This window comes from Rhizobium sp. S163 (assembly GCF_030380805.1).
GTDB lineage: Bacteria > Pseudomonadota > Alphaproteobacteria > Rhizobiales > Rhizobiaceae > Rhizobium.
Map to the genome: position 1 here is coordinate 615,261 of NZ_JAUDSA010000018.1, position 57,671 is coordinate 672,931.

At 62.3% G+C, this 57,671-nt stretch carries 47 protein-coding genes, 1 tRNA gene and 1 pseudogene (1 of these 49 only partly in view); 30 read left to right on the plus strand and 19 right to left on the minus strand.

Going from position 1 to position 57,671, the window contains the following annotated elements; all coding sequences use genetic code 11:
- Positions 1 to 54: 54 nt before the first annotated feature.
- From pgl to QTL96_RS18635, 4 genes are all read right to left on the minus strand, one after another.
- Positions 55 to 753, minus strand: coding sequence for a 6-phosphogluconolactonase (gene pgl / locus QTL96_RS18620; protein ID WP_289728688.1), 699 nt, complete (start codon positions 751 to 753; stop codon positions 55 to 57).
- Between the two features lie 11 nt (positions 754 to 764).
- Complete coding sequence (gene zwf, locus QTL96_RS18625) at positions 765 to 2,240, minus strand: glucose-6-phosphate dehydrogenase (protein ID WP_112942747.1); 1,476 nt, start codon at positions 2,238 to 2,240, stop codon at positions 765 to 767.
- 134 nt (positions 2,241 to 2,374) lie between these two features.
- Positions 2,375 to 3,673: an FAD-binding oxidoreductase gene (locus QTL96_RS18630; protein ID WP_289728689.1), complete on the minus strand. Its 1,299-nt coding sequence runs from the start codon at positions 3,671 to 3,673 to the stop codon at positions 2,375 to 2,377.
- Between the two features lie 10 nt (positions 3,674 to 3,683).
- Positions 3,684 to 5,120, minus strand: a complete 1,437-nt coding sequence (locus QTL96_RS18635; protein WP_018898473.1) for a glutamine synthetase family protein — start codon at positions 5,118 to 5,120, stop codon at positions 3,684 to 3,686.
- A gap of 126 nt (positions 5,121 to 5,246) precedes the next feature.
- Between QTL96_RS18635 and QTL96_RS18640 the strand changes: the two genes are divergently transcribed.
- From QTL96_RS18640 to QTL96_RS18660, 5 genes are all read left to right on the plus strand, one after another.
- The gene (locus QTL96_RS18640; protein ID WP_289728690.1) at positions 5,247 to 6,428 is read left to right on the plus strand and encodes an NAD(P)/FAD-dependent oxidoreductase; all 1,182 of its coding nucleotides are present in this window, start codon (positions 5,247 to 5,249) and stop codon (positions 6,426 to 6,428) included.
- A 164-nt stretch (positions 6,429 to 6,592) separates the two neighbouring features.
- Complete coding sequence (locus tag QTL96_RS18645) at positions 6,593 to 6,736, plus strand: hypothetical protein (RefSeq protein ID WP_018898475.1); 144 nt, start codon at positions 6,593 to 6,595, stop codon at positions 6,734 to 6,736.
- Positions 6,737 to 7,036: 300 nt separating this feature from the next.
- Complete coding sequence (locus QTL96_RS18650; protein ID WP_289728691.1) at positions 7,037 to 9,565, plus strand: methyl-accepting chemotaxis protein; 2,529 nt, start codon at positions 7,037 to 7,039, stop codon at positions 9,563 to 9,565.
- Positions 9,566 to 9,759: 194 nt separating this feature from the next.
- Entirely contained in the window at positions 9,760 to 11,610 is a 1,851-nt protein-coding gene (locus QTL96_RS18655; protein WP_289728692.1) for a methyl-accepting chemotaxis protein, read from the plus strand.
- Positions 11,611 to 11,907: 297 nt separating this feature from the next.
- Positions 11,908 to 12,777, plus strand: coding sequence for a LysR family transcriptional regulator (locus QTL96_RS18660; RefSeq protein WP_289728693.1), 870 nt, complete (start codon positions 11,908 to 11,910; stop codon positions 12,775 to 12,777).
- 32 nt (positions 12,778 to 12,809) lie between these two features.
- Here QTL96_RS18660 and QTL96_RS18665 read toward each other — a convergent pair whose 3' ends face one another.
- Complete coding sequence (locus QTL96_RS18665; protein WP_289728694.1) at positions 12,810 to 13,046, minus strand: hypothetical protein; 237 nt, start codon at positions 13,044 to 13,046, stop codon at positions 12,810 to 12,812.
- A gap of 24 nt (positions 13,047 to 13,070) precedes the next feature.
- Positions 13,071 to 14,360, minus strand: coding sequence for an isocitrate lyase (gene aceA, locus QTL96_RS18670; RefSeq protein ID WP_289728695.1), 1,290 nt, complete (start codon positions 14,358 to 14,360; stop codon positions 13,071 to 13,073).
- Between the two features lie 194 nt (positions 14,361 to 14,554).
- Between aceA and QTL96_RS18675 the strand changes: the two genes are divergently transcribed.
- The 5 genes from QTL96_RS18675 to QTL96_RS18695 all read left to right on the plus strand — a co-directional run bounded on the left by QTL96_RS18675 (position 14,555) and on the right by QTL96_RS18695 (position 20,160).
- The gene (locus tag QTL96_RS18675) at positions 14,555 to 15,964 is read left to right on the plus strand and encodes an XRE family transcriptional regulator (protein WP_289728696.1); all 1,410 of its coding nucleotides are present in this window, start codon (positions 14,555 to 14,557) and stop codon (positions 15,962 to 15,964) included.
- Between the two features lie 127 nt (positions 15,965 to 16,091).
- A complete protein-coding gene (locus QTL96_RS18680) occupies positions 16,092 to 17,189 on the plus strand; it encodes a polyamine ABC transporter substrate-binding protein (RefSeq protein ID WP_113009949.1) in 1,098 nt (365 codons plus the stop codon).
- 90 nt (positions 17,190 to 17,279) lie between these two features.
- The gene (locus tag QTL96_RS18685) at positions 17,280 to 18,422 is read left to right on the plus strand and encodes an ABC transporter ATP-binding protein (RefSeq protein WP_289728697.1); all 1,143 of its coding nucleotides are present in this window, start codon (positions 17,280 to 17,282) and stop codon (positions 18,420 to 18,422) included.
- Between the two features lie 4 nt (positions 18,423 to 18,426).
- On the plus strand, positions 18,427 to 19,338 hold the full coding sequence (locus tag QTL96_RS18690; protein ID WP_113009951.1) for an ABC transporter permease subunit: 912 nt from the start codon (positions 18,427 to 18,429) through the stop codon (positions 19,336 to 19,338).
- 3 nt (positions 19,339 to 19,341) lie between these two features.
- Positions 19,342 to 20,160, plus strand: coding sequence for an ABC transporter permease subunit (locus tag QTL96_RS18695; RefSeq protein ID WP_113009952.1), 819 nt, complete (start codon positions 19,342 to 19,344; stop codon positions 20,158 to 20,160).
- Here QTL96_RS18695 and QTL96_RS18700 read toward each other — a convergent pair whose 3' ends face one another.
- Positions 20,161 to 22,053, minus strand: a complete 1,893-nt coding sequence (locus QTL96_RS18700; protein ID WP_289728698.1) for an AsmA-like C-terminal region-containing protein — start codon at positions 22,051 to 22,053, stop codon at positions 20,161 to 20,163.
- Between the two features lie 160 nt (positions 22,054 to 22,213).
- Between QTL96_RS18700 and QTL96_RS18705 the strand changes: the two genes are divergently transcribed.
- Positions 22,214 to 24,166, plus strand: a complete 1,953-nt coding sequence (locus QTL96_RS18705) for an acetoacetate--CoA ligase (protein WP_289728699.1) — start codon at positions 22,214 to 22,216, stop codon at positions 24,164 to 24,166.
- A 218-nt stretch (positions 24,167 to 24,384) separates the two neighbouring features.
- Here the strand turns inward: QTL96_RS18705 and QTL96_RS18710 are convergent, their stop codons facing one another.
- The gene (locus QTL96_RS18710) at positions 24,385 to 28,398 is read right to left on the minus strand and encodes a PAS domain-containing sensor histidine kinase (protein WP_289728700.1); all 4,014 of its coding nucleotides are present in this window, start codon (positions 28,396 to 28,398) and stop codon (positions 24,385 to 24,387) included.
- A gap of 213 nt (positions 28,399 to 28,611) precedes the next feature.
- Between QTL96_RS18710 and QTL96_RS18715 the strand changes: the two genes are divergently transcribed.
- Together QTL96_RS18715 and QTL96_RS18720 are read left to right on the plus strand one after the other, a co-directional pair.
- Positions 28,612 to 29,055 (plus strand): phasin, encoded by a 444-nt coding sequence (locus tag QTL96_RS18715; RefSeq protein ID WP_289728701.1) that lies wholly within the window; start codon positions 28,612 to 28,614, stop codon positions 29,053 to 29,055.
- A 127-nt stretch (positions 29,056 to 29,182) separates the two neighbouring features.
- A tRNA-His gene (locus QTL96_RS18720) sits at positions 29,183 to 29,259 on the plus strand.
- A 56-nt stretch (positions 29,260 to 29,315) separates the two neighbouring features.
- Here QTL96_RS18720 and QTL96_RS18725 read toward each other — a convergent pair.
- Positions 29,316 to 30,203 (minus strand): universal stress protein, encoded by an 888-nt coding sequence (locus QTL96_RS18725; RefSeq protein ID WP_289728702.1) that lies wholly within the window; start codon positions 30,201 to 30,203, stop codon positions 29,316 to 29,318.
- A gap of 361 nt (positions 30,204 to 30,564) precedes the next feature.
- Here QTL96_RS18725 and QTL96_RS18730 point away from each other — a divergent pair, with 361 nt between their 5' ends.
- From QTL96_RS18730 to QTL96_RS18745, 4 genes are all read left to right on the plus strand, one after another.
- Entirely contained in the window at positions 30,565 to 30,810 is a 246-nt protein-coding gene (locus QTL96_RS18730) for a helix-turn-helix transcriptional regulator (RefSeq protein ID WP_112942733.1), read from the plus strand.
- A gap of 222 nt (positions 30,811 to 31,032) precedes the next feature.
- Positions 31,033 to 31,494, plus strand: coding sequence for a hypothetical protein (locus QTL96_RS18735; protein WP_289728703.1), 462 nt, complete (start codon positions 31,033 to 31,035; stop codon positions 31,492 to 31,494).
- Between the two features lie 85 nt (positions 31,495 to 31,579).
- Complete coding sequence (locus QTL96_RS18740) at positions 31,580 to 31,975, plus strand: DUF4174 domain-containing protein (protein ID WP_289728704.1); 396 nt, start codon at positions 31,580 to 31,582, stop codon at positions 31,973 to 31,975.
- Positions 31,976 to 32,019: 44 nt separating this feature from the next.
- Positions 32,020 to 32,178 carry a hypothetical protein gene (locus QTL96_RS18745; RefSeq protein WP_289728705.1) on the plus strand — a complete coding sequence of 53 codons (159 nt, stop codon included), beginning with the start codon at positions 32,020 to 32,022 and terminating at the stop codon, positions 32,176 to 32,178.
- Positions 32,179 to 32,199: 21 nt separating this feature from the next.
- Here the strand turns inward: QTL96_RS18745 and QTL96_RS18750 are convergent, their stop codons facing one another.
- Positions 32,200 to 33,081 carry a LysR family transcriptional regulator gene (locus tag QTL96_RS18750; RefSeq protein WP_289728706.1) on the minus strand — a complete coding sequence of 294 codons (882 nt, stop codon included), beginning with the start codon at positions 33,079 to 33,081 and terminating at the stop codon, positions 32,200 to 32,202.
- 121 nt (positions 33,082 to 33,202) lie between these two features.
- On the opposite strand from QTL96_RS18750, the gene QTL96_RS18755 reads away from it, so the two are divergent.
- The 8 genes from QTL96_RS18755 (at position 33,203) to QTL96_RS18790 (ending at position 41,553) form a co-directional block, all read left to right on the plus strand.
- Positions 33,203 to 34,699 (plus strand): CoA-acylating methylmalonate-semialdehyde dehydrogenase, encoded by a 1,497-nt coding sequence (locus QTL96_RS18755; RefSeq protein ID WP_112950901.1) that lies wholly within the window; start codon positions 33,203 to 33,205, stop codon positions 34,697 to 34,699.
- A 180-nt stretch (positions 34,700 to 34,879) separates the two neighbouring features.
- On the plus strand, positions 34,880 to 35,362 hold the full coding sequence (gene rirA, locus QTL96_RS18760) for an iron-responsive transcriptional regulator RirA (RefSeq protein WP_112942728.1): 483 nt from the start codon (positions 34,880 to 34,882) through the stop codon (positions 35,360 to 35,362).
- Between the two features lie 338 nt (positions 35,363 to 35,700).
- Positions 35,701 to 37,296, plus strand: coding sequence for an ABC transporter substrate-binding protein (locus QTL96_RS18765; RefSeq protein ID WP_289728707.1), 1,596 nt, complete (start codon positions 35,701 to 35,703; stop codon positions 37,294 to 37,296).
- A gap of 89 nt (positions 37,297 to 37,385) precedes the next feature.
- Entirely contained in the window at positions 37,386 to 38,390 is a 1,005-nt protein-coding gene (locus tag QTL96_RS18770; protein WP_018898501.1) for an ABC transporter permease subunit, read from the plus strand.
- A 9-nt stretch (positions 38,391 to 38,399) separates the two neighbouring features.
- The gene (locus tag QTL96_RS18775) at positions 38,400 to 39,287 is read left to right on the plus strand and encodes an ABC transporter permease subunit (protein WP_018898502.1); all 888 of its coding nucleotides are present in this window, start codon (positions 38,400 to 38,402) and stop codon (positions 39,285 to 39,287) included.
- A gap of 1 nt (position 39,288) precedes the next feature.
- Positions 39,289 to 40,137 carry an ABC transporter ATP-binding protein gene (locus QTL96_RS18780; protein ID WP_081931800.1) on the plus strand — a complete coding sequence of 283 codons (849 nt, stop codon included), beginning with the start codon at positions 39,289 to 39,291 and terminating at the stop codon, positions 40,135 to 40,137.
- Positions 40,134 to 40,970 carry a dipeptide ABC transporter ATP-binding protein gene (locus tag QTL96_RS18785; protein WP_018898504.1) on the plus strand — a complete coding sequence of 279 codons (837 nt, stop codon included), beginning with the start codon at positions 40,134 to 40,136 and terminating at the stop codon, positions 40,968 to 40,970. Before QTL96_RS18780 ends, QTL96_RS18785 begins: the two co-directional genes overlap by 4 nt.
- 52 nt (positions 40,971 to 41,022) lie before the next feature.
- Entirely contained in the window at positions 41,023 to 41,553 is a 531-nt protein-coding gene (locus QTL96_RS18790; protein ID WP_289728708.1) for a gluconokinase, read from the plus strand.
- A gap of 9 nt (positions 41,554 to 41,562) precedes the next feature.
- Here QTL96_RS18790 and QTL96_RS18795 read toward each other — a convergent pair whose 3' ends face one another.
- The 3 genes from QTL96_RS18795 to QTL96_RS18805 all read right to left on the minus strand — a co-directional run bounded on the left by QTL96_RS18795 (position 41,563) and on the right by QTL96_RS18805 (position 44,439).
- Positions 41,563 to 42,810, minus strand: coding sequence for an FAD-binding oxidoreductase (locus QTL96_RS18795; RefSeq protein ID WP_289728709.1), 1,248 nt, complete (start codon positions 42,808 to 42,810; stop codon positions 41,563 to 41,565).
- A gap of 76 nt (positions 42,811 to 42,886) precedes the next feature.
- Positions 42,887 to 43,390 carry an isoprenylcysteine carboxylmethyltransferase family protein gene (locus QTL96_RS18800; protein ID WP_289728710.1) on the minus strand — a complete coding sequence of 168 codons (504 nt, stop codon included), beginning with the start codon at positions 43,388 to 43,390 and terminating at the stop codon, positions 42,887 to 42,889.
- The gene (locus QTL96_RS18805; protein ID WP_289728711.1) at positions 43,390 to 44,439 is read right to left on the minus strand and encodes a type III polyketide synthase; all 1,050 of its coding nucleotides are present in this window, start codon (positions 44,437 to 44,439) and stop codon (positions 43,390 to 43,392) included. Before QTL96_RS18805 ends, QTL96_RS18800 begins: the two co-directional genes overlap by 1 nt.
- Before the next feature lie 192 nt (positions 44,440 to 44,631).
- On the opposite strand from QTL96_RS18805, the gene QTL96_RS18810 reads away from it, so the two are divergent.
- The 4 genes and pseudogenes from QTL96_RS18810 to QTL96_RS18825 form a co-directional block, all read left to right on the plus strand.
- Complete coding sequence (locus QTL96_RS18810) at positions 44,632 to 45,177, plus strand: tetratricopeptide repeat protein (RefSeq protein ID WP_289728712.1); 546 nt, start codon at positions 44,632 to 44,634, stop codon at positions 45,175 to 45,177.
- Positions 45,178 to 45,216: 39 nt separating this feature from the next.
- Positions 45,217 to 45,822, plus strand: coding sequence for an RNA polymerase sigma factor (locus tag QTL96_RS18815; RefSeq protein ID WP_289728713.1), 606 nt, complete (start codon positions 45,217 to 45,219; stop codon positions 45,820 to 45,822).
- The gene (locus QTL96_RS18820) at positions 45,819 to 46,607 is read left to right on the plus strand and encodes a zf-HC2 domain-containing protein (protein ID WP_289728714.1); all 789 of its coding nucleotides are present in this window, start codon (positions 45,819 to 45,821) and stop codon (positions 46,605 to 46,607) included. Before QTL96_RS18815 ends, QTL96_RS18820 begins: the two co-directional genes overlap by 4 nt.
- Positions 46,608 to 46,635: 28 nt before the next feature.
- Positions 46,636 to 46,806: pseudogene (locus QTL96_RS18825) on the plus strand (riboflavin biosynthesis protein RibD); the annotation flags it as partial.
- A 235-nt stretch (positions 46,807 to 47,041) separates the two neighbouring features.
- Here QTL96_RS18825 and QTL96_RS18830 read toward each other — a convergent pair.
- On the minus strand, positions 47,042 to 49,111 hold the full coding sequence (locus QTL96_RS18830) for an ATP-dependent helicase (protein WP_289728715.1): 2,070 nt from the start codon (positions 49,109 to 49,111) through the stop codon (positions 47,042 to 47,044).
- 217 nt (positions 49,112 to 49,328) lie between these two features.
- Between QTL96_RS18830 and QTL96_RS18835 the strand changes: the two genes are divergently transcribed.
- On the plus strand, positions 49,329 to 50,951 hold the full coding sequence (locus tag QTL96_RS18835) for an ABC-F family ATP-binding cassette domain-containing protein (protein WP_018898513.1): 1,623 nt from the start codon (positions 49,329 to 49,331) through the stop codon (positions 50,949 to 50,951).
- A gap of 228 nt (positions 50,952 to 51,179) precedes the next feature.
- Here the strand turns inward: QTL96_RS18835 and pepT are convergent, their stop codons facing one another.
- The 5 genes from pepT to kdpB form a co-directional block, all read right to left on the minus strand.
- Positions 51,180 to 52,412 carry a peptidase T gene (gene pepT / locus QTL96_RS18840; protein WP_289728716.1) on the minus strand — a complete coding sequence of 411 codons (1,233 nt, stop codon included), beginning with the start codon at positions 52,410 to 52,412 and terminating at the stop codon, positions 51,180 to 51,182.
- A 44-nt stretch (positions 52,413 to 52,456) separates the two neighbouring features.
- Positions 52,457 to 53,185, minus strand: a complete 729-nt coding sequence (locus tag QTL96_RS18845; RefSeq protein ID WP_289728717.1) for a response regulator transcription factor — start codon at positions 53,183 to 53,185, stop codon at positions 52,457 to 52,459.
- Entirely contained in the window at positions 53,182 to 55,914 is a 2,733-nt protein-coding gene (locus tag QTL96_RS18850) for a sensor histidine kinase KdpD (protein WP_289728718.1), read from the minus strand. Before QTL96_RS18850 ends, QTL96_RS18845 begins: the two co-directional genes overlap by 4 nt.
- A gap of 206 nt (positions 55,915 to 56,120) precedes the next feature.
- Complete coding sequence (gene kdpC / locus QTL96_RS18855) at positions 56,121 to 56,690, minus strand: potassium-transporting ATPase subunit KdpC (RefSeq protein WP_289728719.1); 570 nt, start codon at positions 56,688 to 56,690, stop codon at positions 56,121 to 56,123.
- 12 nt (positions 56,691 to 56,702) lie between these two features.
- Positions 56,703 to 57,671, minus strand: partial view of a potassium-transporting ATPase subunit KdpB gene (gene kdpB, locus QTL96_RS18860; protein ID WP_112944603.1) — the 3' end only. 1,119 nt of this gene lie beyond the right edge of the window; 969 of the gene's 2,088 nt are visible here — the last part of the coding sequence; its start codon lies off the right edge, out of view — the gene reads right to left on this strand; it ends in the stop codon at positions 56,703 to 56,705.

Here is a 57,671-nt window from a genome sequence, read left to right on the forward strand (position 1 = left end):
ATTCGATTGTCTGTTCGCGGCTTTACGCCGTGTTGGCCATTAAGGCCTGTCGGCTTACGGAGCCCAGTAAATGTCGACGGGCGTCGCGGCGCGGCGAAGGATTGCCCGGATCGGCATCTCCGCCTCGTCGCCGGCACCCTCGGCCTTCGCCAGAACGTCCTTCTTGCCGTCGCCTTCGATGTGAAGAACGAGCAGTCCTGCATCCTGCAGGCTGGAGAAGGTGAAGGTCAGGCGGGGTTCGCCCGCGCCGTCAGCGTCCATGGTGATGATGCCGCGCGGCGTCTTCGGATCAAGAGCGACCGCAAGATTGCTGCCGCCAGGGAAGAACGAAGCCGTGTGGCCATCGCCGCCCATGCCGAGAATGACGACATCGAACGGATTGCCGATCGAAGCCGTGGCCGCCGTCGATAGCTTTGCAGCTTCCTCGACCGTTGCCGCCGGCTGGTAGAGCGGCTGGAACTTTGCCGCTTTCGCCTTGTTCTGCAGGAGATTGCTGATCACGAGCAGATGGTTCGAGCGCGGATTGTCGGCGGGCACGAAACGCTCGTCGACAAGGGTGATCGTCACCTTCGTCCAGTCGAGATCGCGCGTCGACAGTTCCTGGAAGAATGCCTTCGGCGTCGAGCCGCCGGAAACGGCGATTTCCGCCGTTCCCTTGCTGGCGATGGCCGTCGAAAGCGATGCAGCGACCTTGTCGGCAAGGTTGCGCGCCAGTTCGGCGGCGTTGGCAAAATTGTGCATGGTCGCTGCCATTCTCTCGATCCTTAGAGGTTGTCGTGCCAGGTGCGGCCGTCACGCTCGATGAGCGCGATCGACTGGCTCGGGCCCCAGGTGCCGGCCGTGTAGCCCTGAACCTTCTGGCCGGTGGATTCCCAACCCTTGAGGATCGGGTCGACCCACTGCCACGCCGCCTCGACTTCGTCACGGCGCATGAACAGCGTCTGGTTCGAACGGATGACGTCCATCAGCAGGCGCTCGTAGGCGTCGGGGTTACGAACCTGGAAGGAATCGGCGAAGCTCATGTCGAGCGAAACGTTGCGCAGGCGCATGCCGCCTGGGCCCGGATCCTTGATCATGAGCGACTGCTTCACGCCTTCGTCGGGCTGCAGGCGGATGATCAGCTGGTTCTGGTTGATGCGGCCGGCCGACTGGTCGAAGACCGAGTGCGGGATCGACTTGAAGGTGATGACGATCTCCGACATGCGGCCGGCAAGACGCTTGCCGGTGCGGATGTAGAAGGGAACGCCGGCCCAGCGCCAGTTGTTGATTTCGGCCTTGATGGCGACGAAGGTTTCGGTGTTGGACACGCCGCCTTCGAGCTCTTCGAGGTAACCCTTGACCGGGCCGCCCGCCGAAGCGCCGGCGCGATACTGGCCGCGAACGGTGGTCTGCTCGACATTGGACGCGTCGATCGGCTTCAGCGCGCGCAGCACCTTCAGCTTTTCGTCGCGAACCGCTTCGGAATCCATCGACGACGGAACTTCCATGGCAACCAGGCAGACGAGCTGCATGATGTGGTTCTGCACCATGTCGCGCAGCGCGCCGGCGGTGTCGTAGTAGCCGGCACGGCCTTCGAGGCCGACGGATTCGGCAACGGTGATCTGCACGTGGTCGATATGGTTGGCGTTCCACAGCGGCTCATAGAGCGCGTTGGCGAAGCGCAGCGCCATCAGGTTCTGCACGGTTTCCTTGCCGAGATAGTGGTCGATGCGGAAGATCTGCTCTTCCTTGAAGACCTTGCCGATCGTGTCGTTGAGCGACAGCGCGGAAGCGAGATCGCGACCGATCGGCTTTTCGACGACGATGCGGGTGGTCTTGGTGATCAGCTTGTGATCGTGGATCTTCTGCGAGATGTCGCCGAAGATGCCGGGTGCGACGGCCAGATAGAAGGCGCGCACGCGGTCCTTGCCCTCGTCGAGCAGCTTCTTCAGCTGGTCCCAGCCGGCGTCGGAGCGGGCGTCGACCGGCACGTAGTACAGGCGCTCGCAGAACTTGGCGACTTCCGCCTCGTCGTACTCGCCCTTCTTCAGGTGCTCCTTCAGAGCGTCCTGCGCGAACTTGCGGTATTCTTCGTGGGTCAGCGCGCTTCTGGAAGCGCCGATGATGCGGGTCGGCTCGGAGAACTGGCCTTCGATCTGACGATGGTAGAGGGCCGGCAGCAACTTGCGCTCGGCAAGGTCGCCACTGCCGCCAAAGACGACGTAATCGAAAGGTTCAACGGGAATGATTTGGCTGCTCATGAGGCTATCTCTCAATCAGACTGGTTCATGGCCTCTTTAATCTAATCGATTTAAAAAAGCCAGTGTGCGCTGCAACGAATTTGTCCGGCACTGGTTTTAGATCGAAAAGCCTCGTGAGGAAATCCGCAATCTGACTAAAACTTGTCGCGCAGCGCAAACCACGAAAGCGCCAGGAAGAGCAGGGGCGCGCGCATCGCCGAACCACCCGGGAAGGCCGGGATTTTGAGCGCCTTGAACAGGTCAAGATCCCTGGATTTCCCGATCACAGTTTCGGCATAGAGCCGCCCGCAATAGTTCGCAAGCATCACGCCATGGCCGGAATAGCCGCCGATCGAGGTCACGCCGGGCATGACTTCGCGCACGAAGGGCTGCCGCGGCATGGTGATCGCGACCGATCCGCCCCAGGCATGGGTGATCTCGACGTTATCGAGTTCGGGGTAGATCTCGGCGATCTGCCGGCGGATATGCTGCGATATGTCGCGCGGATTATCCGCCGTATAGGCCTCGCGGCCACCAAACAGCAGCCGCCCGTCCTTGGATTTTCGAAAGTAGCGGACGACGAAACGCGAATCGGCAACCGCCTCGCTACCAGGAATGACCGTGGACTTCTCGCCGAGCGGCACGGTCGCGCCGATGAAGGAGCGGATCGGCATGACATGGCTTGCGGTAATCGGCTCGAGATTGTCGATATAGCCGTTGCAGGCGATCAGTGCCTTGTCGGCGGTGATCTGCCCGCGCGGCGTGTCGATCGTCACCTTGCCGCCGCCCTGGCGGATCGCCGTCGCCTTCGTCATTTCGAAGACCTGAGCGCCGGAAGCAGCCGCCGCCCGCGCCAGCCCGATCAGGAGCTTCAACGGGTGAATGTGGCCGGTGCCGGTGTCGCGCACGCCGCAGAAAAAGCGCGTCGACCCCAGCCGCTCCTGCGTTTCGGCCTTGTCCATGAAGGTGGCGTGCGGGTAGCCGTAGCGGGTCGCTGCGATCTCCGCATTGGCGCGAAAGTCCTTCTCGTAGCTCGCCTTATGCGCCACGTTCATCTGGCCGGGCATGAAATCGATATCGATCTGGTGCTCGGTCGCGAAGGTGAGGAGGTGCTTCTTGGCGTCCTCGGCCAGGTCGAACAGCGCCTTCGAGCGCTCGAAGCCGATCTCCTCCTCGAGCTCTTCCGGCCATGAGCGCTGCCCGGTGCCGAGTTGCCCGCCATTGCGGCCCGACGCGCCGTCGCCAAACCGGCAGGCCTCGATGAGCACAACAGACACGCCCGCTTTGGCGAGATGATACGCCGCCTGCAGCCCGGTAAAGCCGCCGCCGATAATGGCGACGTCGCATGTCTTCGATCCGTCGAGTTCAGGATAGGTGGGCCGCTCGCCCGCCGTTGCCTGATACCACGAAATGCCGGGCGCGATCGGGCTCTGCCATTTCTGTTCGGATGTCATAGTGCCATCCTCACACGTTGAGCAGAAGGAATTCGCGTTCCCACGGGCTGATCACCTGCATGAAGGTCTCGAACTCGCCGCGCTTGACGCCGGCATAGAGCCCGATGAACTCGCGGCCGAACACCTCCTCGAATGCCGGCTCGTCTTCCATCAGGGCGACGGCTTCAAGCAGACCGCGCGGCAGGTCGATCGAGCCTTCGTTGGCCGAATCCTCGGTCGGCGCCGTCGGCTCGATTTCCTTCATGATGCCCAAGAGGCCGCAGGCAAGTGAAGCCGCCAGCGCCAGATAGGGGTTGGCGTCGGAACTCGGCAGTCGGTTCTCGACACGCCGCGCCTGCGGATCCGAAACCGGCACGCGGAATGCCGTCGTGCGGTTGTCGTAACCCCAGGCGTTGTTGACCGGGCAGGACATGTCGGGCGTCAGGCGGCGGTAGGAATTGACGTAAGGCGCCAGCATGCAGAGCGCGCTCGGCACGTATTTCTGCATGCCGCCGATGAAGTGGAAGAACTCCTTCGAGGGCGAGCCGTCGGGGTTGGAAAACACGTTCTTGCCCGTGTCCTCGTGGATGACCGACTGGTGAATGTGCATCGCCGATCCGGCTTGGCCCTGCATCGGCTTGGCCATGAAGGTGGCGTAGATGCCATGCTTCATCGCCGCCTCGCGGATCGTCCGCTTGAACATGAAGACCTGGTCTGCAAGCTCGATCGGATTGCCGTGGCGAAGGTTGATCTCGAGCTGTGCCGGTCCTTCTTCGTGGATCAGCGTGTCGATCTCCAGCCCCTGCTTTTCCGAGAAGTGGTAGATGTCGTCGATCAGTTCGTCGAACTCGTTGATCCCGGCGATCGAATAGCCCTGGCCGCCGAGAATGGCGCGGCCCGAGCGGCCCTTTGGCGGATGGAGCGGATAATCCGGGTCGTCGTTCTTGGCAACGAGATAGAACTCGATCTCCGGCGCCACGATCGGCTTCCAGCCGCGGTCGTGATAGAGCTTCATGATCCGCTTCAAGACGTTGCGCGGCGTATAGGGGACCTCTTCTCCATCGGCGCTGACGATATCGCAGATCACCTGCGCGGTCGGGTCCGTTTCCCACGGCACGACGGAAAGCGTCGAAAGGTCGGGCACCAGCTTGAGATCGCTGTCGCGCGGCTCGTACCGGAAGCTTTCGGTTTCCTCGGGATATTCGCCCGAAATTGTGTGGCGGTAGATTGCCGAAGGCAGCGCCAGCGATGTGTTCGAGGTGAATTTCGAGCTCGGCATCATCTTGCCGCGCGGCACGCCGGCAAGGTCGGGCGTGATGCATTCGATGTCTTCGATCCCGCGTGCCCGCAAGAACTGCGCTGCTTCCTTCCAGGAGGCCACGCCGCGAAGATATCCAGGGTCCGGGGGAGATTTCTTCGAGGCGGGAACGTTCTTGGCAGGCTTCAGCGTCGTCTTTTTTGGGGACATGACACACCGGTTTGCGTTGATCTTGCGCCCATAATAACCGGAGTTTGGCAATTGGCGAGGGGGAACGCACGTTGACTTTCGCCTATTGATGGAAAAAGAAGACGCCTTTCGACGAAGGAAACAGCCGTGCAGCGAAGAAGCGATGTGATCGTGATAGGCGCGGGCGCCGCAGGCATGATGTGCGCCATCCGCGCCGGCCAGCGCGGCCGCTCGGTGGTCGTGCTGGATCACGCCAAGGCGCCCGGCGACAAGATCCGCATCTCCGGCGGCGGTCGCTGCAACTTCACCAATATCCACGCCTCGCCGAAGAATTTCCTCTCGGCCAATCCGCATTTCAGTAAATCGGCGCTCGCCCGCTTCACGCCATCGGACTTCGTTGCCATGGTCGATCGCCACAAGATCGCCTGGCACGAAAAGACGCTCGGCCAGCTGTTTTGCGATGACAGCGCGAAGGACATCATCCGCATGCTGCTGGACGAGATGCAGGCGGTTGGCGCAAGGCTCGAGTTGCGCACCGAGATTGTCGCGGTCGATAAGACCGAGGACGGCTTTCGCGTCTCGACCTCCGAGGGCGAGTATCACGCAACCTCGCTGGTGATCGCCACCGGCGGCAAGTCGATCCCGAAAATGGGCGCGACCGGTTTCGCCTATCGCATCGCCGAACAGTTCGGCCTGCCCCTCATCGAAACCCGCCCCGGCCTCGTGCCGCTGACGCTCGACCCGGCGCTGCTCGAAAGCGTCGCACCGCTCTCGGGGATTGCGGCCCCCGCCGAACTGCGCCACGGCAAGACCGCCTTTCGCGAAGCGCTGCTCTTCACCCATCGCGGCCTGAGCGGCCCGGCCATCCTGCAGATCTCCTCCTACTGGCGCGAGGGTGACGAGATCACCGTCGACATCGAGCCCGACGTCGATCTCCTCGCGCACCTGAAGGCGGCAAAGCAGGCGAACGGTCGGCAGTCGGCGCAGACGGCGCTCGGCGAGGTACTTCCCAAGCGCCTCGCGCAATATCTGACCGAGCGCGCCGGCGTCACCGGCAATATGGCGGACATGTCCGACAAGGTGCTGGCGCGCCTCGCCGATGCCGCGCAGAATTGGACGATCAAGCCTTCGGGCTCCGAGGGTTACCGCACGGCCGAGGTCACGCTTGGCGGCATCGATACCGCTGCGCTCGATTCCCGCAGCATGCAGGCCAAGGCGGTGCCCGGTCTCCACTTCATAGGCGAGTGCGTGGACGTCACCGGCTGGCTCGGCGGCTACAATTTCCAGTGGGCCTGGGCGTCGGGTGTCGCTGCTGGTGACAGTCTATAAAGCTTATTCTTCGTAGAGATGAAACCAGTTGAAGGATTCAAGAGTTCTTAAGCAGGGTGCGCCATCCTGTCCCGATGACGTGCTTAAATTGGCTTCCTAAATAAGGCTTTACGAGCACAGTCTTTTGTTGGATTGTTGTGACATAGAGAAGTGAGGTTCTGCAGATGAACAAGAACACACGACGCGCCCGCGCCATCGCAATTGCCAAGGCCCAGCCGGATACACGGCTTGTCGCAATCCGCTACTTCGTCCTGGCCGCCAGTGCCGCTGCCGCCGTCATGGCGCTCTTCCTTCCGCGAATGCTCTAAGGCACTCCCCTTCAAGGCAACGAGACCTTGCGGCGCATAGATGCGCCTGCACTATAAGCGCGCGAAAGCCCGGTTTGCTGCGATATCCGGCTACCTAAGCTTATATAAAAATTAACGCATCTTCGGCAAAGCTTTAGTATGACTTATGGGCGCCTCGCATCTTGCGTGGTGTGACAGGCAATGATTGCCGTCCGAGCATGCGCTCGCGATCCCCCATTGTTCCAAAATGTTCGATGCACTCAGCCGACGCGCAATCTCGCCGCCGGTGGGAGGAGTGGTGTATGGAAGGCCGGAACCCCCATGTTTATTGACAGGATTCTTTCCCGTTTCAGGATCAAGACCAAGGTCCTCATCTTTGTTTTGCCGTTTGTTTTAAGCATTTCAGCAGTCGGCTTCACCGGCCTTTATGCGTCCGGCCTGCTTCAGGGCCGGATGGAGATCTCCAACAGCGTCCTTCAGTCGCTGAGCGGTTTCAAGGATCTCTTCGGCTCCATGGACGATTTCCTGCGTGTGACTAATGAAGAAGCGCGCGACAAGCTCTACGCCGATGTCTCCACCCAGCATGCGACGCTGAGCGCCACGCTGAAGCAGATCGGCGACAATGCCGGCCGCGCCAATCTGCAGGCCGCGACCGATGGAACCTCCGGTATTTCCGACACCGTCGGCAAGCTCTGGACCCTGCACGAACAGGAAGTCGCCCTGCGCAAATCGATCGACGAAGCACAGAAGGTGATGATCTCCAGCCGCTTTAACGTCAATTACGACGCCCAGCAGCTGCAGGAAAACATTCGCAACGACGAAGGCAACGCCACCGCGACGCTGCGCGCCGCCGACCGGCTCCTGAAGGGCGGTGATGCGCTGGCAACCGTGATGGCCGATTTCGGCAAGGCGCAACTGCCGGCCGACAAGCTCAAGGTGGTTACCGATGCGCTCCCAGGCATCCTGAAAGCCCAGCGCCTGATCGAGATCTCCGTCCCGCAGAACCAGAAGAGCATGACGCAGTCGCTCGCTCAGACGATCAGCGATGTGAAGGCGCAGGCGACCGCCGCCGACGCCGGCACCGATGAGGCGATCGCCAATCTCGGCCGTCTCGTTTCGCGCTTCCGCCAGATGTCGACCTACACCCAGCTGACAGCAACGCAGATGATGCGTGCCGCCACGACCACCTTCGTCGAGCTTGACAGCCGTATCGCACAGACAAACTCCGTGCTGGAAGACACGCGCCGCCTCGAAAGCGCGATCTATTCGCTGCAGCTCGTGCTCGGCGAATTCGCCGCCAAGCCGGACAAGGACAACCGCGTTCGCCTGCACCAGGAAATCGCCACCCTCGGCACCAACCTCAACACGCTGCTCGCCAGCGCCAAGGGCATGAATTTCGCCGAAGATATCGTCGCCGCCATGTCGCCGGCGCTTGCCTCGATGGACAAGGATGCCGAAAGCCTCGTCGCCACCATCGAGCAGCGCGTCGCCGACTACGCTTCCGCCCGCACGCAGCTGAACGCCGTCTGGGGCGAGCTTACAGCCTTCGCCGAGCTGCAGAAGCAGACGGCCGGCGTCGAGCGCACCCAGGCCAACGGCATCTCCGTCCTCACGACCGGTCTCGGCATCCTGCTGTCTGTCGTCGGCGGCATCGCGCTCGTCCTGACCCTGCAGCGGCCGATCGGCCAGATCACGTCAGCCATGCGCCGCATCGCCGATGGCGCGCTCGACACCAGCATATCAGGTGAACAGCGCCACGACGAAATCGGCGACATGGCCCGCGCGCTCGGCATCTTCAAGGAAAACGCGATCTCCAAGATCCGTATCGAGGAGCAGAGCGACGAGGAGCGCGCTGCTTCCGAGCACGAGCGCCAGCGCAACGACGCCGAAAAGCGCGAGATGGACCGCCAGATCGAGTTCGCCGTCAACGCACTTGCATCGGGTCTCGAGCGCATGTCGCAGGGCGATATCTCGACCACGATCGACACGCCCTTCATCGGCCGTCTGGAGCAGCTTCGCCAGGATTTCAACGGCTCGATGATGCGCCTCCAGGCAACAATGAGCCAGATCCGCGACAACGTCGAAATGATCCAGGGCAATGGCAACCAGATGGCCCAGTCGGCCGAGGATCTCGCCAAGCGCACCGAAAACCAGGCCGCCTCGCTGGAAGAGACGGCAGCCGCCGTGGACCAGATCACCGTCACCGTGCGTTCGTCCGCCGAACGCGCCAAGGAGGCCGATCAGGTCGTGCGTCAGGCCAAGCGCAGTGCCGATGATTCCGCGACCGTCGTCAACAATGCGATCGACGCGATGACCCGCATCGAGGAAGCCTCGCAGCAGATCGAGCAGATCATCGGCGTCATCGACGAGATCGCCTTCCAGACCAACCTTCTGGCGCTCAATGCCGGCATCGAGGCTGCGCGCGCCGGGGAAGCTGGCAAGGGCTTCGCCGTCGTCGCCATGGAAGTCCGCGAACTGGCGCAGCGCTCGGCCGCTGCCGCGCAGGAGATCAAGGGGCTGATCAATAAGTCGACCAACGAAGTGAATTCCGGTTCGCAGTTCGTGCAGCAGACCGGCACGGTGCTGGCAAAGATCAGCACCCAGATCGTCGCCATCAGCGAGCATGTCGAAGTCATCGCCCGTGCCAGCCACGATCAGTCCGGCGCGCTGCAGGAGGTCAACACCACGGTCAACCAGATGGACCAGATGACCCAACAGAACGCCGCGATGGTCGAGGAAACCACGGCCGCCAGCCGCGAGCTTGCCAACGAAGCCGACGCTCTCCTCAGCCTCATCAGGCAGTTCAAGATCGACAGCGGTAGCCAGGAGAAGGTCTACCGCGCTGCCTGATCGCGGCAGATACTTTCGATAGGAACATGCGATGGCTCCGGAAACGGAGCCATTTGCGTTTCTCCGGTGCGGATATGCAGGAAATCATCCATGCATTTTTGTTTGCGCAGACATGACACCCGTCAGTTTTCATGGGATTTATCTTAAAACTTTAGCACTAATTTCGGCCCCGATTATTCCTCAGGGGTCTTTGTATGCTTCGCTTCTTCTCAGCGTCTATTGTTCGGCAAATCGTCGCGATTACGCTTGCTCTTCTGGTCTTCAGTACAGCGGCGATTGTTTCTGTAACTTACTACAATCTTAGCGCGTACGTCATGACCAGCGCGGTTACCGATGCCAAGGACGCAAGTCGCGCCATGGCGGTGCTCTATGCGGCTGGCGATCCGGCCGCGAAGGTCGATGTTCGCGACAATAAGCTGGTCGCCGTCAGCGAAGAGAAGCTGCCGGCGTCGCTCAGCGACCACGCGCTTGTCGATCGCACCGCCGCCTCCATCGCCGGCTACGCTACGGTGTTCGAGCGTCAGGGCGATGACTACGTCCGCGTCTCGACGAACGTTAAGAAGGAAAACGGCGAGCGTGCCGTCGGCACCAAGCTTGCCGCCGGACACCCGGCGCAGGCGGCTCTCGCCAAGGGTGAAGCCTATTACGGCCCGGCCGATCTCTTCGGCAAGAAGTTCATGACCGGCTATTTCCCGGTCAAGAGTGCAGCGGGCGCCACCGTCGGCGTCCTCTTCATCGGCATTCCGATGGAAGTCTACTACAGCAGCCTGCAGCAGCTCCTGACCCTGGTTGTCGGCGTCGGCCTCGCGGTCCTGCTGATCGTCGGCGTCATCGCATACTTCGCGATCCGAGCCACCATCCGTCCGCTCGAGACGCTGACGGGTGCCATCAACACGATCTCGTCTGGAAATCTCGATACGAAGATTCCCTGCACCGCAAAGGAGAACGAGTTCGGAGCGATCGGCAAAGCGCTCGCTCTGTTCCAGGACGGCGCCCGCGCTCGTCTGACGCTGGAAACACAGGCGGCCGAACAGCGCGCCTTCAGCGACGCGGAGCGCAGCCGCAACGATGCCGAAAAGCGCACGCTTGACGACCAGATCCAGTTTGCCGTCACCGAGCTCGCGGCGGGCCTCGGTCGCCTGTCGCGCGGCGATGTCTCGGAAATGATCCAAACGCCCTTCGTCGGCCGTCTCGAGCAGTTGCGCGTGGATTTCAACGCCTCGCTCGAGCGTCTGCAGGATACGCTTTCGCGCATCCGCGATAACGCGGCGACGATCCACCGCAATTCCGGCTCCATGCTCCACTCGGCCGATGAGCTCTCCAAGCGCACCGAAGCCCAGGCCGCAAGCCTGGAAGAAACCGCTGCTGCCGTGGAAGAGATTACCGTCACCGTCCGCTCGTCTGCCGAACGCGCCCGCGAGGCAAACAGCGCCGTTGTCGTTACCAAGAAGACGGCGGACAGCTCGACTGTCGTGGTCGGCGATACCGTCGCCGCGATGGACCGCATCGAAGCGGCGTCCAAGCAGATCGAGCAAATCATCGAGGTGATCGACGACATCGCCTTCCAGACCAACCTCTTGGCGCTGAACGCCGGTATCGAGGCGGCGCGCGCCGGGGAAGCCGGCAAGGGCTTCGCGGTCGTTGCCATGGAAGTGCGCGAGCTCGCCCAGCGCTCGGCCGATGCCGCGCGCGAGATCAAGAGCCTGATCGAAACCTCGACCCGCGAAGTCGCGGCAGGCTCGGGACTGGTCCAGAAGACCGGCTCGGTTCTGGCCTCGATCAGCAGCGAGATCATCGCGATCAGCAAGCACGTCGAAACCATCGCCACCGCCAGCGCCGACCAGTCGGCCGCCCTGCAGGAAGTCAACAGCTCCGTCAACGCGATGGATCAGATGACGCAGAAGAACTCGGCCATGGTCGAGGAGACCACCGAGCAGAGCCGCCAGCTGGCGAGCGAAGCCGATGCGCTCATGTCGCTGATACAGCAGTTCCGCATCGATGCGTCTTCGGCGCCCCAGCAGGTCCGCATGCGAAACGCTGCCTGATCGGTTCTCCATCAGGTTTGATCATCGAAGGGCTGCCCGTTGGGCGGCCCTTTTTCATGGGCAGCAAGGCGAGAAGGCGAGCGGCGAAGCGCTCGAGCTTCGACTGTCCGTAGCTCTGGTAGAAGGCTTCCTCTTCCCGCGCACGATACGGGTCGAAATTCCTCTCGTTGAGTTTCGCGAGCTCGATGAAGGCCAATAGCTCAATCATGACGGTGTCCTTTCCAAGTGAAGATGGACACAGGGTATTCGCCAAAATTCGCTTCATAAACGCAAGAAATCCCACTATGTTTTTCACTCATGAAAAGCACGCAATGGGATTCCCTTCAGCTCTTCCTGCAGGTGGCGCGCCTCGGCGGTCTGACGGGGGCGGCGGCCGCAAGCGGGCTCAGCCCCGCCACCATCGGCCGGCGAATGCTTGATCTCGAGCAGGAGATCGGCCGAACGCTCTTTTCCCGCAGCCAGACCGGCTACCGGCTGACGCCGGATGGCCAGGCCCTGCTCGATCATCTGAAGGACATGGAGGCTGCCGCCCGCAAGGTGGATGCGTGGCGCCAGGCAAGCAGCGTCGGAGCGACCGTGCGGATTGCCGCCGGCACCTGGGTGGCCTGGCTGATGGCCGAGAATTTTGGCGCGATCCGCCTGCCCGGCGACCATTTCGCGGTGTCGCTGACGATAGGCGAGGCGCGCGCCAACCTGAACTACCGCGAGATCGATATCGGCATCCGCGCCTTCGAGCCGGAGGAAAACAATCTCGCCGCACGGCTATTGGGCGAGGTAGCTTACGCCGTCTATGCCAGGCGCAATGCCGGCGAACAGGAAGAGCGCTGGCTGGCCGTGACAGAGGAGGATGCTATCTCCAACTATCTGCGCTGGCCGCACCGCAATGCCGCGGGCGCCATCGTCGCCACCGTCAACCGCCCGCGCTCGCTGCTCGATCTCGTCCGCGCGGGCGCCGGCAAGGCGGTGCTGCCCTGCTTCGTCGGCGATCTTGATCCAGACCTGCAGCGTCTCGGCCCGGAACTACCGGACTTGCGCCACCAGCAATGGATCGTCATGAACAACGAAGACCGGCATCGCCAGGAAATTCGCACCGTTGCAGATCGCATGACCAAGCTGCTGAAAAGCTACGGCGATCTCTTCGCGGGAAAGCGCCCCAGCCGAAGCTGAGGCGCCGCGTTGCAGGGCGGATTGGGGGCTAGTCAGCTCCGGCCGGCAACAATGATGGGGATCAGCAAGTCACCCCAGTTGCCATCGCCGCCGTGGTGGCGGGCCGAGCGGACGATCTCGACCGAAACACCGGCGTCGACCGCCTTCATGACCGACTGGTTCAGCCGGTGCAGATCATTGGCGAGCATGCGGATCATGCCTTGCTGATCCGGTGTCATGCTGGTGGATTGTTCCTCTGCGCGTTCCTTGACGCGTGCAAGCGTAGGCATGGCTTTCTCCTCCTTTGATCGATGTTACTCGGCTGCTGGCTTGAACTGTGCGTGCTCGGTCGATTCCCCCATTGCCGTGGTCGAGGACCGCCCGCCTGTGATTGCCATCGATACGGCGTCGAAATAGCCGGTGCCGACCTCGCGCTGATGCTTGGTCGCCGTGTAGCCATTTACTTCAGCGGCAAATTCCGCCTGCTGCAGCTCCGAATAAGCAGCCATCTGCCGATCCTTGTAGCCGCGGGCGAGTTCGTACATGCCGAAGTTCAGCTGGTGGAAGCCCGCCAGCGTGATGAACTGGAACTTGTAGCCCATCGCACCGAGCTCACGCTGGAACTTCGCGATCGTCGCGTCGTCGAGGTTCTTTTTCCAGTTGAACGACGGCGAGCAGTTGTAGGCCAAAAGTTTGCCCGGATGCACCTTGTGTACACCCTCGGCAAACCGGCGCGCCTGTTCCAGATCCGGCTTCGAGGTTTCGCACCAGATCAGGTCGCAATGCGGCGCATAGGCGACGGCACGCGCGATGCAGGGCTCCAGCCCGTTGCGCACCTGATAGAAGCCTTCGACCGTACGGCCGGCATCGTAATCGACGAAAGGCTGGTCGCGCTCGTCGATATCGGAGGTCAACAGTTTGGCGGCTTCCGCGTCGGTGCGGGCGATGACGAGCGTCGGCACCCCCATGACGTCGGCGGCAAGGCGCGCGGCGTCGAGATTGCGGATATGGGCGGCCGTCGGGATCAGAACCTTGCCGCCGAGATGGCCGCACTTCTTTTCCGACGCCAGCTGGTCCTCGAAATGGACCCCCGCGACGCCGGCCTCGATATAAGCCTTCATAATCTCGAAGGCGTTGAGCGGCCCGCCGAACCCGGCTTCGGCATCGGCAACGATCGGCGCGAACCATGTCTCGACCGAAAGCCCCTTGTCTTCCGAGGTCTCGATCTGGTCGGCGCGCTGCAGGGTTCTGTTGATCCGCTTGGCAAGCTCCGGCCCGGCATTGGCGGGATAGAGCGACTGATCGGGATACATCGCCGATGCCGTGTTGGAATCGGCCGCGACCTGCCAGCCCGATAGATAGATCGCCTTCAGCCCGGCGCGGACCATCTGCATGGCCTGGTTACCGGAAAGCGCGCCGAGCGCGTTGACGAAGTCGTCCTGATGCAGCAGCTGCCAGAGCCGGTTGGCGCCCATTTCGGCCAGCGAGTAACGAAGCTCGACCGATCCGCGCAGCCTTTTCACATCAGCGGCCGAATAGGGACGCTCGATGCCGGCGAAGCGGTTGGCGGGGATATTCCGGTGAAGCTTGTCAAACTCTGTCATGTCTTCCTCCTTGCATAACATCATGGCCATCTGGCTGATTGACAGGATTTACAAATCATCAGGAAATGGCCAGAGTTAACTGGAGAAACGCGATGGAATAGGGGTCGCGATGCAAAGAACATGACAAGTTTTGGCAGTAAATTTGTCAAGTTTTGTAAATTCTGCGACCCGGATATTCTGTAAAGGATTGTCACATGGCTGAGCGCAAGATGTTTGCCGGTCCCAAGGTCCGCCGTATCCGAAACGGTCTCGGCGTCACGCAGGCGGCGATGGCCGAGGCGCTGGAGATCTCGCCGTCCTATCTCAACCTGATTGAGCGCAACCAGCGCCCGCTGACCGTCCAGCTGCTGCTCAAGCTCGCCGCGGTCTACAAGGTCGACCTGGAGGAACTGCGCGCCGAAAGCGGCGGCAGCCTCACTCAGCTGAAGGAAGTCTTCGCCGATCCGCTGCTATCGGGCGAGCTGCCGGGCGATCAGGAGCTGGTCGAAGTCGCGGAAGCGGCGCCCAATGCGGCAAGCGGCGTCATCAAGCTCTACCGCGCCTACCGGGAACAGGCGGCGCGCCTCTCCGATCTCACGCTTCTGAGCGCCGGCGAGGGGCAGGTGCCGCTTTCGGGCGCGCGGCTGCCGGCCGATGAAGTGCGCGATGTGCTGGAGCGCCGTTCGGCCTATTTTCCGCGCATCGAAACGGCGGCGGAAGCGTTCCTGCATGCGCTCTCCGACCCCCGCGATATCATCTCGACATTCAAGGAGTGGCTGCGCGCCCAGCGCGGCATCGGCGTTCGTGTTCTCCCCATCCACGTCATGCCGGATCTCCGCCGCCGTTTCGATCGTCACTCCATGCGGCTCTTCATTTCCGAGCGCCTGTCGCCGGCCGATCAGGCGCAGGAGATCGCCATCGAAGTCGCGACGCTGGCGCTGCGCGAGGCGATCGTGAGCGAGCTCGAAGGCCTGATGCTCTCCACCGAGGAGGCGAGGCGCATCGCCCGCTTCGAACTCGCTCGCTATGCGGCGCTGGCGCTGACCATGCCCTACGCGCCCTTCCTCGCCGCAGCCCAGGCGGCGTCCTACGACATCGATATCCTGCGCGTCCGCTTCAATGTCTCCTTCGCGCAGGCGGCGACCCGGCTGACCATGCTGCAGCGCCCCGGCGCGTCGGCGGTCTCCTTTTTCACCATGGAGATCGATGGCGCCGGTCATCGGCTGCGGCGCTCAGGATCGCAAGGCTTCCCGCATCTGCGCTTTGGCGGCGACTGTCCCAAGCTCAACGTCCATGTCGCGCTGCTCCAGCCCGGACAAATCCTCGCCGAGATGGTCGAGATGCCGGACAATAGCCGCTACCTCACCATCTCCCGCACGCTTGAGGGGCCGAACGCGCCGTTCGGCGAGCGCGTCCGCCGCACGGCGCTTCTCGTCGGTTGTGATATTTTTGCGGGCGAGGGGACGGTCTACGGCAAGGCGGTTTCCGCGCAAAAGGCGATCACAACGGGCTCGGGCTGTCGTCTCTGCGAAAGGCGGGGCTGTCTCTCGCGCGCCGAGCCGCCTGTCACCCGTCCGTTGGGGCTCGATGAGATGGTCTCGGGCCTCAGCAGCTTCGACTTCTAATCAAGGCGAAATCATTGAGAGTGCAGGATTTTGCGCTTGTCGGCTCCATAAATCCTTTCTAGTCTGCAACCAAAACCAGAGGGAAGCATCCGCGCAAACGGTGCCCAAACAAAAAGCAGGAGATAGCATGAGGTCAATTCTCGCAAAGCTCGCGGCCACGGCTCTCGTGACTGGGCTTTCGATCACGCCATCCGTTGCCGCGGATCGCGTCGTCAACGTCTACAACTGGTCCGATTATATCGACAGTTCCATCCTCGAAGATTTCACCAAGGAAACCGGCATCAAGGTCGTCTACGACACCTTCGACAGCAACGAGACGGTGGAAACCAAGCTTCTGGCAGGCGGTACCGGCTATGACGTTGTCGTTCCGACGGCCGACTTCCTGCAGCGCCAGATTCAGGCCGGCGTGTTCCAGAAGCTCGACAAGTCGAAGCTGCCGAACATCACCAACATGTGGGACGTGATCCAGCAGCGCACCGCGAGCTACGATCCCGGCAACGAATATGCCGTGGACTACATGTGGGGCACCGATGGCATCGGCTATAATGTAAAGAAGGTCGCTGAAATCCTCGGCCCCGACGTCAAGCCGGGCCTGGAAGTGATCTTCGATCCGAAGGTCGCCGCCAAGTTCAAGGATTGCGGCATCTACGTGCTCGACACGCCGAAGGATGTGCTGTCCACCGCGCTGCACTATCTTGGCCTTGATCCGAATTCCAAGAATCCGGAGGATTTCAAGAAGGTCGAAGAGCTGATGACCTCGGTTCGACCCTTCATCCGCAAGTTCCACTCGTCGGAATACATCAACGCGCTTGCCAACGGCGACATCTGCATCGCCTTCGGCTATTCGGGTGACGTTCTGCAGGCGCGCGACCGTGCCGTTGAAGCCAAGAACGGCGTCGAGGTGAACTACTCGATCCCGTCGCAGGGCGCCCAGATGTGGTTCGACATGATGGCGATCCCGGCCGATGCTCCGCATGTCGCCGAGGCCCACGAATTCATCAATTACATGATGAAGCCCGAAGTCATCGCCAAGGCCAGCGACTACGTCTTCTACGCCAACGGCAACAAGGCCTCGCAGCAGTTCGTGAGCAAGGATGTCCTGGAAGACCCGGCGATCTACCCGACCGAGGATATCATGGGCAAGCTCTTCACCATCTCTCCGTGGGATCCGAAAACGCAGCGCACGGCGACGCGGCTCTGGACCAAGATCGTCACCGGCCAGTAAGACCATCAGGCCCGGGCGGCAACGACCGGGCCTTTTTATATGCCGATCGTGGGGACGGCGGCTTTTGAGAATGATTTTTCGGGGAACACGATGAAGTCACTTGGCAATACCCGCCGTTCATTTGCGCCGTGGACAGATCCGGCAGCTAAGCCTTTCATATCCTTCAAGAACGTCACCAAGCGTTTCGGCGATTTCACCGCCGTCGACGATCTGTCTCTCGACATCTATCACCGCGAGTTCTTCGCGCTGCTCGGCGCATCGGGCTGCGGCAAGTCCACGCTGCTGCGCATGCTTGCTGGTTTCGAGCAGCCGACCTCTGGCGAGATCATTCTGGATGGCACCGACTTGGCCGGAACGCCGCCCTATAAGCGCCCGGTCAACATGATGTTCCAGTCCTACGCGCTCTTTCCGCACATGACGGTCGAAAAGAACATCGCCTTCGGCCTGCGCCAGGACGGCATGGGCAAGGACGAGATCGGCGAACGCGTGCTGCAGATGCTGAAGATGGTGAAGCTGGAGAAATTCGCCTCCCGCAAGCCCAACCAGCTTTCCGGTGGTCAGCGTCAGCGCGTGGCGCTTGCCCGTTCGCTTGCTAAGCGCCCCAAGGTGCTGCTGCTCGACGAACCGCTCGGCGCGCTCGACAAGAAGCTGCGCGAGGAAACCCAGTTCGAGCTGATGGACCTGCAGCAGAACCTCGGCCTCACCTTCGTCGTCGTCACCCACGACCAGGAAGAAGCGATGACCATGGCCGACCGCATCGCGGTCATGAGCCACGGCAAGGTCATCCAGGTGGCGACGCCGGCCGAGATCTACGAGGCCCCCAACTCCCGCTTCGTGGCCGACTTTATCGGCGACGTGAACATCTTCGATGGCAAGATCACTGCCTCCGATGCCAATAGCGTCGAGATGTCAATCGACGAGAGCCTGACCATCAAGCTATCTGGCGCAGAGCCGCTGCCGGTCGGAAGCGCCGCCGGCTTCGCCATCCGTCCCGAAAAGCTGAAGGTGACGCGCACCCCGCCGGCCAACCCCGGCGTCAATGCCGCCTCGGGCGAGCTCTGGGACATCGCCTATCTCGGCGACATGACGGTCTTCCACGTGAAGCTGAAGAGCGGCAAGGTGGTCAAGGCGTCGTCGCTGAACGCGCAGCGCGCGGTTGATGATCCCTTCGTCTACGATCAGGAAGTCTGGGTCACCTTCGCCGAGGACGCCGGCGTTCTGTTGAAGGATTGACGCCATGGGCAAGCTCGGATCATCCGTCTACAACCGCCTCGTCATCATCGTCCCCTACGTCTGGCTGCTGCTCTTCTTCCTGGCGCCGTTCTTCATCGTCTTCCGCATCTCGCTGTCGACGACGGCAATCGCAATGCCACCATACGAGCCGGTGTTTTCGCTGGCCGATGGCTGGGCCGATTTCTGGGAGAAGGTGTCGAGCTTCTCTTTCGACAATTACAGCTATCTGATCGACGATCCGCTCTACTTCAACGCCTATCTATCCAGCGTCATCATCGCCGGCATCTCCACGCTGCTGACGCTGCTGATCGCCTATCCGATCGCCTACGGCATGGCCAACGCCCCGCGCAGCATCCGCCCGACGCTGCTGATGCTGGTCATCCTGCCGTTCTGGACGAGCTTCCTGATCCGCGTCTACGCCTGGATTGCCATCCTGAAGCCCGAAGGGCTGCTCAACCAGCTGCTGCAGTCGCTGCATATTATCGACAGCCCGTTGATCATCCTCAACACCAACGTCGCCGTCTATATCGGCATCGTCTATTCCTATCTGCCCTTCATGGTCCTGCCGCTCTATTCCGCGCTGGAGAAGATGGACGGCACGCTTATCGAGGCGGCACAGGATCTCGGTTGCCCGCCGATCACAGCTTTCTGGCGCGTGACCTTCCCGCTGTCGCTTCCCGGCGTCGTCGCCGGCTGCATGCTAGTCTTCATCCCCGCCGTCGGCGAGTTCGTCATCCCCGATCTGCTCGGTGGATCGCAGACGCTGATGATCGGCAAGACACTGTGGAACGAGTTCAACGCCAATCGCGACTGGCCGGTCTCCTCGGCCGTGGCGACCATCTTGCTTCTCATCCTGGTGATCCCGATCGTGTTCTTCCAGAATGCGCAGGCCAAAGCCGATGAGCAGGGGAGATAGGCCATGATGAAATGGACCCGCTTCAACGTCGCCTCCGTGACACTCGGCTTCGCCTTCCTCTATCTGCCGATCGTGCTTCTCGTCGTCTTCTCGTTCAACGAATCGAAGCTCGTCACCGTCTGGGGCGGCTTCTCGACCAAGTGGTACGTGTCGCTCTTCCAGAACCAGGCGCTGCTCGACGCCGCCTGGGTGACACTCAGGGTTGGTGTGCTCTCGGCCACCGCGGCGACCATTCTCGGTACGCTCGCCGCCATCACGCTGGTGCGCTACACGCGCTTCCGCGGCCGCATGCTCTTCTCCGGCATGGTCTACGCGCCGCTGGTCATGCCCGAAGTCATCACCGGCCTGTCGCTGCTGCTGCTTTTCGTGGCAATCGGCTTCGACCGCGGCTTTTGGACCATCACGTTGGCGCATACGACGCTCACCATGTGCTTCGTCGCCGTCGTCGTGCAGTCGCGCCTGCTGACCTTCGATCGGTCGATCGAGGAGGCAGCGCTTGATCTCGGCTCGCCGCCGGTGCGCACCTTCTTCGAGATCACGCTGCCGATCATCGCGCCCGCCGTGGCGTCCGGCTGGATCCTCGCCTTCACCCTGTCACTGGACGATCTCGTCATCGCCAGCTTCACCTCAGGGCCCGGCGCCACCACGCTGCCGATGAAGATCTACAGCCAGGTGCGCCTCGGCGTCACGCCCGAGATCAACGCGGTCTGCACGCTGCTGATTGCCATCGTCGCAGTTGGCGTCATCTGCGCATCGGTCATCACCAAGCGGCGCGAGCTGCAGCGTGAGAGGGATGAGCGGGCGGCGGCGAACGCGCCGTGATTACTTCGTAGCGCCTTCCTGCGGCGGCTGCTGGTTGCCCGGCAACGCCGAAAGGACCGGATCCGGCCAGGAGCCGCCGACGAAGAACGGCAGCACAGGGAAGGCCGCGTCGTTAACGGGATCGGTGGCAATGATCTTGCCTGATAGCGCGAGCCCGCTCGACTTGTAGGGAATGACACCCGACAGCGTGATTGTCTCCTGCGGCCCTTCGATCCGGCCGCGCTTGATCTGCGCGGCCCCGTCGTCGAGATCGGCCGCGATATCCAGGCGATCGAACGCGAAGGCGCGATGCGAGACAGCGCTCAAAGCAAAGAATTCCGCCTTCGCCGCTTCGCTGCGCACCGCCTCGGAATCAAACCCGGGCAGTGAGCCTGATTGCATGCGAAAATGAATGTTGCCGGTGACATCAGCCGGTCCCGCCTTCCAGATCGGCAGCGCGGTGCGCACGGCAAGGTCGAGCGAGCCGGTTGCAAGCGGCAGCGGCCCCTTCAGGTTCAGGCGTTCGATCAAGCTGGCGAAATCCGCGCCGCGGATCGACATTTGCAGCTTGCCGCCGCCATCGAAGTCGCCGCGTGTCGTCTCGATATGGGCAGTCAGCGAGCCGCCCTCGAATTGGCTGTCGCCGACGTCGAACCGCGCCTCGTTGCTGGAAACGATAATGCTGGCGCCGACATTGGAGAGCTTGAAGGGAATGAGATCGGCCTGCTTGGCAGACAGGCGCAGGTCGATATCGAGCTGCTGCAAGGCTCCGCCGTCTGGCGGCCCATGGTCTTCGCCGGCCACGAGCCGCACCACGAAGGCATCGAACAGGGATTTGAAGTTGATCTGATCGAAGGCCAGCGTGCCGCCGAGCTTGGCGCGCTTGCCAGGCACGAAGCTCACATCCATGGCGCCGTTGGCGTTCGAGCCGTTCATCCCGAGCGTTAGGTTGTCGAAGCGAAAGCCGTTCGCCGACGACGTCACATCGCTGTCGATGGAAAATGCCTTGAGGGTCGCCGCGTCGGGCAGCGCACGCCCCGCCCATGTCAGCAAGGCCGGCAGATCCGGAATGCCGACGGACATCGTGCCCTGCAGGCTGAAGAGATGGGCAATGTTGGCGACCCCATCGAACTTGGCCGTGACGAGGTTCGATGTCAGCGCGGCCCTCAGCGGCGCGTTCTTGCCGCCGAAGGTCAGCAACGGGCTGCGCGACGAGAAGTCCAGCTTCAGGTCGAGGCCATTTGTGCGAGCGATCAGCACCGCGCCGATCGGGCTCGACAGGCGTGGCCAGCCGATATCGGCGGTCACGCCATCGAAGCGGTAGGTCTTGCCACTGGCGACATCGGTCACGTTCAAGGTGCCGTCTTCGACCGTGATGGTGCCGATGTCGGCATCCAGCGTCGTGTCGAGCGTCTCCTCGCCGTTCTTTTCCTGCGCGCCGGCGATCGCCTGCGCCAACTGGCCGTCATTCGTCCAGTCGATCGTGCCATCGCGCTCGCGGGTCAAAAGCAGGTTGGGGCGCAGGATATGGAATTCGTGGAAGCTCGCCTTGCCCCTGAAGGCATCGATCAGGCTGAACTCGGCCGAAATGCTTTCGATGGTGCCGAGCAGCTTGTTGTTGGCGTCCTTCTGGCGCACCGCGATCTTGTTGACGGTGATGCGCGGCGTCGGCCAGAACTCGATGACAGGTGATCCGGAAATCTCGGCATTATAGCCCGTCCATCGCGAAAGCCTGTCCTCGATGCCGGAGCGCACGAGCCCGGTCGAGATCACATAGGGGCCAGCCACCCGAAGCGAAACGAAGACGGCAAGAAAGACCAACAGCGAGATCGTCGCGACGCGGGCGACACCCGGCAGCCAACGAGAGACGGGCCTGATTTTTATCCGCCGCGGCGGTGGTCGGGACGTACCCATGCGTTTCGCCAGTCTTTCGACATCTGCCCGTTAATGTACTGAAATTCCGGATATATCAAATGCCGGGCGGTTGCAAATATATAGCCGGGCGACCCGATCGGCCGCCACCTTTATCCGTCTTCATGGCGTGTTATATAGGGGCTAACAAGAGGAGTTCTGCATGCGTGACGATAAGCCACTCTGGATCCCTTCGCGAGCCTCGGTCGAAGCAAGCCCCATCTTCGCATTCATGCAGAAGTGCAACCGGGACTTCGGTCTCTCCCTATCCACTTATGGCGAGTTGCACGAATGGTCGGTCGCCGAGCGCGCCAAATTCTGGACGGCGGTTTGGGAGTTCTGTGGCGTCAAGGGCGAGCGCGGCGAACGGGTGCTTGTCGATGACGAGATCATGCTCGACGCCCGCTTCTTTCCCGATGCGACGCTGAACTTCGCCGAAAATCTGCTCTCGGGCGAGGGGGATGGCGAGGCGATCATCTTTCGCGGAGAGGACAAGGTAGAGGATCGCTGGAGCTGGGACCGGTTGCGTGAGCAGGTCTCGAGGTTGCAGCAGGCCATGCGCGCCGAGGGCATCGGGCCTGGAGACCGTGTGGCGGCAATGATGCCGAACGTGCCCGAAACGGTCGCCTTCATGCTCGCGGCCGCCTCGATAGGCGCGATCTGGTCCTCCTGTTCTCCCGACTTCGGCGAACAGGGCGTGCTTGATCGCTTCGGCCAGATCGAGCCGAAGCTCTTCGTCACCTGCGATGCCTATTGGTATGGCGGCAAGCTGCAGCCTATCAAGGAGAAGGTGGCCGCGGTCGCAGCGAAACTCGGCGTTCCCACCATCATCGTGCATTATGCGGGTGATGCCGACGATGTCGCGCGGGCCGTATCCGGTGCTCGAACGCTTGATAACTTCATCGCCGACTATCCCGTCCGCCCGGTCGAATTCCTGCGTCTGCCCTTCTCGCACCCTCTCTACATCCTGTTCTCCTCGGGCACGACGGGCGTGCCCAAATGCATCGTGCATTCGGCCGGCGGCACGCTTTTGCAGCATCTCAAGGAACATCGGCTGCATTGCGGCCTCGGCACCGGCGAAAAGCTCTTCTATTTCACCACTTGTGGCTGGATGATGTGGAACTGGCTGGTATCGGGGCTCGCCGTCGGCGCCACGCTCTGCCTCTTCGATGGCTCGCCTTTCGCGCCCGACGGCAACGTGCTCTTCGACTACGCGCAAGCGGAAAAGTTCGCGGTCTTCGGTACCTCGGCGAAATATATCGATGCTGTCCGCAAGAGCGGCCTGATGCCGCGCACCTCGCACGACCTGAGCAGCCTCCGTCTCATGACCTCCACCGGATCGCCGCTATCACCCGAAGGCTTCACCTTCGTTTATGAGGGTATCAAGGAGGACATTCAGCTCGCCTCCATCTCCGGCGGCACCGACATCGTCTCCTGCTTCGTGCTCGGCAATTCCATGCAGCCGGTGTGGCGCGGCGAAATCCAGGGGCCGGGGCTCGGCCTTGCCATGGATGTCTGGGATGACGACGGCCATCCTGTGCGCGGCGAAAAGGGCGAGCTTGTCTGCACCAAGGCCTTCCCGTCCATGCCGGTCATGTTTTGGAACGACAGCGATGGCGCCAAATACCGCGCCGCCTATTTCGAGCGCTTCGACAACATCTGGTGCCACGGCGATTTCGCTGAGTGGACCGAGCATGACGGCATCATTATTCACGGCCGCTCCGACGCGACGCTCAATCCGGGTGGCGTGCGCATCGGCACGGCGGAAATCTACAATCAGGTCGAGCAGATGCCCGAGGTCGCCGAGGCGCTCTGCATCGGCCAGGATTGGGAGGACGATGTCCGGGTCGTTCTCTTCGTGCGCCTGGCGTCGGGTGTTGCGCTGACCGATGAGCTGGTCAAGTCAATCAAAGCGCGAGTCCGCAGCGGCGCCTCGCCACGTCACGTGCCCGCAAAGGTCATCGCGGTCGCCGATATTCCGCGCACCAAGTCGGGCAAGATCGTCGAACTCGCCGTTCGCGAGATCGTGCATGGCCGGCCGGTGAAGAACAAGGAAGCGCTCGCCAATCCGGAAGTCCTTGATTTCTTTTCTAGAATCGAAGAGCTGCGCGTCTGAATAGTTAAAATGATAGCAAAACTACAATATATGACCGGGCAGAGCTTCGTGGCTCCGGCAACCTTTCGTTAAGAAAGCCTTGTCAAAGGTAAATGTAACTTGGGGCTGCATATGAACGAGGCAGCTTGGAGCCTTTGCTCCCGCAACATGATGTTAATCGCCTAGTCCTTGTTGAACAGCACCCAAACTCTCAGGCAGCCTCTTGGCTGCCTTTTTTCTTAGCTGGCCAGAACCCGCTGCGACGGAAAAGCGATCTCGACGAGCGTCCCCTCGTTGGGCGTCGAGCTGATCGCGAAGATCGCCCGGTTGGCATCGACCATGGCCTTGGTGAGCGGCAGGCCGAGGCCTGTGCCTTCGCCGCGATGGCGCGATTGCGTCGAAACCTGCCGGAACGGCTTCATCGCCTGGTCGAGCTCGCTGCGCGTCATGCCGACGCCGGTGTCGCGAATGCGAAGCACGACGCTGCCATTCGTCTCGTAAGATGTCGACACGACGATCTGCCCGCCCGATGGCGTGAAGCGGATGGCGTTGGATAAGATGTTGAGCGCGATCTGCTTGATCGAGCGCAGATCGGCGACCACATCCGGAACCGCATGCGAAAGCGCCGTTCGAATGATCACCCGCTGGCTGTTTGCCTGCGGCTGCAGCAGCGCCACGGCTTCCGAGATCGCTTCGTTGAGATTGATGGAGTCGAAATCGAGATCCATCTCGCCGGCTTCGATCTTCGAGATGTCGAGCAGATCGTTGACGATATCGAGCACATGCCGGCCCGAGCGGCCGATGTCGTTGGCGTATTCGACGTAACGCGGATGACCGATCGGCCCGAAGCGCTCGCCGGCCATCATGTCGGAAAAGCCGATGATGGCATTGAGCGGCGTTCGGATCTCGTGGCTGACCCTAGCCAGGAAGTCGGTCTTGTGGGCGTTGGCCGTTTCGGCGGCACTCTTGGCGCCGCGCAACTCGTCCTCGGTGCGTTTCCACTGGGTAATGTCGCGGATCACGGCGCAATAGCCGCTGGAGGAGGTGAGCCGCCCGAGCGTCATGAACAGCGGCACGAAACCGCCCGATGCCTCGCGGCCGATCACCTCGCGTCCGTCGTTGAGAACGCTCGCGACACCATGGCTGGAAATGCCGTTGATATAGTCGAGCACGGCCTTCTGGCTCTCATGCGCGAAGAGCATCACGAAGGGTTTGCCGCGCGTGTCGTCCTCGTCATAGTTGAACAGCGCGCTGGCCGAGCGGTTCATCGAGCGGATGTCGCCGTCGGCGCCGATCACCACGACGCCATCGGTCGCGGTTTCCAGGATCGAACGCAGTTCCTCGACTTCCACCTGCAGCTTGGCGACCTTCTCGACCATGCGGTCGGCGGCGCGTCCGTCGATGGCTGGAGCAACGTCCGGCACCGGCGCCGGCCGCTCGCTGACGACTGGCATCAAGGCCAGCATCAATGCCGTGCTGTCTTCCCAGCGGATCGATTGCAGCCGCGCCGATACCGGCACGAGGTCGTCTTCCATGGTGACGAGCATCATGCCGTCATGGCGCGCGCTGGCGTCGGCAATGTCGTCGCGCTGGAGAAGCGCATCGATGCCGCCGACATCGGCCAGATCCTGCAGCGAGCGGTAGCCCGTCAGGCGCATGAATTCCGGGTTGGCATGGATAAGCTGATCGCCCGCATGAATGAGTACGGCAACCGGCAGCTGATCGATCATGCCTGCCGAGAACCCATCGGTCATCTTCACCCGTGGCGGAATGAAGCTCGCCAGAATATCCATCTGGCTGACGGTTTCCTCGAGACCTTCGGTCACATCGTCGCTGTCGTCATTGGCCGCAACAGGCGTATCGTCGAGCGGCTCGTCCGTCGAATGCTCGGAAGAGGAGGGTGCCTCGGCGTCACTGAGCACAGCATCGCTGTCTGCGGCGTCGCTGGATACCGGCTGCTTAGCCTCATCCGATCCAGAGACCTCGGTGTTGTCCTCGTTCTGATCCGTCGTCTCGCCAACAACCTCATCGCCATGTGATGCGTCGTCATCGATAAGGTCCGCTCGCGGTGCCTCGTCGGTCACCTTCTGCGCCTCGTCAGCCGCTTGCTTCGCCTCGCCATCCTCATCCGGCGTATTCACGCCGAAGGCCTCGAGACGCTTGGCGATCTCGCGGAAGTTCGCCTGCTCGGCATTCGTCAGGCCGGGGCCGACGCCATGCAGCTGCACGATCTTGTCGGTCAGTCGGCGGTTCGGCGTTTCGACGATGCGCAAAACCGGCGGTTCGGCGCGCGGTGTCTCGACGCTCTGCGCTGGAGCCGGGGCAGGCGTATCGTCCTCGACGGCGTGCTCTTCCTCGGCCAGGAAATCGTCAGTGGCCGCATCGGCAGCATCTGTCGTCTCCACGGGAGCCGGTGCTTCGTCGATGTTGTCCTCGGCAAGTGTCTCTTCTGCGAGCTCATCCGCCACGGTCTCGTCGTCTTGCTGATCCAGCGCAGCGTCGCCATAAGCGATGCCATCAGGGCCGAATGTCAGGCCGAGCGCCAGCGGATCTTCCGCCGCATCCGAGAGGCGCACGACGCCGAAGCCACGGAAGCCGTCGAATTCGCGGCTGCGCGTATAGGTTGGCAGCGCCGCCAGGTCGACCGGCACGGCGAGGCTCGTACCCTCGATCGGCCAATGAATGGTCTTGCCCGACCATGTGTCGCGGCGCGCCAACGCCTCGGAAATCTTGCCCTCGGGATCGAGATTGAACAGCGCCGACACATCGCTGAAGGCGATGCCGATAATGTCTGCCGCATGCGGACCAACCGCTTCCGCGAACTCGCCGGACACCTCGCTGAAATGACCTTCGGCGTCGATCTTCCAGACGAAGCGCGTCGCCCGGCTGTTCGGCTTGAAGACAAAGCGACCGTTGTCGGCCGTCGCTTGCACGGCCTCGGGCGCGATCTCGGCAACGGCAGGTGCGACTTCGGCGTCATCACCCAGATCGGCGACGTGGGTCTCCTCCGCCTGTGTCGGCGCCTCATCGGCCACGCCATCGTCGCTCGCAAGCTCGCCATCGGTCAGTTCGGCAGCAGCCACCGGCTCAGCACTCACATCATCCGGCTCGAAGGCTGCGATGTCGTCATCGGCAACCGTCTCGCCCGGATGGAATGCCTCGTCAGCCTCACTATCCTCGGCCGCTACCAACTCCTCGGCAGCAGACGCTTCGTCATCATCGATATCGTCGGCAGCATCATCTGCGGCAAGCAATGCCTCGGGCTCCGGATCGGAATCCGCCAGCGTCTCGACATCGCCGAACCCGGCCGTTTCCTCATCGATGCCGCGGCCCATGTTGGGCTCGATCACGCCTGTCTCGTAGGCTTCGTCACCAGCAGGCACGGTCTCCGCCTCGAAGGCCTCCGCGGCAACCGCCGAAGCCTCTGCGATGTCGGTATCGTCGGCAATGCTCTCGTCCGGCGCGTCCTCGATATCCTCGATCTCGGCGACGGCATCGATCGCGTCGGCGAATGTCGAGGCCGGCGCGACAACGGTATGGTTAACGGGGCTTGTGGATAAGTCCGGCGTGTCCGTCGGGTCCAGACGCCCGAGCACGGTCTCGACCGCGAAAAGCAGGTAAAGCGCGGGCTCGCTGCTGATTCGCCCGACGGCGGCCGGCAGGTAACCCTTGCCAGTCGCGACCGGTCGCTTGATCAGCCCATGGGGATGCGCGCCGGCCATGGTCGCCAGCGCCTTGGCCGTCGGCTGCGTTACGCCGAGGGATGAAAAGCCGGGGGAGGCGGCAACGATCTCGCCTTCGCCGCCGATGACGGCCATATGCGTATCCGGATCGTCGAGCCCCTTCAGCATCTGCGCGGCAGATTGCTCCGTCGACAGCGCCCGCGTCGCGACCGGCAATGAGACCAGCACCGCCGCTTCGCCGGAAACGTCAATCAGTTCAACCGAGGCCTGCACGGCCACGCGCTGGAAACCCTGCGCGATGCGGATCACGAAATTCCGGGTGTCGCCGGTCCTCGAAAGCTGGCGGGCGGTGACTTCCAGCTGGCGATAGGTGATATCGCCGCGATTGACGCCCTGGTCCAGGAGATCATAGACGGCCGCATGCCCGAAAAGCTCGGCGCCAGCGCCGTTCGCCCAGAGCGCACGCGCGAGGTCCGCCGAGAAAAGCACGAGCGCTTCCCCGCGGGCAAAGTGCTCCCGCACACGCGGATGCACGGCGATGTCGATGAACGGATATTGGACTGCGGGCATCAGTGGACCTTTAGTCTTCGGGCCTGGCAAATTAACGGTCTATTAATAACGACAGGGCGCAAACCGGTCCAGCGCGACCAAAGGCTTTCGGCCGAAAAGGTTAACGTCGGTTGCGTCGCACAATCATGTTGCAGTGCACAATAAGATGCGCTATATGATGCTTACCTAACAAACGAGGCTTTCACGATGCCGAGACATAAGGAGCAAGCACCAATGGCGAAAATGGAAGACGTATTTTCTATCTCCTCTTTTGACCCCGCGAAGTTCGCTGACTCGTTTCGCGATTTCGCCGAAAAGGGCTCGCAGCAGTCGCGCGACGCCTATGCCAAGATGAAGGCTGCCGGCGAAGAAGCCAGCAAGACGCTCGAATCCACCGTTCAGACGGCCCAGGCCGGCGCTGCCGAAATCGGCCATCAGGCGATCGGCGCCCTGCGCACCAATGCCGAGAATTCGCTGAGCCACATGGATGCGCTCCTCTCGGTCAAGTCCGTCGCCGAATTTTTCGAACTGCAGACCTCTTTCCTGCGCAAGCAGGCGGAACTGACGATCGAACAGGCCAAGGCCATGCAGGAAACCTCCAAGCTGGTAGCCGAAAAGGTTGCCAAGCCCTCGAAGGAAGCCGCTGAAAAGGTCATGGCTTCTTTCAAGGCTGCCTGATTTTCATGACAGACGAACGAAAAGGCTGGACCCTTCGTCCAGCCTTTTTGTATATTAAGGACAGATAGGGCTTGAATTAAATTTCAAGTCCCCGTATGTCACCCCCGTCGCGCCAAGCGACGTTTGTGCGGTTGTAGCTCAGTTGGTTAGAGCGCAGGTTTGTGGCACCTGAGGTCGGAGGTTCGAGACCCCCCAACCGTACCATTCCCTCCACTATTATGAGATAAGTATCCGGCTTTCGTCTCCCTCGGGACATCGCCTCAGTGCTTCATCATGACAGGCATGGTCGCGTGCGAGAGCACGTATCGGGTGATCCGGCCGAAGAGCAGTTCCAGAAGATAGCCGTGCCTGAAGGCGCCGATCAGCAGGCAGGTCGCTTTCTCTCTCTTGGCGAATTCAACGATCGCCTCGCCGATCGAACGGCCATTCGACGATATCGCGACCACCTGTCCTTGAAGCGAAAGGCGGGCAAGCAGGGCCTCGGCACTCGTCTTGGCCCTGCCGTCGGTGTCGTCGATACAGACGAGCGTGATCCGTTTCGCGGCGGCAAGCCAGCGTTTGGCGGCGATGAGGGTGTCTTCGGCGTGTCCCTGTTGCCTCCAGCCGATCACCACATGGCCGAAAAGATTGCCTTGGTAGTAGTCTCGGGCGGGCGGCATCAGGACCAGTTTGTGCTGGTTGAACACGACGCTGCGAAAGGCGTCGCGCGCGTCGGCGTTGCCGTATCTCGATGTCACCACGAGTTCGCTCGCCGCGCATTCGGTGGCGACGCATCGCACGACATCGCCACGGCAATCGTCGAGAAAAACCGTGCGTCTCTGCGCGTGGTGCCGGCGCCAGGTGGCGAATGCCCGGCCCACCTGCTCGAAACGCTGCCGCGATGAGCCCTCGGCGTGATCGCGCAACTGTATCAAATCGATCTCCTCGGGCGAGAAGACCAGCGTCATCGGCTCCGATCCGATATGGGCGGCGGCCATGGAGCCATGGATGGCATGCGCCGCGTCCTCGGCAAGGTCGAGGCAGAGCCGGGCGGTCATCGGATCGGGCAGAAGCGCCAGCACCTCAGCGCCGCCATGCGATCGGCACAGCGGACTGTAGCTCTCGATTTCCTGATCAGCGTCTCTGCGATCCCGCGTGAACATGGCCATACGCGCTCCAAAGGGGCGCTTGCCGGATAAACAATGGTCGCATGGAGGCGACCTCACCGCAGGCGCCGATGTCATGATTTTACGCCCGCAAATGACGCTCTGCAACATGCTCCGCGCAGACAAAATCGAGCGTTTTGACGAGTCATCCGCCTCTCCAAGCTGTGCGTGATGTGGCTTACCAAAGGCCTGTCGCCGCGCCGGGCAGGTATTTTTCGTGAGTCACCCTTGTATAAAAGGCGTTGCTAATCAATATCATCGCCATGCCCCGCGCCCCCTGCGTTATATTGCGTTGCAAAATGTGAACGAGAATGCCATTTTCCCGCCGGGGGTTAATTCAGAGTGATTTTAGAAGGAGACTTATATGTCCATTTCGCTCAGCAATCTGGATAAATCCAACGCCCAGCCGATCCCTCCGGTCAACGCAGCCGCAGTTCTTAGAACGGCACGCGAGACCATTGGCTATAGCGTTGACGATCTCGCCGTGACGTGTGGTTTGCTCGTCGCCGAAATCGAGGAAATCGAACGCGGCGAAGACACGGATTCCGCCAAGATCAAGCGCATCGCCGCTGCCTTGCAGCTGCCGCTTGCTTCGCTGGGCCTCGAATAATCCAGTTGTTCTTGCGGGACCGGCGGCTCTTCGCCGGTCCTGCCGCTTGCCTCCTCGCTTAGCGGTTCATTAACCGTATTGCCCAAACCCCAGGGACGGGCCGATGCCGGAGGTAGTTTTACCTCTCCCCATATAGGATATATTGGCAACCTGAGGGCGAATGTTCCGCCGGGCGCTACACCGTGTTGAGCGGCAGCCGGACGGTATCATGGGGACAGCATCATGGAACGACGTGCATTTCGCATCGGCGATCGATTGGTCGATGGCAGCGAACTCGTGGAGCGCGGCATGTTGCTCGTTTGCGCGGTTCTGGCCGTCGTGCTTCCAATCCTCGACACCGGCCTCCCGGATACGACCGACGATATCCTGCTGCACGACTTCAGCCTGCTTGGCGGAGCCACCTATCTTATGCTGGCAACCTATGCCGCCGCCTTCTTCGGGGTTTTCGCGCTGGCCGTGCGCGAGCACATGCGCTTTATCGATCTCGCGGGTCTGATCATGGCCGCCATTGCAGTCTCCCGCGCCGTCTATTTGATTGGATGGGTTCACCTCCCGGTCACCGTGGACGAGGGCAGTCTCGCTTCGGTTCCGCTTACCGGATTTCACCTGTCCTACGGCAGCGTACCGCTCTTCTTCCTGCTGTTCGGCAGCCTATGGCAAATGCGCCGCTCCTGGCGCGGATAATCATCAGTCTCTCCCGATCCTTTCCGGCCGATCATGGAACTCCGGGCATCAGCACACGTTTTCCCTCTCTCAAAGGAGCGTGTCTATGGAAACCCAAGCCGACAAGTCGGTTGTCGCAAGCCTTACGCAGTTCCGCTGGGAGAGCCGCGTCGTCGTGATCTTTCCCGACAAGGATAATGCCCGAACCGCCCGGCAGGAAAACCAGTTGATGGCAGACAGGCCGGGCGTGGAAGAGCGCGATGTCGTCGTGCTGAAGGTTGCAGGTGATACCGTGCGCCCACTTTTCGGCGCCGTCGAGGATCTGGACGCCAAGGCGCTCGCCCGTGATCTGGCAGCGCCGCCGGCGGGAGAGTTCATGACCTTCCTTGTCGGCAAGGATGGAACGGTGAAGCTCACCATCGGCGAGCCGATATCGGCCGCCGAGCTTTTCACCATCATCGATGCCATGCCGATGCGCTCAGCCGAAGCCGCCCGGCGCTAGCCCGGCACATCTTTAGAAACACATGTCCAAGAAAGGAGCGGATCATGTCCGTGCCAAACGAACCGTTGCCCGGCACGCCGCCGATGCCGGGACCCGATTGGGCGCCGCAGCCTCCGATCCACGAGCCGGAGCCCGACGGCTTGCCCGACGAGCTGCCCAATCCGAACCCGGATGAGAACGACGAGCCACCCAAGCATGCATAAGGTGCGGCTCTGCGGGGTAAGCTACAGGAACATCTGCCTGTCGACGGACACCAGTTCCTGCAGGAAATCGACGACAGTGCGCACGCGCAGCAGGTCGCGTGCGCTTTCATGATACGTCGTCCAGTAGGCGCGCTCGATCGAAACATCGGGCAGGATCCGGATCAGCTCGGGATATTGCCGGGCGATATAATCGTGCAGGATGCCGATGCCGGCGCCGGAGCGAACCGCCTCCGTCTGGCCGGTCGCGGTCGAAATCTCGAAGCCGGCGTCCCAGCTGCGCATCACCGCCGATGAGAAGTTCAGCGATGCGGTGAAGATCAGGTCCTCGACATAGCCGATCCGGGGATGCTCCTTCAGCGCCTCGATATCTTCAGGCGTGCCGTTCGCCTCGAGGTAATCCTTCGAGGCGTAGAGCCCGAGCCTGTAATCCGTCAGTTTCGACGAGACCAGCCGCCCCTGTTCCGGCCGCTCCAGTGTGATCGCGATATCGGCCTCGCGCTGCGACAGCGAGAAAGAGCGGGGCACTGGCACCAGCTGTATCCTGAGCTCCGGATGCCGCTTGATCAGCCGGCCGAGCCTGGGTGCGAGAAACGCCACGCCGAAACCATCAGGCGCGCCGATCCTGACCGTTCCCGCGATGCTGCTGTCGAGATGGCCGAGGCTCGCCTGCGCCCTCAGCATCTCGGTCTCCATGCGCTCGGCGGCGTGCAGAAACATCTCGCCCTCCGCCGTCAGGTCGCAGCCATTGGTGCGGCGCACGAGCAGCCGCGTCTTCAGCCGCTCCTCCAGTGTCGTCACCCGCCGGCTCAGCGTGGCGTGGTTGACACCCAGCCGTTTGGAGGCAGAGAGGATCTGTCCGGTGCGGGCCACGGCCAGGAACATACGCACATCATCCCAGTCCAAATCGGCCTCCGGCTTTAATTTTTGCACAACGGTTGCTTAAACCTGTTCATTGATTTGTGCAAATTGAAGTGCGATGCTGGCTCACTCAATAAAGACTGTGAAACCCAGAGGAGGCACACCCATGCATGAGATTGGTCATTTCATCGGCGGCAGGCACGTCGTTGGCTCGAGCGGCCGCGCGAGCAACGTCTATAATCCGGCAACCGGCGAAGTTCAGGCGACCGTCGCGCTTGCTAGCGTCGAGGAGATGCGCGCTGCCGTCGAGAACGCCAAGGCCGCGCAGCCGAAGTGGGCAGCCACCAACCCGCAGCGCCGCGCCCGCGTCTTCTTTAAGTTCGTCGAGCTCTTGAACAAGCACATGGACGAGCTCGCCGTCATGCTCTCCAAGGAGCACGGCAAGACGGTCGAAGACTCCAAGGGCGATATCGTCCGTGGTCTCGAAGTCTGCGAATTCGTTTGCGGCATTCCGCACCTGCAGAAGGGCGAGTTCACCGAGGGCGCCGGTCCCGCGATCGACATGTACTCGATGCGCCAGGCCGTCGGCATCGGCGCCGGCATCACCCCGTTCAACTTCCCGGCCATGATCCCGATGTGGATGTTCGCGCCTGCGATCGCCTGCGGCAACGCCTTCATCCTGAAGCCTTCCGAGCGCGATCCGTCCGTGCCGATGCGCCTCGCCGAACTGATGATCGAAGCCGGCCTTCCAGCAGGTATCTTGAACGTCGTCAACGGTGACAAGGAAGCCGTCGACGCCATCCTGACCGACCCGGATATCGGTGCCGTTTCCTTCGTCGGCTCGACCCCGATCGCCCGTTACGTCTATGGCACCGCTGCCATGAACGGCAAGCGCGCGCAGTGCTTCGGCGGCGCCAAGAACCACATGATCATTATGCCCGACGCCGACATGGACCAGGCCGTCAACGCTCTGATGGGCGCTGGCTACGGTTCCGCCGGCGAGCGCTGCATGGCGATCTCCGTTGCCGTTCCTGTCGGCGAGGAAACCGCCAACCGCCTGGTCGAGAAGCTGACGCCGAAGATCGAGGCGCTGCGCATCGGTCCTTACACGGATGACAAGGCCGACCTCGGCCCGCTCGTCACCAAGGAAGCCCAGGCCCGCGTCTCCGGTCTCATCGACAAGGGTGTCGAAGAAGGCGCCAAGCTTGTCGTCGATGGCCGCGGCTTCAAGCTGCAGGGCTATGAGGATGGCTATTTCGTCGGCGGCACGCTGTTCGATCACGTCACGCCGGATATGGATATCTACAAGACCGAAATCTTCGGACCGGTTCTCTCCGTCGTTCGCGCCAAGAACTACGAGGAAGCCCTCGAACTGCCGATGAAGCATGAATACGGCAACGGCGTCGCGATCTACACCCGTGACGGCGATGCGGCCCGCGACTTCGCCTCCCGCATCAATATCGGCATGATCGGCGTCAACGTTCCGATCCCCGTTCCGCTCGCTTACCACTCTTTCGGCGGCTGGAAGGCATCGAGCTTCGGCGACCTCAACCAGCACGGCACGGACTCGATCAAATTCTGGACGAAGACCAAGACGATCACCGCCCGTTGGCCATCCGGCATCAAGGACGGCGCCGAGTTCGTCATGCCGACGATGAAGTAAGTATCTGTAAAAGCTGAGCTTTGGAACCGGGCCCCGCGAGGGGCCCGTTCTCGTTCAGGTCCACGCGTCGCTCGCATTTATAACGTGATTGATTTTTTCATCTTTTTCTATTTTGGAATTGTTCAAAACTATCAAAGGCATTATATACGGTGCCTAACGAGAACGAATCTGGAGATCGGCATGCGTTTGACCAAGCAGACCAACTATGCTGTTCGCATGTTGATGTACTGCGCTGCCAATGACGGCAGTCTCAGCCGGATTCCCGAAATTGCCAAGGCATACGGCGTTTCCGAGCTCTTCCTGTTCAAGATCCTGCAGCCGCTGAACAAGGCTGGTCTCGTCGAGACCGTGCGCGGCCGCAACGGTGGCGTCCGCCTCGGCAAGCCTGCGGACAAGATCAGCCTCTTCGACGTCGTGCGCGTCACCGAAGACAGCTTCGCAATGGCCGAGTGCTTCGAGGATGATGGCGAAGTCGATTGCCCGCTGGTCGATAGCTGCGGCCTGAACTCGGCGCTGCGCAAGGCGCTGAACGCCTTCTTCGACGTGCTGACGCAGTACTCGATCGACGATCTGGTCAAGGCCCGTCCGCAGATCAACTTCCTGCTCGGCCTCGAAGGCGATCATCATCACCCGAAGTCGCGGGCTGTCGCGCCCGCTGCCTGAGGTAGCGTTGCTTTATTTTTCGCAACCGCAGTCACTGATCGTGGCTGCGGTTGTTTCGTTTCCGGATTCAGACCTCAAGCGTCTGCCCGATGGGTCCGTATTTGCACTGTCGTTGATATGTGCAACATTAAATGTGACCAAAACAAGGGTTATCCAGCGTGAATATTGCTAAATGCGGCCCATTTTCGGCGTAAAATTACTAAAGTTGCCCGGTCGGAAAAATTTTCCGGCCCGGTCGTTGATTTAAACAATCAAATATCGTTCCATCGGCGCTCGATCGGGAGGAGCGCTCTGCGATCAGACAAACGTATAAAAGAACAAACCTGGGAAACGAAATCATGAAAAAGATCTCTGTCCTTCTGGCAGCGACCGTTTTGGCCTCGGCCATGGCGTCGACCGCTTGGTCCAAGACGCTCGTATATTGCTCGGAAGGATCGCCGGAAGGCTTCGATCCCGCAATCTACACGGCTGGCACCACCTTCGACGCTTCCTCGCGTACCGTCTACAGCCGCCTGGTTGAGTTCAAGCATGGCAAGACCGAAGTCGAGCCGGGCCTTGCCGATAGCTGGACCGTTTCCGATGACGGCCTGACCTATATGTTCAAGCTGCATCCGGGCGTCAAGTTCCAGACCACCGAGTTCTTCACGCCGACCCGCGACCTGAACGCCGACGACGTCGTCTTCTCGTTCGACCGCCAGCTGAAGGCCGACAGCCCCTGGGCCAAGTACGTCGCCGGCGTTTCCTACGAATACGCTGCCGGCATGGGCTTCCCGGATCTGATCAAGTCGGTCGAAAAGGTCGATGACCTGACCGTCAAGTTCACGCTCAACCATCCGGAAGCACCGTTCCTCGCCGACCTCGCGATGGACTTCGCATCGGTCGTTTCCAAGGAATATGCCGACAAGCTGCAGGCCGATGGCAAGATGGAGCAGATGAACCAGATGCCGCTCGGCACCGGTCCGTTCACCTTCGTCGCCTACCAGCCGGATGCCGTCATCCGCTACAAGGCCAACGAAACCTACTTCAAGGGCAAGGAAAAGATCGACGATCTCGTTTTCGCGATCACCCCTGACGCTTCGGTTCGCGCTCAGAAGCTCAAGGCCGGCGAATGCCACATCATGCCTTACCCGAACGCAGCCGACGTCAAGGATCTGAAGGCCGATTCCAGCCTCAAGGTTCTGGAACAGCCGGGCCTGAACGTTTCCTACCTCGCCTACAACACGCAGCAGGCGCCGTTCGACAAGCCTGAGGTGCGCAAGGCGCTCAACATGGCGATCAACAAGCAGGCGATCGTCGATGCCGTGTTCCAGGGCGCTGGCCAGGTTGCCAAGAACCCGATCCCGCCGACGATGTGGTCCTACAACGACGCCGTCAAGGACGACGCATACAGCCCCGACGAAGCCAAGAAGATGCTCGAAGCCGCTGGCGTCAAGGATCTCTCGATGAAGATCTGGGCAATGCCGGTTTCGCGTCCGTACATGCTGAACGCACGTCGCGCCGCCGAACTGATGCAGGCTGACCTCGCAAAGGTTGGCGTCAAGGTCGAGATCGTCACCCACGAATGGGCCGAATACCTGAAGCTCTCCAAGGACGTTAAGCGCGATGGCGCCGCCATCCTCGGCTGGACGGGCGACAACGGTGATCCGGACAACTTCCTCGACACGCTGCTCGGCTGCGAAGCTGTCGGCGGCAACAACCGCGCGCAGTGGTGCAACAAGGAATTCGACGCCCTCGTGAAGAAGGCCAAGAAGACCTCCGACGTTGCTGAGCGCACGAAGCTCTACGAAGAAGCACAGGTCGTCTTCAAGAAGGAAGCACCCTGGGCAACCCTCGACCATTCGACGGAATTCGTTCCGATGAACGCCAAGGTTTCCGGCTACGTGCAGGATCCGGTCGGTGTTCACCGCTTCGACGGCGTTGATATCGCCGAATAACCAAAACTATGCAAAGATGCCCGACAAGATCGGGCTTGGCCGGCGGTCAGGTTTGATACCTGACCGCCGGACTAATATGGACATATGATATGTTTCGTTTTTTCATCGGGCGCCTAGCGGTCCTGATCCCCACCTTCCTCGGTGTTTCCATCATCGCCTTCGCGTTCATCCGCCTGCTGCCCGGAGATCCGGTCATGCTGATGTCGGGCGAGCGTGTCATGGCGCCGGAACGCCATGCCGAAATCATGCACGACCTCGGCCTCGACCGGCCCGTTTATGTCCAGTACATCGATTACCTCGGTAATCTCGTGCAGGGCGATCTCGGATCGTCGATCGTCACCAAGCGTCCGGTCCTGCAGGAATTCATGTCGCTGTTTCCGGCCACGCTGGAGCTGTCGCTCTGTGCCATCCTGTTCGCCATCATCCTCGGCATTCCCGCCGGCATTTTCGCCGCGGTGAAGAGGGGGACGTGGTTCGACCAGGGGGTCATGGGCGTCGCCCTTGTCGGCTATTCCATGCCGATCTTCTGGTGGGGCCTGCTCCTCATCGTTCTCTTCTCGAATACGCTGCACTGGACACCCGTTTCCGGCCGTATCTCGCTGATGTACTTCTTCAAGCCGGTCACCGGCTTCATGCTGATCGACAGTCTGCTGTCCGGTCAGGCTGGCGCCTTCAAGTCGGCCTTCCAGTCGCTGATCCTGCCGACCATCGTTCTCGGCACCATTCCTCTGGCCGTCATCGCCCGCCAGACCCGCTCGGCCATGCTCGAGGTTCTCGGCGAGGATTACGTCCGCACCGCCCGCTCCAAGGGTCTGGCCCCGCTGCGTGTCGTCGGTGTTCACGCGCTGCGCAACGCCATGATCCCTGTTGTCACCTCGATCGGCCTGCAGGTCGGCGTTCTGCTTGGCGGCGCGATCCTCACGGAAACCATCTTCTCCTGGCCGGGTATCGGCAAGTGGATGGTCGATGCGGTCTTCAAGCGTGATTATACCGTGGTCCAGGGCGGTCTGCTCCTGATCGCGGCCATCATCATGCTCGTCAATCTGATCGTCGATCTCATGTACGGTCTCATCAACCCACGCATCAGACACTAGGAGCGGCCCATGAGCACGACAAACACCACGTCTGCCCAGCCCTCCGGTCTCTCGGAGTTCTGGTACTACTTCTCCCGCAACAAGGGCGCGGTCATCGGCCTCGTCGTCTTCGTCTTCGTTCTGCTGCTGGCGATCTTCGCATCCGTCGTTGCCCCGCATGATCCGAACGTACCGTCGGGCTTCCAGCGCCTGCCGCCGGCATGGTCGGAAGGCGGCAACAGCGCCTATCTGCTCGGTACCGATGCCGTCGGCCGCGACATGCTTTCGCGCCTGATCTTCGGCACGCGCTTCTCGCTGTTCATCGGCCTCGTCGTCGCCTCGCTGTCGGCTGTCGCCGGCGTGCTGCTCGGCCTCATCGCCGGTTACTTCCGCGGCCGCACCGATACGATCATCATGCGCGTCATGGATATCATCCTGGCCTTCCCGTCGCTGCTTCTGGCCCTCGTGCTGGTCGCCGTTCTCGGTCCCGGCCTGTTGAACGCCATGATCGCGATCTCGATCGTCAACCAGCCGCACTTTGTCCGCCTGACCCGCGCCGCCGTCATCAGCGAGCGCGAGAAGGAATATGTCGTGGCATCCCGCGTCGCCGGCGCCGGCACGCTTCGCCTGATGTTCAAGACGATCCTGCCGAACTGCCTGGCACCCTTGATCGTTCAGGCAACGCTCGCCTTCTCGGCGGCGATCCTTGACGCGGCGGCCCTCGGCTTCCTCGGCATGGGCGCTCAGCCGCCGACATCCGAATGGGGCACGATGCTCGCCGACGCCCGTGAGTTCTTCCAGAGCTCGCCGTCGCTCGTCACTTTCCCGGGCCTGTGCATCCTCATCACCGTTCTAGCCATCAACCTGATGGGCGACGGTCTGCGTGATGCGCTCGATCCCAAACTGAAGAGGTCCTGATATGGCACTTCTCGAAATCGAAAATCTCGTCGTCGAGTTCCAGACCTCGACCGGCACCTTCCGCGCCGTCGATGGCGTGTCGATGAAGGTCTCGGCCGGTGAAGTTCTGGCCATCGTCGGCGAATCCGGCTCCGGCAAGTCCGTCTCCATGCTTGCCGCCATGGGCCTTTTGCCCTGGACCGCCAAGGTCACCGCCGACAAGCTGGTCTTCGACGGCCGCAACCTGCTCGGCATGTCGGGCAGCGAGCGCCGCAAGATCATCGGCAAGGACATGTCGATGATCTTCCAGGAGCCGATCGCCAGCCTCAACCCGTGCTTCACGGTCGGCTTCCAGATCGAGGAAGTGCTGCGCATTCACCTCGGCCTCGGCAAGGCGGAGCGCCGCAAGCGCGCCATCGAGCTCTTCGAAGCCGTCGGCATCCCGAACCCGGCCGAGCGCCTCGGCCACTTCCCGCACCAGATGTCGGGTGGCCAGTGCCAGCGCGTGATGATCGCGATTGCGATCGCCTGCAATCCGAAGCTCCTGATCGCCGATGAGCCGACCACAGCGCTCGACGTCACGATCCAGAAGCAGATCCTCGATCTCCTGATGCGCCTGCAGACGGAACACGGCATGGGTCTCATCATGATCACCCACAACATGGGCGTGGTCGCCGAGACCGCCGATCGCGTGATCGTGCAGTACAAGGGCCGCAAGATGGAAGAGGCCGACGTGCTGTCGCTGTTCGAAGCACCGAAGAGCGATTACACCCGTGCGCTGCTCGCGGCTCTGCCCGACAACGCGACCGGCGACCGCCTGCCGACCATCGGCGAGATCTTCAAACAGACGAGTGAGGGAGCGGCCCAATGACGCCAGTCCTCGAAGGCAAGAACATCGTCCGCAACTACTTTCTGCCGGGCGGCCTGTTCAAGAAAGAAAAGACCGTGCACGCCGTCAAGGGCGTGAACTTCAAGGTGGAACAGGGCAAGACGCTCGCCATCGTCGGTGAAAGCGGCTGCGGCAAGTCCACGCTTGCCCGCATCATCACCATGATCGATCCGGCAAGCGACGGCGAACTGTTCATCGACGGCAAGAAGGTGGATATCGCGGCCGGCGACTTGACGCCCGAGATGCGCCGCAAGGTGCAGATCGTGTTCCAGAACCCCTATGGTTCGCTGAACCCGCGCAAGAAGATCGGCGATATCCTGATGGAGCCGCTGATCATCAACACCAACACGCCCGCTGCCGAACGCCGCGAACTGGCGATGTCGATGTTGAAGAAGGTCGGCCTGCAGGACGTTCACTTCAACCGCTATCCGCACATGTTCTCCGGCGGTCAGCGCCAGCGTATCGCCATTGCCCGCGCGCTGATGCTGAAGCCGCGGCTTCTTGTCTTGGACGAGCCGGTCTCCGCGCTCGATCTGTCGGTGCAGGCACAGGTTCTGAACCTGCTTGCCGACCTGCAGGACGAGCTGAACCTGACCTACGTCTTCATCAGCCACGACCTCTCGGTCGTCCGCTACATGGCCGATGACGTCATGGTCATGTATTACGGCGAAGCTGTCGAATACGGATCGCGGGATCAGGTTTTCAACGACCCGCAGCACAGCTATACCAAGACATTGTTCGCGGCGACGCCGCGCGCCGATGTCGACACCATCAGGGCACGTCTCGCCCGCAAGAATGCGGCCATCGCGTCGTAAGCTTGGGTCTCCTGACACGGCGGATCATGCCGAGGTGAGGAGAGATTCTGGAATGTCAGCACAAAACACGCGCCCCCATGCCATCATCGTCATGGGGGTCAGCGGCTGCGGCAAGTCGTCCGTGGGCGAAGCGATAGCACAGGCACTTGCCGTCGAATTCGCCGAAGGCGACGCCCTGCATCCGGCCTCGAACGTCGAGAAGATGTCGAAGGGCACCCCGCTCACCGACGAGGATCGCTTCCCCTGGCTCGATATCATCGGCCAAACCATGAAGGCCGCGCTCGACCGCAACGAGGGTATCGCCGTCTCCTGCTCGGCGCTGAAGAAAAGCTACCGTGACCGCCTGCGCACCGCCGTCGATGGCAATCTGTTCTTCGTCTACCTGCACGGCTCCAATGAACTTTTGACCGCACGCATGGGCGCCCGCAAGGGCCACTTCATGCCGCTCTCCCTGCTCGAAAACCAGCTTGCGACGCTGGAGATCCCGACCGGCGAACCCGGCGTCGTCACCGTCGATATCGATGGGACGATAGACGAGATCGCGAAGACGGCGCTCCGCGATCTCAAGGAATTGGGCGTTTAGCCGGATCGTTTACGGATTAAACCGCTGCGGCGAATAGGCGGAGATATCGACGAACGGCTTTTCGCCGGTCATCTGCTCCGCCAGCGCCCTGCCGGTCACTGGTCCGAGCGTCAGCCCGTGATGCGCGTGGCCGAAGGCGAACCACAGGCCTTCGTGGCGCGGCGCCTTGCCGATGATCGGCATCATGTCGGGCGTGCAGGGGCGGGCGCCCATCCAGGGTTCGGGATCGAGCCGCTCTCCGAGCGGAAACACGCCGCGCGCCACCTTTTCGGCGCGGTCGAGCTGCACCGGTGTCTTTGGTGCATCGATCGCCGCGAATTCGGCACCCGTCGTCAGCCGGATGCCGTTCTCCATCGGCGCCATGAGATAGCCGAGCTCCGTGTCGGCCACGGTGTTGTTGAGCACCGCGTTGCCCTTCGCGGAGTAATGCATGTGATAGCCGCGCTTGACCCCGAGCGGGAAGGCGTAGCCGAGCCGGCGAGTGGCGACAGCCGCCCATGGCCCCAGCGCCATCACCGCCTCATCTGCTTCGACAGGACCCTCGTCGGTCGCGATCTTCCAGCCGGCGCCAAACTTGCCGAAGGAGTTAGCATCCCCGGTGATAAAGCGGCCGCCGATGCTTTCGAAATAGCGCAGATAGCTTGCCGTCAGCGCCTGCGGATTGATGACCGACCACGGATCGCGCCACTTCAGGGCGCCGACGAAGCCGAGATTGAGATCCGGCTCCAGCCGCGCCAGATCGCCGGTATCCAGCCGATCGAAGCCGACGCCGAACTCCCGCTGCAGCCGTTCGGCCTCGGCGAATTCCGCGTCGCGTTTTTCACCGGTGCGGAACACCTCGATCCAGCCGTTCTTGCGGATCAGATGCTCGGCGCCCGCCGCCTCGATCAGGTCGTTGTGTTCCGAGATCGAATGCGCGATCAGCGGCGCATAGGCCTTCGAGATCATCTGGTGACGCTTGGTGTTCGAATGCCACCAGTAGCGCGCCAGAAACGACAGCTGGCCCGGCAGCGCCTTCAGGTGATAATGCGCGTCGATACGGTTGTTGAAGGCGTAGCGGACGAGAAGCCCGAGCTGCTGCGGAAAGCCATAGGGCACTACGCCCTCGCGCTGGATCAATCCGGCATTGCCGAAGGATGTGCCGTTGCCCGGCGGCTTGCGATCGATCAATGTCACCTGGCGTCCGCGCCGCTGCAGATGAATGGCCGTCGATACACCGACGATGCCGGCTCCAAGCACGATTACGTTCTTCGTCATTTTCCCACGAAACCCACGATAGTCTAGGCATGGAAAATGCCCCTCCGCCAAGCCGCGTGCAAATGAAAAATCGCATTCATTTCAAAAACATTGCCGTCTTCAGCGCGCGGTTCTCCACCGAGATGCGAAGCCATAGCATCAGCCCGTTCAAGATGGAGAAAATGGCCGCGAATAGCGGCATGCCTAACGCCAGCGGCAGCACCGCGATCTCGCCAATCACGACCGCGTAATTCGGATGCGAGAAGAGCCGATACGGTCCCTCGTGCACCAGCGACGCCCCCGGCAGCACGATGATCCGCGTCGTCCATCGCCCCTTGAGCGTCGCCAGAACCCAGAGCCGACCAAGCTGCAGCACGACGAAGAGCATGAGCCATATCGGCTGCACCGGATGACCGGGGGCCAGCAGCCAGAGCCCGGCAAGCCAACTCGCATGCAGCGCCACCATGACAGGATAATGCTCGGCGCCGATCTCGCGGGCGCCGCGCGCCATAAGCGCGCGGGTGTTGCGGCGGGCGATGACAAGCTCCGCCAGCCGCTGCAGCGTCACGAAGCCGAGAATGATGATCGAGGGCCACATCATCAGGCCCTCGTCAACGTCACGCAGCTGGCCGAAAAGCCCGGCCCCATCGCGATCATCGCCGCCCGCTTGGGCAATCCCTCACGCATCACCCGCTCAAGCACGAACAGCACCGTCGGCGAGGACATGTTGCCGTATTCCTCAAGCACCGCCCGCTCATGGTCGAGCGCCGAGGATGGGATCGACAAGGCCGTCTCCAGCGCCGCCAGAACCCGCGCGCCGCCGGGATGGCAGATGAAGCGGTCGATACCCGCGCGGCTCAGCCCGCTGCGACCAAGAATGCCGTCGATCGCCGGCCCCAACTCCTTTTCCGCGAAGGGCGGCAGCGATTGCGCCAGCACGATGCCGAAGCCGGTATCGTCGATCTTCCAGCCCATGATCCCCAGCGTATCGGGAAACAGATGCTCCCCGGTGGATTCGACAGTGGCAAGCCCCTCCGGCCCCGCGCGCAAAATACAGGCCGCCGCACCATCGCCGAACAGCGCGGTTGCGATGATATTCGCCCGCGTCAGCTCGTCCAGCCGGAAGGCCAGCGTGCAGAGCTCGATCGAGACGAAGAGCACGGTCGCGCCGGGCCGCGCCTTGGCGAGCCGCGCCGCGATCGCAAAGCCCGAAACGCCGGCCGCGCAGCCGAGGCCGAACACCGGCAGGCGCTCGACATCCGTGCGAAACCCGATCTCCGATGCCAGCTGCGCATCGAGGCTCGGCGTCGCGACGCCGGTCGAGGAAACCGTGACGATGCAATCGACATCGGCCCCTGTAAGTCCGGCCTGATCGAGCGCCGCCGCAACCGTCCGCCGAAACAGGCTCCGCGCCTCGTCCTGATAGGCCTGCATCCGGTCTTCCCAGCCATGCGGCTCGGTGAACCATGAGAGCGGCCGCGCGGCATGCCGCGTGCGGATGCCGGCATTGGTGAAGACCGGCACAAGATGCGCGAAGTCCTTAAGCCGGCTGGAAAACAGCCGCGCCGACGTCTCCGCGGCTTCCTCCTGCGTGATGACATGCCGTGGCGCCGCGGTGGCGAGGCTGAGTAGTTTGACGGTCTCGTTCACGAAAATGCTCCTGTTCGTCCCCCGGCGCACGCGGAGCAAACACGCCAGCCCGGGCTTTATTCGTCGCTGGCTCTCACGAAACGGTGATCGGAAAAATCGGGACACCCGTCGAATAAACCCGCCGGCTGCGGTGTTCATTCGCCGCAACCATGTCTTCCAGACCAACCCGTCTTGTCCCGAAGGAGATACATCATGACCTCAGCAACCTCCCGGATTGCATCCGTCCTCATCAGCGGCGCGATCGCCGCTTTCGCGTTCACCGCGCCTGCTTTCGCCGCCGGCGGAGACGATAGCGGCGCCGCCACCACGCCGACCTGCAAGAAGGGTGAGGTCTATGACAAGAAGACGCAGAAATGCGTCAAGCAGTCGGGCGCCAACATCACCGACGACAACCGCACCGAATACGCCTATTCGCTGGCCAAGGCCGGCCGTTACGATGAGGCACTGGCCATGCTCGACACGCTGAAGGATCAGAACACCGCCGAGGCGCTGAACTATCGCGGCTACGCAACGCGTAAGCTCGGACGCACGGATGAAGGCATCTCCTATTATCTGAAGTCGGTTCAGCTCGATCCGCAATATGCCAAGGTCCGCGAATATCTCGGCGAAGCCTATGTCATCAAGGGCCGCATCGATCTCGCCAAGGAGCAGCTCGGCACCATCAAGACGCTGTGCGGCACGTCTTGCGAGGAATATCGCGATCTCAACGAAGCGATCACCGATCCGTCGAAGATCTGAGGAGCGAGAACGCTCGATAATGTGACGAGGAACATGCCGATGGTCGTCGCCTACACGACATTTCCTGCCTATAGTCACGCCAACAAGACCGCGCCGGTTCGCCCAGTGCGGTCTTCGGCAAACCCCGTGGCGGAGGCGGCCATCGCAAGCGAATCCGATATCAGGAGCGGTCTGACGGAAAACCTGTCGCGGCTCTGGCGCTATGGTCTCGTGCTCTCGCATCGCCGCGATGTGGCAGACGATCTGGTGCAGCAGACCTGCGTGCGTGCTCTGGAGAGGGCCACGCAGTTTCAGGTGGGCACCCGGCTCGACCGCTGGCTGTTTGCCATTCTTCATTCGATCTGGCTCAATGAAATCCGCTCGCGGCGGGTCCGCGAAGGGCAGGGCTTCGTCGATGCCGAGCAGGCGCTCGTCGTCGATGGCGCGCGCGAAACGGAGACGCATGTCATGGCCGCTCAGGTGCTTCGTCTCGTTGGCGCGCTTCCCGAGGCGCAGCGTGCTTCGGTCTTCCTGGCCTATGTCGAGGGCCTGTCCTACAAGGAGGTGGCCGCAGTGCTCGATATTCCGATCGGCACCGTCATGAGCCGGCTCGCCGCCGCCCGCGCGACCCTGGCCGGCAATCTGAAGGAGGAGGGCGGACGATGACCGACAAGACCACGATCCCCTCCGACGAGGAACTGACCGCCTATCTGGACGGCGAATTGCCACCCGCTGAAGCCGCGCGCCTCGAAGCATTGCTCGAAACGGATGCCGAGCTGGCCGCCCGCCTCGAGTTCCTGTCCCGCGCCAGCCTGCCCTTCGCGCAGGCCTTCGATCCGCTGCTCGCCCAGGCGCCGAAGGCCGAGCTCGAAGCCATCCTCTCGCGCCTCTCCGACACACCAGCGGCAGCGCCGGCCCCCAGCCGCCGCCGCTTCCTCGGGGCACTCGCGGCCTGCTTGGTAGGCGGCGTCATCGCCGACCGCGCCTTCATCGGACTCAGCCGGCAGCTTGCCGCCACCGACGAAAACAGCGAATGGCGCGCCACGGTCGCCGATTACATCGCGCTCTACACGCCCGAAACACTGGCCGGCCCGGTGCCCTCGCTTGCGTCGCAGGAAGGTCAGCTGTCGGCCGTCGAAGCAAGGCTCGGCCTGCGCCTCTCTCCGGAAGCGATCGCGCTGTCAGGCGTCGATTTCAAGCGGGCACTGCTTCTGCAATATGACGATCAGCCACTCGCCCAGCTCGCCTATCTCGACCCCGAGACAGGTCCCCTGGCCCTCTGCATCGTCCGATCCGACGACGGCCCTAAGGCACCCGACGTCGAAGCCCGCAAGGGCATGAACGTCGTCTACTGGTCGGATAAGACGCATGCGTTCATGCTGATCGGCCATGCGTCGCTGGAGCGGATGAAGGTGTTGGCGGGGGATGTGAGGATGCGGTTGGCTGCTTGAGTGGGGCGAGTGTTGGGCGTTGTGCTGCGGCATACCCCCCTCTGTCCTGCCGGACATCTCCCCCACAAGGGGGGAGATCGACCCGGGGTTAAGGGCTACGCCAAACAATGAGAGTGGAACGAGCGGCCGCCCCCAGCCAATCTCCCCACCTGTGGGGGAGATGCCCGGCAGGGCAGAGGGGGGTATCCCACCCAAAAACGCTAAATCTGAATCTTAAGAAAAAGCTACCCGGCAAAACTCAGCGCCCGGAGCCCCCTCATCCGGCCCTTCGGGCCACCTTCTCCCCGTTGGGGCGAAGGGGAGGTCGGCGCGAGCGGCCCACCTCGAGTCTCTTCTCCCCAACGGGGAGAAGGTGCCGGCAGGTCAGGTGCAACTTGTTGCACCGGGGATGAGGGGGCTTCAGGCACAACGCCGACTAAGCACCCAAACCTACCCTACCGCCACATCGTCCGCATCCGCGCCGCCACATCCACCCTTATCTGCTGCGTACTCCGCTCCGAAGGCGTCGCCGCCACCACCGGCCATGCCGCCGTCTCGAAATACTGCAGAAGCGTCACCGGAATGAACCGCGTACGGGATGCATAGACATGCCGGTCGCCTTGGCCGTGCTGGCCGCTGGTGAAGAAGCGTTGCGGAGTGATCAGCGTCAGGCTGTCCTTGGCGCGCGTCATGCCGACATAGAGCAGACGGCGCTCCTCCTCGATCTCCTGCGTCGTGCCGACGGCGAGGTCGGAGGGGATGCAGCCGTCGACGACGTTGAGCATGAACACCGCTCGCCACTCTTGCCCCTTGGCCGAATGGATGGTGGAGAGGATGAGATAATCTTCGTCGAGCAGCGGCACGCCGGCCTGGTCGCTGGTGGCGTCGGGCGGGTCGAGCGTCAGTTCGGTGAGGAAGCGCTCGCGGTTGGCATAGCCCGACGCGATCTGCTCGAGCTGCAACAGGTCGGCCTTGCGGGTGTCGGCGTCCTCGTGGATGCGGTCGAGATGCGGTTCGTACCATTCGCGCGCCTGCGCGATCTCGGCCGGCCACGGTCCGTTTGCCCGGCGCAATCCTTCCAGCAACTGCACCAGCGCCGGCCAGCTCTCGCCGGTCTTGGCCGGCGGCGGGATTTCGGCGAGCGCCATTAGTGGTTCGGGGTCGGCGGCGATCGTGTCGAGGATCTTGCCCGCCGTCTGCGGCCCGATCCCCGGCAGCATCTTCAAGAGGCGGAAGCCGGAGACCCGGTCGCGCGGGTTCTGCGCGAAACGCAGGATCGCCAGCATGTCCTTCACATGCGCCGAATCCAGGAATTTCAGCCCGCCGAACTTGACGAAGGGAATGTTGCGTCGCGTCAGCTCGACTTCGAGCGGGCCGCTGTGCGAGGAGGTGCGAAACAGCACCGCCTGCTGCTTCAGCGTCATCCCCACTTCGCGGTTCGCCAGCACCTGCTCGACGATGTAGTTCGCCTGGTCGTTCTCGTCCTTGACGGTCAGCAGCTTCGGCCGCTCTTCGGATTGCCGGTCGGTCCAAAGGTTCTTGGTGAAGCGCTCGCGCGCCAGTTCGATGACACCGTTGGCGGCGGCAAGGATCGTCGTCGTCGAACGATAGTTGCGGTCGAGCGTGATGATATCGGCCGGCGGATCGAAGGTTTTCGGGAAGTCGAGAATGTTGCGGATCGTCGCCGCCCGGAAGGAGTAAATGGACTGCGCGTCGTCGCCGACGACGGTCAATCCGCGCCCGCCGGGCTTCAGCGCCATCAGCACGGAGGATTGCAGCCGATTGGTATCCTGGTACTCGTCCACCATCACATGGTCGAAGCGCCCGCCGATATCGGCGGCCAGTTCCGGATCGCTCACCATCTGCGCCCAGTAGAGCAGGAGGTCGTCGTAATCGAGCACGTTCTGCGCCTGCTTGGCCTCGACATAGCAGGCAAACAGTTCGCGCAGCTGCTCTTCCCATGTCGCCACCCATGGATACCAGGTCTTCAACACCTCGGTGAGTGGCGTCTCGGAATTGACCGTGCGCGAATAGATCGCCAGACACGTCCCCTTGGTCGGAAACCGGCTTTCGGTCTTGGAGAAGCCGAGCTCGTGCCGGATGAGGTTCATCAGGTCGGCGCTGTCTTCCCGGTCGTGAATGGTGAAATCGACATTGAGGCCGATTTGCTCGGCATAGATCCGGAGCAGTCGCGCGCCGATCCCGTGAAAGGTGCCGGCCCAGGTCAGCGCGTCGGTCATCACGGCGGAGTTGGCACCCAGCACCTGCCGGCAGATGCGCTCGACCCGCCGCGCCATCTCGGATGCCGCCCTGCGCGAGAATGTCATCAAGAGGATACGCCGCGGATCGGCGCCGTTGACGATCAGATGCGCCACCCGGTGCGCCAGCGTGTTGGTTTTGCCCGATCCGGCGCCGGCGATGATCAGAAGCGGACCGCCCGTCGTATCCGGTCCCTGACCGACCCCATGCTCCACGGCAAGACGCTGCCGCTCGTTCAGTTTCTCGAGATAGGCCGCCGCCTGCATCTATTCTTCAGCCTCTAGCATACGCGCCGCGATGAAAACGCGACTCGGGAACAAATATGGAACGTATCAGTGCTCCCTGATGTTTGGAAGTCCCGCGCGGCTGTCACCACAGGGAAACGGTCTCGAGCGAACATTTGGTGCACTGCGGAAAACGGGCGACATCTCAGGTGTTGCGTGGCATAAGGGCGCCGAAAACCTGTTTTGGACCACGCTTCCCATGATCCGCATCGAAAATATCAGCAAGCAGAACAGCCATCGCATCCTCTTCATCGAGGCCTCGGCGGCGCTCAACAAGGGCGAGAAGATCGGCCTCGTCGGCCCGAATGGCGCCGGCAAGACGACGCTCTTCCGCATGATCACCGGCGAGGAGCAGCCCGATGAGGGCAACGTTGCCGGTGAAAAGGGCGTCACCATCGGCTACTTCAACCAGGACGTCGGCGAAATGTCCGGCCGCAGCGCCGTGGCCGAGGTCATGGAAGGCGCCGGCCCCGTCAGCGTCGTTGCCGCCGAGCTGCGCGAACTCGAAGCCGAGATGGTCGATCCCGACAAGCTCGACGAGATGGATCGCATCATCGAGCGCTACGGCGAGGTGCAGGCGCGCTACGAGGAGCTGGATGGTTACGCGCTCGAGGGCCGCGCCCGCGAAGTGCTCGATGGCCTGAGCTTTACGCAAGAGATGATGGACGGCGATGTCGGCGGCCTCTCCGGCGGCTGGAAGATGCGCGTGGCGCTCGCCCGCATCCTGTTGATGCGCCCTGATGTCATGCTGCTCGACGAGCCGAGCAACCACTTGGATCTCGAAAGCCTGATCTGGCTGGAAGAGTTCCTGAAGAACTATGACGGCGCGCTTTTGATGACATCGCACGACCGCGAGTTCATGAACCGCATCGTCGGCAAGATCATCGAGATCGATGGCGGTCAGCTCACCTCCTATTCTGGCGACTATGCCTTCTACGAGCAGCAGCGCGCCCAGAACGAGAAGCAGCAGCAGGCGCAGTTCGAGCGCCAGCAGGCCATGCTTGCCAAGGAAATCAAGTTCATCGAACGCTTCAAGGCGCGCGCCTCACACGCCTCGCAGGTGCAGAGCCGCGTCAAGAAGCTGGAAAAGATCGACCGCGTCGAGCCGCCCAAGCGCCGCCAGTCGGTCGCCTTCGAGTTCCTTCCCGCGCCGCGCTCCGGCGAAGACGTGATCAACCTGAAGAACGTTCACAAGAAGTATGGCAGCCGCACGATCTATGAAGGTCTCGACTTCATGGTCCGCCGCAAGGAACGCTGGTGCATCATGGGCATCAACGGCGCCGGCAAGTCGACGCTGCTGAAGCTGGTCACGGGCTCGACCGAGCCGGATCAGGGCACGGTTGCGCTCGGCGCCAGCGTCAAGCTCGGCTATTTCGCCCAGCACGCCATGGACCTGCTCGATGGCGAACGCACGGTTCTCGAATGGCTGGAAGACTCATTCCCGCTGGCCGGCCAGGCGCCGCTGCGCGCGCTTGCCGGCTGCTTCGGTTTTTCCGGCGATGACGTCGAGAAGAAGTGCCGGGTTCTCTCGGGTGGCGAAAAGGCGCGTCTGGTCATGGCCAAGATGCTGTTCGACCCGCCCAACCTGCTCGTCCTCGACGAGCCGACCAACCACCTGGATCTCGACACCAAGGAAATGCTGATCAAGGCGCTGTCGCAATACGAAGGCACCATGCTCTTCGTCAGCCACGACCGCCACTTCCTGGCGGCGCTGTCGAACCGCGTGCTGGAACTGACGCCCGACGGCATCCATCAGTATGGCGGCGGCTACACCGAATATGTCGAGCGCACCGGCCAAGAAGCGCCGGGTCTGCGGGGATAATGGAAGGGGTGGGGCGGAGATTGGCGCGCGGCGTCCTCCTCACTCTCCCTCATCCCGGCCTTGTGCCGGGATCCAGCCGGCCCAAGTCCTTGGGCCGTTAGACTCTTTTCACGGCGCAGACGCGCCGTGGCTAGATTCCTGTGACAAGCACAGGAATGAGGGCGGAGAGTGTGGCCGCCCATCGCCACCAGAAACTGAACGGAAGCGTGAAGCCTCCGTCGCGGGCGCTTACGCCCGCTCCTCCCAAACCCTGGCAATCTCGACGATCGTCTTGGCCGCCCGCTCCATGTCCTGACGGCTCACCCATTCCAGCGGTGAATGAAACGCGTGACCGCCGGCGAAGATGTTGGGGGAGGGCAGGCCCATGAAGGAGAGGCGCGAGCCGTCGGTGCCGCCGCGAATGCTGCCGCGCTTCGGCTCCATCCCGGCGCGCCGGATGCCCTCGATGGCATTCTCGACAATATCGGGGTGGCGATCGACCACTTCCTTCATGTTGCGATACTGCTGCTTGACCTCGAACGTGTAGGTCGAACCCGGATAGCCCGACATCACGTCCTTTACGATCGCTTCCAGCATCTCTTCCTTGGCTGTCAGCCCCGCATTGTCGAAATCGCGGATGATCAGCCCGATCTCGGCCTTTTCCATCGAGCCGGTCACGCCGGTCGGGTGGATGAAGCCTTGCCGGCCCGATGTCGTCTCGGGACCGATATCCCTCGGCAGCCGGTCGATGATCGCGCCGGCGATCTTTATGGCGTTTTCCATCTTCCCCTTGGCAAAGCCCGGATGGATCGCAACGCCCTGAATGGTGATCTCGACGCCGTCTGCCGAAAACGTCTCGTCCTCGATATGCCCGGCCGTCGAACCATCCATCGTGTAGGCGAAATCGGCGCCGAGCTTCTTCAGATCCACCTTGTCGACGCCGCGGCCGATCTCCTCGTCCGGTGTGAACAGGATCTTGATCGTGCCATGCTTGATATCGGGGTTGGAAACGAGGAACTGCGCCGCCGTCATGATCTCGGCGATCCCCGCCTTGTCGTCGGCGCCGAGCAGCGTCGTCCCGTCGGTGGTGATGATGTCGTTGCCGATCTGGTTCTTCAGCTCCGGATGCTCGCTCACCCGGATCACCTGCTGCGTATCAGCAGTCAGCCGGATATCGCCGCCCTCATAATTGCGCAGGATTTGCGGCTTGACGTTGGTGCCGCTGAAATCGGGCGCCGTGTCCATATGCGAGCAGAAGCAGATGACGGGCACCTGCTTGTCGGTATTGGCGGGAACGGTCGCATAGATATAGCCGTGCTCGTCCAGATGCGCGTCCGAAAGGCCGATCGCCAGCAATTCCTCGACCAGCACGCGCCCGAGGTTCTTCTGCTTCTCGGTGGAGGGCTGGGTCGGCGATTGCGGGTCGGATTGCGTGTCGATGACGACATAGCGCAGGAAGCGGTCGGTAACGGTATCGGTCATGATGCGGTCCATTCTTCTGTATCAACCGATCACTGCTCTATCCCTCATCGCCCCTCTGGTGAAGCACTTTCGGTTGCAGGCAGGTCGGCCTCGCGCAGCCGGTAGCCGACGCCGGTTTCCGTGGTGATGTATCGCGGCTGGTCGGGCGTGGCTTCGATCTTCTGTCTCAGCTGGCGCACATAGACGCGCAGATACTGCACATCCGCCGCCGGTCCCCAGATCTGCTTCAGCATGAACTGATGCGTCAGCACCTTGCCGGAATATTGCGCCAGCACGCGCAGGATATCGTACTCCTTCGGCGACAGCTTGATCTCGCGCTCGTCCACCTTGACGATCCGCTTGACGAGGTCGATCGACAGCCCGCCGGTGCGAAACACCGCCTTCTCGCCCTGCTGCTGCAGCCTGTGGCGCAGCGCCACGCGGATACGGGCGCCGAGCTCGTTCATACCGAACGGCTTGGTCACATAATCGTCCGCGCCCGTCTCCAGCGCCTTGACGATCCCGCCTTCATCGGTGCGGCTGGAAAGGATCACGACCGGTGTCGTCAGCCCCTGTTCGCGCCATTCGCCGAGTAGCGCGTGGCCCGGCGTGTCGGGAAGGCCGAGATCGAGCACGATGAGATCGGGGACGACCTCGCCTGCAAGTGCGCGCGCGGTCGCCGCATCCGGTGCCTCATGCACCTCGTATCCCTGCGCCGTCAGGCCAACGCGCAGCAGCTTGCGGATAGGGGGCTCGTCGTCGACGACGAGGATCTTCACGGGCGAACCGGTCATTTCATATCTTCCAGCTTCGTGATGTCATTCGTGATCTCTTGGGGGCGGGGCAGCCTGATGGTGAAGACGGCGCCCGACCGGTCGGGCCGGTTCGCGGCGGTGATGGTGCCGCCCATCGCCTCGATGAAACCGCGACATATGGAGAGGCCAAGCCCGGTGCCGGCCCGCACCTGGTCGCCCTTGCGCACGCGGTAGAAAGTATCGAACACGCGGTCGAGATCATTATCAGGAATTCCCGGCCCGCTGTCGGCGACCTGCACCATCACATCGCCGGTCACGATGCCATTGTTGGCCCAGCCCTTGATCTCGACGGTCGAGCCCTCGGGCGCGTATTTCGCGGCGTTATCGATGAGATTGAACAGCACCTGCTCGAAGAGGACGGGATCGACCCGCACAGTCGGCAGGTCCGCCGGAATGGTCACATGCACGCCGTGATGCGACAGGATCTTGGCCGCGCGGCGCAACGCGCTGCCAACGATATCGCCGACATCGTGCAGCGCCGAATTCGGCTCCATCGCCCCGGATTCGATCCGGGTCATGTCGAGCAGGTTGGCGATGAAGCGGTTCAGCCGCTCGGATTCGTCCACCACGGTCGAAAGCAGATCCCTGCGGTCCTCCTCGCTCATCGAGGCGAAATAATCGCGCAGCGTTGTGGAGGCACCGAGCACGGCGGCAAGCGGCGTCTTCAGGTCGTGCGAAATCGAGGTCAGCAGCGCCGAGCGCAGCCGGTCGGCCTCTGCCGCAAGCTTCGCCTGGTCGACGTCGGCGACGAGCTGGATGCGCTCGATCGCAAGGGCTGCCTGGTCCGCCAGCGCATCGAGCAATCTCTGCTGCTCCGGTGTCAGAAGCGGCCCGTCGCGGCGGTCGCTGTCGAGCCCGATCACGCCGACGGCGGCGCGTCCGGTGCGCAGCGGCACATAGAGCCGCTTGGCGCCCGGCAGCGTATCGGCGCCGCGCCCGGCGGCGTGGTTGTGCTCCCACGCCCAGCGCGCGGCCGCGATATCGGCATCGTCAAGCGTATCGTCGGGCGGATAGCCGGCCCTGACCGCGATCGTTCCGTTCTCCGGGAGCAGCAGCACGACCCGCACGCGCAGCATCGAGGCCAGCTGAAAGGCCGTCGCCCAGAGCACGTCGTCAAGCGTGCCGGTGCCCGCCAGTTTCTTCGAGAAGAGATAGAGATCCTCGGTGGTACGCGCCCGCTGCCGCGCTGCCGAGGCCTGCCGCTGCACCGTTGCCGTCAGGTTGCTCGCGACGATCGCCACGCCGAGGAAGAAGAACAGCGCCAGCACGCTTTCTGGATCGCTGATCGTCAGCGTGTAGCGCGGCGGCAGGAAGAAGAAGTTGAAGGCGAAGGCGCCGAGCAGGCAGGAAAACAGCGCCGGCCGTAGCCCATGCAGCACCGCCGAGGTCAGCACCGCCATCAGGAACACCAAGGCCAGATTGCGCACGTCGAGCACCTGGTCGAGCACGATGCCGGCGACAAGCGCGATCAGCACATAGACCACCGCCAGCAGATAGGCTCTGAGATCGAAGGCAGGTCGCGCCGCCGCCGCCTTGACGCCGCGTTGCGCACCACCCTTCTGCTCGTCGCCCGAAATGACGTGAACGCTGATATCGCCTGCCTTGCGGATCAGAAGATCGGCGGCAGAGGGCGAGAACCACTCCCGCCATGTCGGCTGCTTCGGCGCGCCGATCACGATGTGGGTGACATTGTTGGAGGCGGCGTAGCGGATCAGCTCTTCCGACGTCTCGCGCCCGGGAACGGTGATCGCCTCGCCGCCGAGCTGTTCGGCCAGCCTGAGATTGGCGGCCAGCGTGTCGCGCTCGGCCTCGCTGAGATTGATCGAGCGGTTGGTCTCGACATAGACGGCGGCCCAGGGCGCCCTCAGCCGCGAGGCCATGCGCGCGGCGTAGCGCACCAGCGAAGCCGACGCCGGATGGTGATCGACCGATACCAGCACGCGCTCGCTCGCCGCCCACGGGCCTGATATCGCATGCGCCTGCATGTGGTTCAAAAGCTGGTCGTCCACCCGCTGCGCCGTGCGCCGAAGCGCCAGTTCGCGCAGCGCCGTCAGGTTACCCGGCGTGAAATAGTTGGTCAGCGCCCGCTCGGCGGTATTGGCCATGTAGACCTTGCCGTCATGAAGACGCTTGATCAGGTCGTCGGGCGTGAGATCGATGATCTCGACGTCGTCGGCCATGTCGATCACCTTGTCCGGCACCGTCTCGCGCACCCTGATGCGGGTGATCTGCGAAACGACGTCGTTCAGGCTCTCGACATGCTGGATATTGAGCGTCGAATAGACGTCGATGCCGCGGTCCAGCAGTTCCTTCACATCGAGATAGCGCTTCGGATGCCGGCTGCCCTCGGCATTGCTGTGGGCGAGCTCGTCGACCAGAACGAGGTCGGGCTTGCGGGCAATGATGGCGTCGATATCCATCTCCTCCAGCCGCCGGCCCCTGTAATCGACCATCACGCGCGGCATGATCTCGAAGCCCGCAAGCATCGCCTGCGTCTCCTTGCGGCCATGCGTCTCGACGACACCGACCACCACATCGACACCATCTGCGATCTTCGCGCGTCCGGAGGCCAGCATCTCATAAGTCTTGCCGACGCCGGGCGCGGCCCCCAGAAAGATCTTCAAACGCCCACGCGTCTCCGCCCGCGCTTTTTCAAGAAGCGCCTCGGGCGAGGGCCGTCCGGCCTGTTCGCGGTTGTCGTCTGGCATGCGGTGTCGTTCTTTCCTTCGAGGCTGGATGAGAGCCAGGCACCACGTCCAATCATTCCCTCATTCCTGTGCTTGTCACAGGAATCCAGCCAGCCCAAGTCCTTGGGCTGAAAGGAGTCTACCGCGCCGCAGACGCGGCGCTGCTGGATCCCTGTGACAAGCACAGGGATGAGGGGCGTTGAAAATACCGCTCGGCCTCCTGCTCGTCACTCACTCATAGAAGCATCAAGCCTCTGGTTCAACTTGAGAACATTGACCACAGGCTCTCCGAGAAAGCCAAGCTCCCGACCCTCCACGGCGCCATCCACCAGCGCCTTCACCTTGGCCTCGTCCAGACCGCGCGCCTTGGCCACACGCGGCACCTGGAAGTACGCGGCATCGGGCGAGATGTGCGGGTCGAGACCGCTGCCCGACGCGGTGACGAGGTCGGCCGGCACGGGCGCGTTCGGGTTGGTGGCCTTGGCGGCCTCGTAGTCGGCCTTCACCCGGTCGATCAGCTTGCTGCTGGTCGGGCCGAGGTTGGAGCCGCTGGAGCTTGCCGCGTTGTAGCCGTCTCCGGCCGCCGACGGGCGACCGTGGAAATACTGCTCGCCGGTGAAGGCCTGGCCGATCAGCGACGAGCCGATGACCTTGCCGTCCTTCTCAATCAGGCTGCCGTTCGCCTGGGCGGGAAACAGCGTCTGCGCCGCGCCCGTCATGGCGAGCGGATAGACGAGGCCGGTGATGGCGGTGGTGGCGACGATCATCACGATCGCGGGACGAAGTTGCTTGAGCATAGGTGTAACTCCTTAGACGAGGCCGATGGCTGATATCGCCATGTCGATCGCCTTGATGGCGACGAACGGAACGACGATGCCGCCCAGGCCGTAGATCAACAGGTTGCGGGACAGCAGCGCGCCGGCGCCGATCGGCCGATAGCGCACGCCGCGCAGCGAAAGCGGGATCAGCGCGATGATGATCAACGCGTTGAAGATGATCGCCGAGAGAATGGCGCTTTGCGGCGTCGACAGGCCCATGACGTTGAGCGCCGTCAGCTGCGGATAGAAGGTCAGGAACATCGCCGGGATGATCGCGAAATACTTGGCGACGTCGTTGGCGATCGAAAACGTCGTCAGCGCGCCGCGTGTCATCAGGAGCTGCTTGCCGATCTCGACGATCTCGATGAGCTTCGTCGGGTCGCTGTCGAGATCGACCATGTTGCCGGCCTCGCGGGCGGCCACGGTGCCGGTGTTCATGGCAACGCCGACGTCCGATTGCGCGAGCGCCGGCGCGTCGTTGGTGCCGTCGCCGCACATGGCGACCAGCTTGCCCTTGGCCTGCTCCTCGCGGATCAGCGCCAGCTTGTTCTCAGGGGTCGCTTGCGCCAGGAAATCGTCGACGCCGGCTTCGGCTGCGATTGCCGCCGCCGTCATCGGGTTGTCGCCGGTCACCATCACGGTGCGGATGCCCATGCGGCGCAACTCCGCGAAGCGCTCTCGGATGCCGCCCTTGACGATATCCTTCAGCTGGATGACGCCGAGCAGGCGTCCGTCGCGGGCAACGGCAAGCGGCGTGCCGCCCGCCTTGGCGATCTCGTCGGCAATGGCCTGCAGCTCGCGCACCGTGTCGGAGTTCGAGCGCAGCGCAATCGCCGTATTGCCCGAAGCGATGGCGGAACCACCGTCGACATAGGACAGCACCGCATCGACGGCACCCTTGCGGATCGAAGACCCCTCGACATCGACGCCGCTCATGCGGGTCTGCGCGGTAAAGGGCAC

Bases quoted from the DNA above. Each gene is read 5' to 3' on its own strand.
- pgl (WP_289728688.1), bottom strand. From the start codon at position 753: ATGGCAGCGACCATGCACAATTTTGCCAACGCCGCCGAACTGGCGCGC.
- zwf (WP_112942747.1), bottom strand. From the start codon at position 2,240: ATGAGCAGCCAAATCATTCCCGTTGAACCTTTCGATTACGTCGTCTTT.
- QTL96_RS18630 (WP_289728689.1), bottom strand. From the start codon at position 3,673: ATGACATCCGAACAGAAATGGCAGAGCCCGATCGCGCCCGGCATTTCG.
- QTL96_RS18635 (WP_018898473.1), bottom strand. From the start codon at position 5,120: ATGTCCCCAAAAAAGACGACGCTGAAGCCTGCCAAGAACGTTCCCGCC.
- QTL96_RS18645 (WP_018898475.1), top strand. From the start codon at position 6,593: ATGAACAAGAACACACGACGCGCCCGCGCCATCGCAATTGCCAAGGCC.
- QTL96_RS18650 (WP_289728691.1), top strand. From the start codon at position 7,037: ATGTTTATTGACAGGATTCTTTCCCGTTTCAGGATCAAGACCAAGGTC.
- QTL96_RS18655 (WP_289728692.1), top strand. From the start codon at position 9,760: ATGCTTCGCTTCTTCTCAGCGTCTATTGTTCGGCAAATCGTCGCGATT.
- QTL96_RS18660 (WP_289728693.1), top strand. From the start codon at position 11,908: ATGAAAAGCACGCAATGGGATTCCCTTCAGCTCTTCCTGCAGGTGGCG.
- QTL96_RS18665 (WP_289728694.1), bottom strand. From the start codon at position 13,046: ATGCCTACGCTTGCACGCGTCAAGGAACGCGCAGAGGAACAATCCACC.
- aceA (WP_289728695.1), bottom strand. From the start codon at position 14,360: ATGACAGAGTTTGACAAGCTTCACCGGAATATCCCCGCCAACCGCTTC.
- QTL96_RS18675 (WP_289728696.1), top strand. From the start codon at position 14,555: ATGGCTGAGCGCAAGATGTTTGCCGGTCCCAAGGTCCGCCGTATCCGA.
- QTL96_RS18680 (WP_113009949.1), top strand. From the start codon at position 16,092: ATGAGGTCAATTCTCGCAAAGCTCGCGGCCACGGCTCTCGTGACTGGG.
- QTL96_RS18685 (WP_289728697.1), top strand. From the start codon at position 17,280: ATGAAGTCACTTGGCAATACCCGCCGTTCATTTGCGCCGTGGACAGAT.
- QTL96_RS18690 (WP_113009951.1), top strand. From the start codon at position 18,427: ATGGGCAAGCTCGGATCATCCGTCTACAACCGCCTCGTCATCATCGTC.
- QTL96_RS18695 (WP_113009952.1), top strand. From the start codon at position 19,342: ATGATGAAATGGACCCGCTTCAACGTCGCCTCCGTGACACTCGGCTTC.
- QTL96_RS18700 (WP_289728698.1), bottom strand. From the start codon at position 22,053: ATGGGTACGTCCCGACCACCGCCGCGGCGGATAAAAATCAGGCCCGTC.
- QTL96_RS18705 (WP_289728699.1), top strand. From the start codon at position 22,214: ATGCGTGACGATAAGCCACTCTGGATCCCTTCGCGAGCCTCGGTCGAA.
- QTL96_RS18710 (WP_289728700.1), bottom strand. From the start codon at position 28,398: ATGCCCGCAGTCCAATATCCGTTCATCGACATCGCCGTGCATCCGCGT.
- QTL96_RS18715 (WP_289728701.1), top strand. From the start codon at position 28,612: ATGGCGAAAATGGAAGACGTATTTTCTATCTCCTCTTTTGACCCCGCG.
- QTL96_RS18725 (WP_289728702.1), bottom strand. From the start codon at position 30,203: ATGGCCATGTTCACGCGGGATCGCAGAGACGCTGATCAGGAAATCGAG.
- QTL96_RS18730 (WP_112942733.1), top strand. From the start codon at position 30,565: ATGTCCATTTCGCTCAGCAATCTGGATAAATCCAACGCCCAGCCGATC.
- QTL96_RS18735 (WP_289728703.1), top strand. From the start codon at position 31,033: ATGGAACGACGTGCATTTCGCATCGGCGATCGATTGGTCGATGGCAGC.
- QTL96_RS18740 (WP_289728704.1), top strand. From the start codon at position 31,580: ATGGAAACCCAAGCCGACAAGTCGGTTGTCGCAAGCCTTACGCAGTTC.
- QTL96_RS18745 (WP_289728705.1), top strand. From the start codon at position 32,020: ATGTCCGTGCCAAACGAACCGTTGCCCGGCACGCCGCCGATGCCGGGA.
- QTL96_RS18755 (WP_112950901.1), top strand. From the start codon at position 33,203: ATGCATGAGATTGGTCATTTCATCGGCGGCAGGCACGTCGTTGGCTCG.
- rirA (WP_112942728.1), top strand. From the start codon at position 34,880: ATGCGTTTGACCAAGCAGACCAACTATGCTGTTCGCATGTTGATGTAC.
- QTL96_RS18765 (WP_289728707.1), top strand. From the start codon at position 35,701: ATGAAAAAGATCTCTGTCCTTCTGGCAGCGACCGTTTTGGCCTCGGCC.
- QTL96_RS18770 (WP_018898501.1), top strand. From the start codon at position 37,386: ATGTTTCGTTTTTTCATCGGGCGCCTAGCGGTCCTGATCCCCACCTTC.
- QTL96_RS18775 (WP_018898502.1), top strand. From the start codon at position 38,400: ATGAGCACGACAAACACCACGTCTGCCCAGCCCTCCGGTCTCTCGGAG.
- QTL96_RS18780 (WP_081931800.1), top strand. From the start codon at position 39,289: ATGGCACTTCTCGAAATCGAAAATCTCGTCGTCGAGTTCCAGACCTCG.
- QTL96_RS18785 (WP_018898504.1), top strand. From the start codon at position 40,134: ATGACGCCAGTCCTCGAAGGCAAGAACATCGTCCGCAACTACTTTCTG.
- QTL96_RS18790 (WP_289728708.1), top strand. From the start codon at position 41,023: ATGTCAGCACAAAACACGCGCCCCCATGCCATCATCGTCATGGGGGTC.
- QTL96_RS18795 (WP_289728709.1), bottom strand. From the start codon at position 42,810: ATGACGAAGAACGTAATCGTGCTTGGAGCCGGCATCGTCGGTGTATCG.
- QTL96_RS18800 (WP_289728710.1), bottom strand. From the start codon at position 43,390: ATGATGTGGCCCTCGATCATCATTCTCGGCTTCGTGACGCTGCAGCGG.
- QTL96_RS18810 (WP_289728712.1), top strand. From the start codon at position 44,632: ATGACCTCAGCAACCTCCCGGATTGCATCCGTCCTCATCAGCGGCGCG.
- QTL96_RS18815 (WP_289728713.1), top strand. From the start codon at position 45,217: ATGGTCGTCGCCTACACGACATTTCCTGCCTATAGTCACGCCAACAAG.
- QTL96_RS18820 (WP_289728714.1), top strand. From the start codon at position 45,819: ATGACCGACAAGACCACGATCCCCTCCGACGAGGAACTGACCGCCTAT.
- QTL96_RS18830 (WP_289728715.1), bottom strand. From the start codon at position 49,111: ATGCAGGCGGCGGCCTATCTCGAGAAACTGAACGAGCGGCAGCGTCTT.
- QTL96_RS18835 (WP_018898513.1), top strand. From the start codon at position 49,329: ATGATCCGCATCGAAAATATCAGCAAGCAGAACAGCCATCGCATCCTC.
- pepT (WP_289728716.1), bottom strand. From the start codon at position 52,412: ATGACCGATACCGTTACCGACCGCTTCCTGCGCTATGTCGTCATCGAC.
- QTL96_RS18845 (WP_289728717.1), bottom strand. From the start codon at position 53,185: ATGACCGGTTCGCCCGTGAAGATCCTCGTCGTCGACGACGAGCCCCCT.
- QTL96_RS18850 (WP_289728718.1), bottom strand. From the start codon at position 55,914: ATGCCAGACGACAACCGCGAACAGGCCGGACGGCCCTCGCCCGAGGCG.
- kdpC (WP_289728719.1), bottom strand. From the start codon at position 56,690: ATGCTCAAGCAACTTCGTCCCGCGATCGTGATGATCGTCGCCACCACC.